Source organism: Rufibacter roseus (assembly GCF_001647285.1).
Classification (GTDB): domain Bacteria; phylum Bacteroidota; class Bacteroidia; order Cytophagales; family Hymenobacteraceae; genus Nibribacter; species Nibribacter roseus.
Genome location: NZ_LRML01000017.1, coordinates 1 through 57,671, shown reverse-complemented (window position 1 = coordinate 57,671; position 57,671 = coordinate 1). Strand labels below are relative to the sequence as shown.

Below are 57,671 nucleotides of genomic sequence, written 5' to 3'. Positions count from 1 at the left end.
TCCAGCATTTGGTTAGCACTGGCCGCGTCTAGATTCTCGTAGAATTTCTCACGTACCTGCAGCATTGGGCCGGTTCCGCAAGAGGCTAAGCATTCTACCGTTTTTAAAGTGAAGTTTCCGTCAGCTGAGGTCTCGCCTACTTTGCAGCCCAGACGGTTCTCCAAGTGCTCAATCAGTTGGTCAGACCCACGCAGCATGCAAGGACCCGTGCGGCATACTTCCAGCACGTGCTTGCCTACCGGCTTCAGGTTGAACATGGTATAGAAGGTAGCTACCTCATACACCTCAATTGGCTGGATATCCAGTATCTCGGCCACCTTGTCCATTACCTCTGGGCTTACCCAGCCCCCGAACTCCGCTTGCGCGATGTGCAGGATAGGCAGAATGGCTGACTTTTGACGTCCCTCTGGATAGTGGGAAATGTAGCGCCGGATTTCGGCCATGGCCCCCTCCGAAAACTCTACTTTTTTATTTTCTACTGTTTGATCCATCTGGTCAATGGCAGGTATATAAAAGCTGCCCTGCGGCAGGCTTGGGATAAATCGTTTCAGTTAATGCTTCCGGTTAAGCGTCAAGCTCGCCGGCAATCACGTTCATGCTTGACAGAATTACAATGGCATCTGACAGCTGCGTGCCCACCACCATTTCTGGATAAGCTTGGTAGTAAATAAAGCAAGGTCTGCGGAAATGCAAACGGTATGGCGTACGGCCTCCGTCAGACACAAGATAAAAACCAAGCTCTCCGTTACCACCCTCTACAGAGTGATATACCTCACCGGCAGGAGCGTCAATCTCACCCATCACAATTTTGAAGTGGTAGATAAGCGCTTCCATGTTGCGGTATACCTCCTGCTTTGGCGGCAGGTAGAATTCTGGCGCATCGGCGTGGAAAGGACCTTCAGGGAGATTGTCCATGGCCTGCTGAATAATGCGCAAGCTCTGCCAAATCTCTTCGTTGCGGACCATGAAGCGGTCATAGGTGTCGCCTTTGGTACCTACCGGAACTTCAAAGTCGAAATCTTGGTAAGAAGAGTATGGATTCATCACGCGCACGTCATAATCAACCCCAGCAGCTCTTAAATTAGGACCAGTAAAGCCGTAGTTCAAGGCTTTTTCAGCCGTGATTGGGCCCACACCTTCCACGCGGTCCACAAAGATGCGGTTGCGGTTGAACATGGTTTCGAACTCCGTCATTACCTTCGGGAAGTCACGCAGGAAATCTCTGATTTTCTGAATAGCTACCGGAGACAAATCGCGCTCCATGCCACCCACTCTACCCATGTTGGTAGTTAAGCGGGCACCGCAGATTTCCTCGTAGATCTCGTATATTTTCTCACGCTCCTGGAATACATACAAGAAGCCTGAGAAGGCTCCGGTATCCACCCCAAGAATGGAGTTACAGATCAAGTGGTCAGCAATACGAGCCAACTCCATCACGATTACACGAATGTACTCGGCACGTTTTGGCACAGTCACCCCCAACAGCTTCTCCACGGTCATCCACCAGCCCATGTTGTTAATAGGCGAGGAGCAGTAGTTCATGCGGTCGGTAAGCGGGGTAATCTGGTAAAAGTTGCGGCGCTCGGCTATTTTCTCGAACGCACGGTGTATGTACCCAATAGTGGGCACGCCCGAAACTATCTTCTCGCCATCCATTTTCAGGATGTTCTGGAAGATACCGTGCGTGGCGGGGTGCGTAGGTCCTAAGTTCAGAGTGGTTAACTCCTGCATGTAGGAATCCGGGGTAACTATTTGTGTATTTTGTTTGGCTAACTCCATGTTGGCACTTAGTAGTAAGCAGAAACCCCGGCGGCTTTCTCTGGTAAAAAAGCCGTTGGGGTCTCTCTTGTTTTATCTTCCGAAGAAGGTATTAATCTTGTCTTCGCGGGTTTGGTCTTCCAGCGGGAACTCCTTACGCATCGGGAACACTTCCATCTCCTCCACATTCAGAATGCGGATAAGGTTAGGGTGACCCTCGAAGCGGATACCGTAGAAATCCCAGGCTTCGCGCTCCATCCAGTTGGCGGTGAGGTACAAGTTCGTAGCCGTTGGCACCACGGCATCATCTTCCGGAAAGAAGATTTTGATGCGCAGCCTGATGTTGTTCTGCAGACTGTGTACATGGTACACCACGCCTAGCTCCTGCCCCTTATTATCAGGGAAGTGCATGCCGCACATAGTGGTCAGGAACTGCATCTGCAGCACCTCATCGTCATAGAGGGCCTGCAGCATGGGAATAATGTTTTCCCGGGTGGTGGTAACGGTTACAAGCCCGTAAGGCTCCTGGATATCGAACACCTGCTCACCGAACTTCTCTTGAAGTCGCTGAATCAGCTGTTCGTTCGTGATGTCGGCCATGCCTTATTTAATATTGTAAGAGGCTAAAAGTTCTTGATATTCTGGTGAGTTACGGCGGCGCAGTGATTCGTTCTCGGCCAAATCCTGAATACGCATCAAGCCATCAAGAATCTGCTCAGGACGTGGCGGACAACCGGGCACGTACACGTCAACGGGCACAATGCGGTCAATGCCTTGCAGCACGCTGTAAGAGTCAAAGATACCACCGCTGGTAGCGCAGGCGCCTACGGCAATTACCCAACGCGGCTCGGCCATCTGCTCGTACACCTGCTTCACCACCGGACCCATTTTCTTGGCAATGGTACCCATTACCATTAAAAGGTCAGCCTGGCGAGGCGAGAAGCTAGGGCGCTCAGACCCGAAACGGGAAATATCATAATGAGCTCCCATGGTAGCCATGTACTCAATACCGCAGCAAGAAGTGGCAAATGGCAGTGGCCACAAAGAGTGTTTACGGGCCATGCCTACTACCTTTTCAAGTGAGGTGGCAAAAAAACCAGAACCCTCTACCCCTTCAGGGGCATTCACCATGGTTATATCAGTTTTGTTATCGCTCATGTCGTTTTCGCTTTGTTTTAAGAAAAACAGGCCATAAATGGTCCTATTTCTTCAACACAAACACGCTTATAAAAGTTTGCCGCGGTCAGCGGATAAACACAATTTTATTCCCACTTCAGCACGCCCTTGCGGATCACATAGTAGAATCCGGTCAAAAGCAGGCCCATGAAGAGAAGCATCCAGACAAAGCCGTTCACGCCCAAGGCGCGGAAGTTCACTGCCCACGGATAAAGAAAGATTATCTCAACATCAAAAAGTACAAACAAGATGGCTATCAGGAAGTACTTGATGGAAATTGGGGTACGGGCATCGCCCTGGCTTTCAATACCACATTCCCATGACGCGTTCTTCACGGCACTTTTCCGCTTCGGCCCGATCAGGTGCGTCACCACCATGGCAAAAACTACAAAGCCTAACGCAGCAGCAAACTGTATGATAATGGGCAGGTAATCGCCCGGCAAATATTGTGGATTGGATACTTCAGGTTCCATAGCATAAACAATTTGGTGCAAAATTAGATAACTCTACCTTAGATTCAAAGTAAAAAGAAGATTGCCTTAACCACAGCAAATGCAGATTGAGACAAACTAACTAACGTTCATATATTATTATTAATTGCGTTGGTATAAATTACTTTCTTTCAATAAATTAAAAATAATCTGCCTAAATCTGTAATAAAATGAAAAAGATTTAGACTAATGTGGAAAGCATTAATATTTGAGGCTAGTCACTAATGGAAATCCCTCTTCCAGACTTAAGTCTTAAATAGTAAGCTTTCTTCATACCCAAGATAAAAGCCCAGCTATATTAGCTGGGCTTTTTGTATGGCTTTCAGGCTTGCGCCAACGTAGCATTGCCCTCCAATTGATTTATAAATTACCTTTGCCTGCTCTTTGCGGGAACTTCCGGCCCGGAATTTGCTTTTCAGAATCATCTCCATATTATAAAGTACCCTTTAACAGACAGCATGAAAGCCAAGTATTTAGTTGCCCTTATCCTCCCATTTTTAGTTTCTTTCACGCCGCCAAAGCTGAAGAAGGTGAATGTGACCAAGGAAATCACACTCTCCATTCCGCAAGATTTTGTGGTGATGCCAGACGAGGGTATTGCGCGTGAGTATCCGGCGGCCCGTAAACCATTGGGTGTATTTACCAGCCCCAGCGGTCAAATTGATATCAGTGTGAACCAGCGTGTGAGCACGTTCCCGGCCGGCGACTTAGCCATGGTTCAACCTTTTTACAAGGCTTCTATTCAGCGGATGTTTACTGAAGTGGAATTTTTACGGGAAGAGATTCAAGAGATAAACGGCCGCAAATTTCTGGTTTTTGAGTTTGTGTCTACCGTGCGGGATGAGCGCAGCTCAGGCAATCTGGCACCGGTGCGCAAGTATACCATCATTCAGTACACCTTCATTAATGACCAGATGTACATATTTAGTTTGAATGCGCCAGCTCAGATGCAGAGAGAGTGGCAGGAAACAGCCCGTGCTATTATGGCCACCGCTAAAGTAAAGTAATTCCCTCAGCCCCTCGCCTACAGGTGAGGAGAGAGTTTTCACTAGCCGTTTTCGGTCTGTTTTATGAAAAGCAGGCCGAAAACGGCTTTATTTTTTCTCCCGTAACTTGCCGGCTGTTGCTTGCAGTATTAAAAATTTTAAGGTTTCCTGTACCAAACTGTACCTTTGCCCGTACCAATTGGTGTAGCTACACGGGCTACTGTTCAAACACAGCTTAAATTACTTATTGTGCTCAGTATTCACTCAGACGAACATTTTATGCGCGAGGCCTACAAACAGGCGCAATATGCCCTGGAAGAGGGCGAAATTCCAATTGGGGCAGTTATTGTCTGCCAGAATAAAATCATTGCCCGCGCCTACAACCAAACCGAGAAGCTGAATGATGTAACCGCCCACGCTGAAATGCTGGCCTTTACCGCCGCCGCCAACCACTTAGGAAATAAATACCTGCACGACTGCACCTTGTACGTGACCGTAGAACCTTGCGTGATGTGCGCCGGCGCCAGCTTTTGGAGCCAACTAAAGCGGGTGGTATACGCCACCGGCGACGAAAAGCGTGGCTACCGCAGAACAGGCGTAAATCTGCTACACCCAAAAACCGAATTGGTTTCCGGTGTGTTAGCGCATGAATGCGCGCAATTGATGACTGAGTTTTTTCGAGCCAAAAGAATTTAGTTTAACTTTGGCCCGTTCCGTATTATAGAACAGAACATATTGTTTCACTAACCATAAACACATAAAACTATGGCATTTGAACTTCCACAACTTCCGTATGCGTACGATGCGCTCGAGCCGCACTTCGACCGTCAGACCATGGAAATCCACCATACCAAGCACCACCAGGCGTATACGACCAACCTGAACAACGCCATACAAGGCACTGAGAAGGAGAACCAGTCAATCGAGGAAATCCTGCGTGATGCCGCTAAAACCCCGGCTATCCGTAACAACGGCGGCGGGTATTACAACCACAACCTGTTCTGGACAATCTTGAGCCCGAACGGCGGTGGCAACCCTACCGGAGCTGTTGCTGAGGCAATTGACAAAGCATTCGGTTCTTATGATGCGTTCAAAGAAGAGTTTAGCAAAGCCGCTGCTACCCGTTTCGGTTCTGGCTGGGCCTGGCTTTGCGCTGTAGAAGGCGGAGGCGTGCAAATCTGCTCTACCGCTAACCAAGACAACCCTTTGATGGAAGGCGTTGATTCTTGCGGCGGCGTTCCAATTTTAGGCTTAGACGTGTGGGAGCACGCGTACTACCTGAAATACCAGAACCGCAGACCAGACTATATTGCTTCTTTCTTCAACCTGATTAACTGGGACGAAGTAAACCGTCGTTACGCACAAGCCAACGGCTAAGCTGTTTTAAGATTTTAAATCTGCCTAAAAGGGTCTCACTATCAAAGGTGAGGCCCTTTTTATTTTTGCTTTAACTTGGGCGTTTTTGCCCTGCTTTGGCGAAAACAGGGCAAAAACTGTTGTTGTTGTTGTTGTTGTTGTTGTTGTTGTTGTTGTTGTTGTTGCGAAGAGTTAGCGTAGCGTTCTTCGCACTTGCCAGATAGCCAATTTCCTGATTGGCGTTACTATAATAGCAGAAGATGTTAGCCAAGGCTACTGGCGCAGACACTAGCAGGTCTGGGAGACACTGCTAGGTCTTTTGAGCAGCCGTTTTCCGCCTCCTTTTCTGAAAACAGCTTTAAAACGACTTCCTCTCACGCACTGCACCCCGCACAGTACCCAGATACCCAGTAGTTCACATTCTCGGCTTTATATCCTTTGGGTAGGTTTACCTCCACCTGCTCAGGCAGGCATTCTACCCGTTGGCAGCTGAGGCACCTGAAATGGAAATGGTCATGGGTATGCTGGTGCTGCTGGCAATTCCGGCAGAGGGCGAAGTAGGATTTGCCCTCATCGGAGACTATGCGGTGGGTAATGCCATCTTCGCAGAAGCGGTTGAGCACGCGGTAAATGGTCACCCTATCGGCCTCTCCTTTGAGTCTCTGCACCAGCACATCTTGGCTTAATGCGGTGCCGGTATCTTTTAGGATAGTCAAAATAGCTTGCTGGGTTGGTGTATTCCTTCTCTTCATTTTCTATTATTGCAACACAGTTGCAATAATAGAAAACTGCGGCTTATTTCCCAAATGAATTACCAACATGGGCATGTCCAAAAGAGATTTTCTTATGCGAGGCGCTGGGCAAAGCGAATAGCTGGTTTCCCTCTCTGCTGTGACGGCTCCTAACCAATTTACTGTATGCAAAACAGAACAGAATTTGATGTCCTTATCATTGGGGGCAGCTACGCCGGCTTGTCGGCGGCCATGGCGCTGGGGCGGTCGCTCCGGAATGTGTTGATTTTAGACAGCGGGAAACCCTGCAACCGCCAAACACCGCACTCGCACAACTTCCTGACCCAAGACGGCGAAACACCCGCCGCCATAGCCCAGAAAGCTCGCGAACAAGTTCTGGCCTATCCAACCGTATCTTTTCAGTCAGAGAAAGCCATCAAGGCATCTGGCCAAAACAAGGCGTTTGAGGTAATTACTGACACAGGCAATTCCTACACCGGAAGCAAACTGCTCTTCGCCACCGGCGTGGCGGATAAAATGCCGCCTATAAAAGGCTTTGCCGAAAGCTGGGGTATTTCAGCTCTTCACTGCCCTTACTGTCATGGGTATGAGGTACACCACCAACCGCTGGGAATTCTAGCCGATGGCGATATGGCTTTTGAATTTGTGAAACTGATTCTGAACTGGTCACCCAATCTCACCTTACTCACAAATGGAAAATCTAATTTAAAGCCTGAGCAGCGACAGGTATTGCAACAGCACGGGGTTAGTCTCGTGGAGAAAGAAGTACACGAACTAGTGCACCAAAAGGGGTATTTACAACAAGTGGAATTTTCTGATGGCTCTTCTTTGCCGCTTACCGCTCTCTTCGCCCGACTCCCTTTTACCCAACATTGTCCAATTCCAGAACAACTGGGTTGTGAATTAACCGAGGCAGGTCTGTTAAAAATAGACGGATTTCAGCAAACTTCGGTGCTTGGAATTTACGCCGCCGGCGATGCGACCTCTCCTATGAGAGCAGTTTCTAACAGTGTGGCCTCTGGTACTTTTGCGGGCGCCGCTTTGAACAAAGCCTTGATAGAGGAGCGATTTAAATGACACATTTCCTTCATGCGTTTTTGGCTCATTTTCTAAAAATGAGGCCGAAAACACTTAAACGCCACCAACCTATTGCACTTCCAGAGGCAGCCCCGCCCGTTTTTCCAGATAAAATTGTAATATAGTATCTTACATTTCTATTGGGCTCTTATGGAATCTGCGTTACTACTGTTCATTGTCTTGCTGCTCGCTTGGATTGGCACCATGCTCTCCAGACAGTTCGACTCTTTCAATGGACAGATGGAAGCCATAAGAGAAGAACTGGAGCGGCTCCGGCAATCAATTGGTAAGTCAACGGCTTCACCCCCACGTGAGGCAACTCCTCTGGCGGAGCGCCGTGCACCAAACGTGGCCGCTGCACCTGCTTCCGCTCCTCCTGTTCAAACGCCAAGCCCTACTGTAACTCCTCCTCCACCAGTAGTTGCACCTGCTCCAATGACTCCGCCGGCAGCACCCGCTTCTACTCCCGTACCACCAAAGGAAACACCCGCGCCTCAGGCACCACCCCAACCAGAAACAGCTATACCTCGGGCAACTCCGCCTACTGTTCCTCCTGCAGCACCAGCCACTCCTCCGCCACCCGTACAGCCACCCAAAGAAGAGCCTATAGAGCCGTTGCTCACGACCTCACATCGGCGAATGGCAGCCCTTCAGGAGTCTACCGCTACTGCTCCGGTATCAGTTTTAGAAGAAGAGGAAAAGGTAAAAGAACCGAAGGACTGGGAGAAATTTATTGGGGAAAACCTCATCAACAAGCTGGGTATTGTCATTCTGGTGCTGGGGATTGGGTTCTTCGTGAAGTTTGCCATTGACAAAGACTGGATTAGCGAAATTGGTCGAGTGGCCATTGGTTTACTGGCGGGCGGAGCCTTATTGGGCGTAGCGCACCGGCTGCGTTTGCAGTACAGCGCTTTCAGCTCAGTACTGGTAGGCGGCGGCATGGCAGTGTTGTATTTCACCATTGCCATTGCGTTTCATGAGTACCAGCTGTTTGGGCAAACGGTGGCGTTTTTGCTCATGGTAGCTATAACGGGCTTCACCATTTTCCTGTCCATTGCCTATGACCGGCTGGAATTGGCCGTAGTGGCCTTAATAGGCGGCTTTGGCAGTCCGTTTATGGTAAGCACCGGCGAGGGAAATTACGTGGTGCTGTTTGTCTTCATTCTGATTCTGAACTTGGGTATTCTGGTGCTGGCGTATTATAAAAAATGGCCGCTGCTCAACTTCATAGCCTACTTCTTTACCATTGTTTTATACGGAGGTTGGTTGATGACGCGGGTGGTAGATACACCCAGTCCGCCGTACGTGGGGGCGCTGGTGTTTGCCACGCTGTTTTATCTGGTGTTCTTTCTCATGAACATTATTTACAACGTGAAGGAGCGGCAGGCCTTTAACGCCCGCGAAATGGTATCCTTGCTCAGCAACTCCGCTATGTATTATGCCGCGGGCATGTATATTTTAGCCAACGTGGACGGAGGTGCCTACCAAGGTTTGTTTACGCTGGGGTTAGCCATCTTTAACTTCGGGTTTGCCTATACCTTGTACCGCAGCCAACGTGCCGACCGAAATCTGGTCTACCTTCTCATTGGGCTAGTTCTTACGTTTTTGAGTTTGACTGCCCCAGTACAGCTAGAGGGCAACCACATTACGCTGTTTTGGGCGCTGGAGTCGGTGGTGCTGCTTTGGCTGGCGCAGAGGGCGGGCCTGCCTATCATTAAGGTGGCGTCTTGTCTGGTGCTGGGCCTCATGCTGGTGAGCCTGTTCATGGATTGGTTTGGCTACACTTCTGCGCCGGAAGAACCACTACGCTTTCTGCTGAACCGTTATTTCCTGACAGGATTGTTTTCTCTGACAGCCTTGGCCGCCGTTTGGATTTTGCTGGGCCGCGATGAAAAGAATTACCCCGAGGAGAGTTCTTGGCATTTTTACCGCACCGGTGTGGGTGTGTTGGGCGTTATTTTCCTGTACTTGGTTTTCCTGCTGGAGTTTGTGTACCAGCTACAGCATACTACTTGGAGCGAGCCAGTCCGCGTTATCCTGCTCAGTTTCTACCATTACTTGTTCCTGCTGGGGCTGCTCTGGCGAAGCCTTTCCCTCAGCTCTTATGTGTTGCGGCAGATTCCGCTGACCTTTGCTGCGGTGGGGCTGTTGGTGTATTTTGTGGTGGTACATCCGGCCACCGTGGAAATTAGGGATGCTATTTTAATCGGCAAAGAAACATCATCTGAAGCCTTTCTTCTGCACTACCTTCCGCTGGCAACGGTTTTGGCCATTGCGGGCATGATGTTGCGTTTGGTGTACCACCACTTCGGGTTTAACCAAGGTGCCGGAAAAGCAGCCCTTTGGATAGCTAGTCTGGTCGCCATTTTTCTGGTGAGCGCCGAACTGGAGCACCTGTGGGCGCTGGCTGTGTACGAGAGAGGCAATGAACTGGAACTTACGCTGCGGCAGGTGCGCAAAATTGGCTGGCCTATCTTGTGGGGCATCTGTTCGTTTATGCTCATGATGTTGGGCATGCGCCACAAACTCAAAACCCTCCGCATTATTTCCCTCACTGTTTTCTTTGTCACCTTGGCGAAGTTGTTCCTGATAGATGTGTGGGACATGTCTGAGGGCGGAAAAATAGCGGCTTTTATCTGTTTAGGCATGCTGTTGCTGATTGTTTCGTTCCTGTACCAGAAACTGAAAAACCTTATTTTAGTAGATGACCGCTCGGCGCATGTTTCTTCCCCTGATGCCTAAAAGTCTTTTCCTGTTAACTTTCTGCCTCTTTACGCTCTTCCAGCATTGGGTGCAAGCGCAGGATTTTAGGTGGCAAGCACAGGTAGACCCAGTTTCTGAGACTGGGTATTACCGCGTGCTGCTGCCAGCGCCGGTAGTTGGGCGGCTCCAGCCCGATGCAACTGATATAAGACTGTACCGCCCCGACGGGCAGGAGGTGCCGTACGTGCTCCGCGCCGAAAAGCCGGTGCAGTACCGTACGCTCTTCAAGCCTTATCAGATTCTGAATTACACCCGCCGTCAAGGCGGTACGTCTGAGCTTATCATCCATAACCCAGACCGGCGCACCATCAACAACATCAGCTTGGTTATTGGCAATGCCGACGTACGCCAAGAAGTGTCCCTGAGCGGCAGCGATAATCAGCAGGATTGGTACGTTCTCAAGGCGCAGGACGTGCTGTATTCTATTCGGAGCGCCCAAAGCACAAATGAGGTGAAACTGCTTGACTTCCCGCTGAGCAACTACAAATATTTCCGGTTACAACTCAATGACTCTACCAGCGCTCCGCTGAACATTTTAAGGGCCGGTTATTATGATACCCAATCAGAAACAGGAAAGTACACCACCATTCCAGTAAAAGCTTTCACCCGCACCGACAGCGCTAAAACAACCTATCTGCACCTGAACTTCGGGCAGCCGATGTACCCAGAGCAGGTGGTTTTTCATATCTCCGGCCCCCAACTCTACCATAGAACAGGAAAGGTGATTTTGGGTGAAAGGAGAGTGCACGAGCGCCGCCGGAGAAAACGCCGCCGCCGGTCACACCTAGAGGAAATCTCTGTACCGCTGGTGCTTCATTCAAATTCCCCAGCCGTAGTAGATTTACCCAGACAGAAAGTAGAGGAATTAAAAATCCAGATTGACAACGCCGATAACCCGCCGCTGGACATTGACTCTGTAAAAGTACTGCACCTGAACCAGTACCTCGTGGCTCAATTGGAGGCAAACAAACCCTACACTCTCCGATTTGGCGATGAAGACAGTCCGGCACCGGAGTACGACCTAGCCTATTTTAAAGACAGTATTCCGGCAAATCCGCCGGTGGTGACGGTCAGCAACATCACTACCATTCAAACACCTGAGAAAAAGAAAAGCGCTAAAGGTTCTACTTATCTTATTTGGGCTGCCATTGCCATTGTAGCCGTTGGACTAGGTTTTATGACCCGTCAGTTGCTGCGGGACATGAACCAGAAGAAGGAGAAGTGACCATTCTCGTGCGTTTTCGGCCTGCTTTTAGAAAAACAGGCTAAAAATGCTTTTTGATTTAGGGCTTACAGGCATTTTATATCTCTTATTAGAGTTGAGGCTACACCTCTTCCATTGTCAGGTTTTCTTCTTGCTGTTGCTGTACAACCGCCATTTGCAAAGCCAGTGTCTCTTTTTTGAGATGGAAAACTTTCTCCCAGCTCATTTGCACAAACAGATGGGAACCTTCGGCTAATTCATCAAGAGACACCGAATCAAAACCATATTCTGTTACATAAACCCTTGTTTGCGACGCTAGCTTTTCGAGCTTAGGCAGCTGGTGAGGGGTAATGCAGCGGGTGTAAAGTTCGTCTTGCAGCAGGTGCTGCAGGCGCTTCTTCACAGGCGTTTCCCGCCCCTCCAATTCTTGGCAAACGGTCTTTGCTCCCTCCAAGGTCATTTCATTGTTGAAGATGAAATGCAGGGTATCCCAAAGAGCAGTAAATAACTGCGTGTCTTCCTCTGCTTCTTTAGTGGCTGTAAAAACCGACTGGTAAGCAGCCACTAATGCAGCGGTGCGGTCTTGTTCATGTGCCTTTTGATAGAAGAACCCGAAAGCCTTCTGGTCTAACAGGTCTAGTTGTTCCTGCGCTTCCTTGATTTCATTCTCCAGTATTTGCTGCACGGCAACTGCGTCTTTGGCACTGTACTTCCGGCCATCAAAATCGAACGACTTAATATCAATAGCTCCCTGCACTATTTGCTGTACCGTTTCCAAGTCAGCCTCTAGGCTACTGATTTTCTGGGGAAGTTTGCAATTGGCATCAGTAAAGAGGTCATCGAAGGTGATAGCAGGCAATAGCTCAGCAGTGGCAGCAACAGTTTCAACGTCAAATGTTTTGATATTGCGGTTGTCATAGAAGCCTTTGTAGGCTTTATCAAAAGAGCGCTCTTGCATTTCTGAGGCCAGCTTCTGAGAGAAAGCAGGCAACGATAGAGCTTGTGGTGCTTGGGCAAACTCAGCTTTTTCATACACTTTTTGGGTCATCAATTGCTGTACCTGCTCTACTTTTCTAAACAGCACCCAAGGCGAATCATGCAGCACCTCTGCAGGAATGTTGAGCGACAGCAAATGGGCGGCGCGATCATCGGTGCTGGGGTGCGATGCCCACTGGTCTTTCATCATCAGCCGGCTTTGGTTAAACATAGACAGCGTCTGGGCATTTACCTGCAGCAGGCCATGCGCCATGGGTATGTGGAAATCTTCTGAGAACAGATGCATGAGCGCACGGTGCTGAGGGTACATATTGTCTGCTTTCAGGTTCTCGCTCAGCCAAGCATTATAATGATTGAATAATCGGGAGTAGCAGGCATCGGCAGCCTCAATTCTCCGCAGGCTTGTAATCAGGGGTTCTGAGCCGGTGACATAAGCTGCTACCGAGTCAGCGTGGAATTCCATTTGGCGCGAGAGGCACATGTACGGCTTGTTCACCACCACATAGGCTTTTTTCAATACCCATTGAATGGCCTGTACAATTTTGGCGGTGAGCCCAGCAAACAAGGCGAAGTAGCCACTTATGTCGGCCCACTTCTCCAAAGCTTTTCCATAGCCTTGGTTGTCATAGAGCATGTTGTAAATGGCGCGGTTCACGTTGTACACGTAAGAGCCTAACTTCATGCTTCGCTGCGAAAAATGGCCGAACTCGTGCGCCAGAATTGCTTTAAATTCAGTTACGTTCACGGAGTTCACCAACCCCAGTCCAATAACCAGATTTTTCTTCACGGGCAAGAACATGCTCCAGAAACTGGAATCATAGAAAACGGCGGCGTTTACCTCGGCAGAAAGGTAAATCTTCTTCGGGAAGGGTGTCTGCGTTTCCTGCGTGATGTTTCTGATGAAGGCAAAAAGCTCCGGCTGCTCCTCTTCCTGAATTTCCACCATGTCAGAACGGTCGGTCTTGCTGCGCTTGAACATGAATTTCAGCAAGAAGAAAATGACCATAAGCCCCAGCCCCGCCAAGCCTAAACCTAACATAAACGTGAAAAAGGCCGGTTTTAAAACCACCAGAAAATAACCACCCAACCCGCATAAAACGGCCAGCGCCAACGCGGCAGCCATGAGGGCTACATATACTACCGCAAAAAAAGCAATGGCGGCCGCTACTTTTGCCACTTCGCGCTTGAATGCCGCCGAGGGGGCTATTATGCGTTCATCAACGCCCTGCGGCATGGCTGGGTACGGAAAGGTTCTTTTCATGAACTTAGCTTTTACTTAAGTAAGATAAGAAGAACCTTTAATTCTTGAAAAGACACCGTCAATTTTCTATAGCACAGACAAAGACAGAAATGTAATAGCTTTTGCTCTGGACTAAGCCTTCCCCCTGTTTTGAGGCTGATTTTTGAAAAACTGCTCATAAACAGCAGGTAAACTGTTTCATGCACTGGTGCCGTTCTACCAGAAAACCTATATTGCCTCCTCAGCTTCTTAAAATTTATCACAAAGATGAAGTTCCAGTATTTCTTACTGCTCTGCTTTACCATTACTTTTCAGGCTAATGCCCAAAGCAACAGCACCTCTGCAACAGCAACCTCCCCTACTCCAGCAGACCTACAGGTAGAATACGTCCGCACAGAACCTAACGCTGAACTGTGGCTACAGCCGGGCGACCGACTAAACGTGCGGGTAAAAGCCAAGCCGGGGCTTAAGGTTAACTTGTGGAACCAGCACCCCCTGCATGAAATACCGGCAGCGCAGAACAAGGGAGAAGCTGGTTTGTACGTAGGCGGCTATATTATTCAACCCAGTGATAAACTTTCAGACCAGCACCTCCCCATTATAGTAGACGACACCACTGACACCCAGCCTCACACGGTTTTCTTTACTAAAACTAAAATTACTATTCTCAACCCGGCGCAGCCGCTGTACGGCTTAACTACTACCAGCGACGCTTACATGAACTATGGTTTGGGCGAGGACAGATTGGGCGGCGCTAAAATGGGATTCTTAGATTCACTGGTTCGGGTACAGATTAACGGACGCGTAGGCCGTGACTACCGGATTAAGCTCTCTAACACCTTAAACGCATACATACCTGTGCGGCAAGTGCAGCTGGAGGGTCCCAGCTCCTTTACCGGTGAAAGCCTGACAAGTTCCTGGAGTGTCACTGGCGAAGATGAGAAAGGAAAGTATGATTTTGTGCGGGTAGCCGTTGGTCAGCGCCTGCCCTACACATCTTATATGGATGTTGACCCCAGCCGCATTGTAGTAGACATTTACGGCGCCGTTTCCAATTCTAACTGGATTACCTTGCACCGCACCCTGCGCGAAGTAAAGAATGTGCAGTACCAGCAACTGACCTCAGATGTGTTTAGGGTGATCATTGACCTGAAGCACCCCCAAGCCTGGGGCTACGGCATAGGTTATCAGGGCAATTCGCTAGTGATTAAAGTAAAGCGCCAGCCCGAAAAACTGAAGCTCAAGCACCTGACTATTGCCGTAGACGCCGGCCACGGGGGCACCAACACGGGCACCAAAGGCAAAACCGGTATACCGGAGAAAGAAATTACCCTTAAGATTGCGCAGCACCTTAAAAAAGAGTTGGAGAAGAAAGGGGCAAACGTAATCATGACCCGAGAGGCAGATGTGACCGTTGATAATTCTGAGCGCGTCCGGATCCTGAAACAGGCCCAGCCTGATTTGCTGGTAAGCGTGCACGTTAATTCAGCTGGGCGGCCAGAAGTACAAGGCGCCAGCACCTATTACCGCCATTTGGCATTCCGGCCGCTTTCTCAGGCATTATATGAAGAGGTTTTAAAACTTGACCTGAAAGAGTTCGGTAACATTGGCGGCTTCAATTTTGCTTTGAACGCCCCAACAGAGTTCCCTAATGCCTTAGTAGAAACTGCCTTCGCCTCAAACCCGGAAGATGAACAAAAGCTAATTAACCCAGAGTTTCAGGAAGATATGGCTGAGCAGATAAGAAAGGGAATAGAACGCTTTCTAAAAGAGACAAAAAAGAGGAAGTAGTAGAAAGTTACTGGAATATTCATAACTTAACTGCCAATAAACCAAACCCTTTCATCAACTAAAAACAAACTCATGGAAACATCTACCAACACGTACACCTTCATGGACGAATTTCAGGGAGAATTAGCCCCTGTGTCTTATGCTGGCTTCTGGAGACGCTTTGTGGCAGCCGTTATCGACTCTTTCGTCATCGGGATTCCGAACTGGATTATTACCACATTTATCATTGGGGGCACCATGGCTACAACTGAGTTCAACCCAGACAACCCTTTCGCCATTCTAGCGGCTATGTCTACCTCTATGATGTTGACGGCAGTTCTTACCATTCTGTACTCCTCCATCATGGAAAGCTCTTCCTGGCAGGCCACCTTGGGCAAAAGAGCCTTGGACATGAAAGTAACTGATGAAAATGGCCAGCGCATTTCTTTTGGCCGGGCCCTAGGCAGAACGCTTTCTAAGTACTTGTCTACTTTTATCCTGTTCATTGGCTATATCATGGCAGCTTTTTCCTCTCGGAAGCAGGCCCTGCATGATAAAATTGCCAGCACCCTAGTTGTAAAAACCCGATAATTGGTTTCATAACCTGTATAACCAGTGCCAAACTAAAACGTATTTTTTACAACTTAACTACTCTTGGGCTGTTTGCTTAAGAGTAGTTTCTTTTTATAGTCTTTATCACTTTATATGCCAGTTTTAAAAGAATTTAAAGAGTTTGCCATGCGTGGCAACGTCATTGATCTTGCCGTTGGGGTGGTCATTGGCGGTGCCTTCGGGAAAATTGTTACTTCCTTGGTCAATGATTTAATCATGCCACCGCTTGGTCTTGCCGTGGGCGGTGACCATTTCAAGAACCTAAAGCTCATTCTCAAAAAAGACGTGATTGGGCCAGATGGTAAGATAGCCGATGTCACTTTAAACTACGGAGCCTTTCTACAGAATGTGCTTGACTTTATTATCATAGCGTTTGCTATTTTTCTGCTGGTGAAATTCATCAACAAACTTAAGCGCAAGAAAGTAGAGGCACCCAAGTCCCCTCCAGCCCCAACCAAAGAAGAAGTGCTGCTTACAGAGATCAGAGATGCCCTAAGAGCGAAGAACCCGTAAGTAAACTGTCATTCTGATCGTGTTTTCAGCCTGTTTTCAGAAAAACAGGCTGAAAACAGAAAGAGCCACTCATTGAGTGGCTCTTTCTGTTTAAAAGATATTACTGAGATAGCTTACGCTTCTTCTCCGGCTTTCTCTTTATTGGCTAGCTGCCCACAGGCGGCGTCAATGTCTTTGCCGCGGCTACGGCGCACATTTACCTGCACGCCTCTATCAGCCAGGTAACGCATAAATGGCTCCAGGCGATCATCTCCAGACTTCTGGAAAAGTCCGTCACCTATTGGGTTATACTCAATGATGTTCACCTTGCACGGAATAATTTTGGAAAACTGCAGCAGTTCCTGCGCATCTTCCAAATTATCATTGAAGTGGCTCAACAGAATATACTCATAGGTCACTTTACGACCCGTTTTTTCATGGTAATACACCAGCGCCTCCTTCAGTGCCTCCAGCGAGTTACTCTCGTTGATAGGCATGATCTCGTTGCGCTTTTTATCGTTGGCGGCGTGCAAGCTCAGTGCCAGATTGGCTTTAATACCGTCATCGGCCATTTTCTTGATCATCTTGGCAATACCGGCAGTGCTGACAGTGATGCGGCGGGCGGCCATGTTCAAGCCGTCGGGCGCAGTGATGCGCTCAATGCTCTTCATCACGTTGGCGTAGTTCAGGAGCGGTTCACCCATGCCCATGTACACGATGTTGGTCAGCGGGCGGTTATAGTTCTGCTCCGTCTGCTCTTTTATACGCACCACCTGGTCGTAAATTTCATCGGCATTGAGGTTGCGGATACGATCCATTTTGCCGGTGGCGCAGAATGAACAGGTCAAGGAGCACCCAACCTGGCTACTCACGCAGGCGGTCATGCGCTTGGGGTGCGGAATCAGCACACCCTCCACAATATTGCCGTCATAGAGCCGGAACGTGGATTTTATAGTATAGTCTGAACTGAACTGGCTGGAATTCACCTCTACCGTGTTGATGGTGAAATGACGCTCCAGCTTCTCCCGCAGAGGAAGGCTAATATTGTTCATTTCGGCAAAGGAGGTAGCCGTGAGTTTCCAGACCCACTCATACACTTGCTTGGCACGGAAGGGCTTTTCGCCCTGCTCCGTCATCCAAGCCTTTAGTTGGTCCAAAGACAGCTTCCGGATGTCTTGCCGGTTCAGAATTTCGATATCTGGGATAACAGTGGTACTCATACCACAAAGGTACAAAATATCTTACGCTTTAGTTTCCAGTTGCTCACGGGCTTCTGGCGGCACAGTCTGTAATTTACGGGCGGTATAGTCAAAACAGAGCATGCCGGTTTTGGCGTGAGCTACTTCTTTGCCGTTCTGGTTTGTGAGGCGGTACACTAAATCAAAGCCGTACTTGCTGAACTCATGCGCCTGCACCTCTACTGTCAATACATCGCCGTAGAAGCCTTCGCCTTTGTACACAATGCCCACATCAGACATAATCAATCCGGCCCCGCCGAAGTCAAGTTCAGAGTAACCATGGCTTTTCAGGAACCGTACCCGCGCCTCGTGCAGCAAGCTCAGCAGCGCATCGTTACCTAAATGGCCGCCGTAGTTAAGATCGGTGATTCTGATGGGCAGTTGAGTCTTGAAGGAGAAATTTGCGGGTAAGTCTATTTTGATGCGAGCCACTCTTTATAATTAAGAATTAGGAATTGAGAATTATGAATGAAAGATAGGGCTTCAGGGGCAAAGCTTGGTGTTTTGGAGCCGATTTTTAGAAAGCGGGCAAAAAACAGCCCCGGCTCCTGGCAGAGTCGGGGCTATTTTCATTTAAAAGAAAGACGCTTAAATTACAGCTTCACAATCTTTTGGGTGCGTAGCCCAGCTTTTGACTGTATTTGCAGAATGTACGTTCCGGCAGGCACGGCAGACAAATCTAATTCTTGGGCCTCAGCCGATGCCAGAGAGGTATTAAGCATAGTTTGACCCGTAAGGCTTACCAGCCTTACTGATGCGCCAGCACCTTTTTCCATTTTTACCGATAACTGCCCAACGGCTGGGTTTGGATATACGTGCAGCGCCAGTTGCTGCTCTTCTTTAGCTGACAGTACATTTTGGAAATTGCTGAACACCCAGCGTTCTCTGTTTTGAAAGGCTCCCGGTCCTCCATTTAATTCCCAGCTTTGGCTAATAATTTCTGTTAAATTATCATTGCTGTCGTACGTGTTCACATATTTTAAGGCATCTTCAATTAGCCATTCATCATCCTGTGGCATTCCGTCTCCATTTTGATCTACCCACTCTTCATATTGATCAAGAGTTTTATTGTGGTGGGCATCATACTGCACCGTTATTCTGAAATCGTTCACCCAATTGTTTTCTTCAAAGGTTTGGGTTGTTTCAACATAACCTCCGTTTCCAGTAAATCTTGTTTCCTGGCGCTCCATGTTTACCCAGTTACCATCTTGCAGGGCCTGCATGGTGTAATCTGCCAATCCATCTTGTTCTGCATCTTCATGCCAACCTAACTCTACCAACCTCGCAAAACTTACCCAATTGTTATCTTCTTGACGTTGCATCAGAATGGTTGAAGGGGCATTGCCAGTAGTGTATTCATACACAAACTTTCTCTCAGCCACCCAGCTTTCGCCATCCCAGCCATAGGCTGTCTCACCAGTAGGTCTTCCTTCAGCATCAAATGAATAAGTAGATCTTGCTGTGTTCTCCCACTGCCCACTACCCTCACCTGACGTTCTCCAAGTTTGCTCGACTTCTTCTACCAGCTTGCCGTTTTCATAGGTTTCTAGAGTCTTCTCACCAATATTTTGAGCCCAGGCTCCATTTTGCCACATATAACGCGCACTTTCAATTTCTTCTCCCTCGGCATTATAAGCGTAGGTCCACCGTTCACTGTTCGTATTTGTGCCAGCCTCCGTTATAATCTGTTCTTTTAGCAAACCGTTAGGGTAATATTCATAGGTAATGTTTTCTGTATGTTCCCACTGGTTGTCGTCATAGTCAAAAAACTGGGCATTTCCAGGCCGCATTCCACTTTCATGCCCACGACGGGCTGAAGGGTTCTTAGTCTTCTTTAAGGCAGAGACAGCTTTTTCTACATGTGGCTTACTCTTCTGGCCTTGAGCTGCACCAGAAACAATGGTGGTGAGAATTAAAGTTACCAGCAATAAACTGGCTTTACTTACCTTCATTACTTGGGGGAAAGCGTAAGTTTTCATCATAGTGTATTATTTAGTAATTAATAGTTTATAGAATTCTGTGGCTTTGCTGTAGATCCAGATATTCTGGAATACTAGTACTGGATTGAATTGTAAAAATCTATAACTGAATTACCTAGTCCAATACCTAATTGTAAGTATTTTGCAATAACAACTTCGTCATATCCAAAATTAATCCTCCAGTAAGTGCTTGCTTTAATATTTTATTTAGTGTCAAAAGACATCAGAGAAAGGTCTGCGGAAGCGGTTGCTGAAGGGACAAGCACCGGTACGGGGCGAGAAAAGCGATGAAACAGGCTTTTTTGTGGCATTTTGCAGTGTGCAAAATAAATGTAAGCATACTATTGGCAGCGCCACCTCAGGTTGATGACCCTTAACATTAATTTTTTACCTATTTTGTGAACCTCTACAAACATTTTTACCCGTGACCATACCCGCCGCTTTACAAAAAGGAGATACCGTAGGCATTGTTTGCCTGGCTAATAAAATTGCTTTACAAGATATTCAGCCTGGTATCAAGCTGCTGGAGAGTTGGGGCTTGCGTGTAGTTCTTGGGGAAAGTGTGGGCGCGGAGTATAATCAAATGGGTGGTTCTGACGAGGTAAGGACCGCTGATTTTCAGCGCATGCTGGATGATCCGGAAATAAAAGCTGTTATTTCAGCCCGAGGCGGCTACGGTACTACCCGCATTCTAGATCAGATTGACTTTGCCGGATTCTATACTCAGCCTAAGTGGGTGGTGGGCTTTAGCGATGTTACCGCGCTTCTTTGTCACCTGCACCGCATGGGCATTGAATGTTTGCACGCCACTATGCCCAAACTCATGGCGCAGCCAGACACACAGGAAGCTGACGAGAGCCTGCGCCGCGCGCTGTTTGGCGAAACGCTCTCCTACAGCATCCCTAGCCATACCTACAACCAAATTGGCATAGCCCAAGGACTGGTAGTGGGCGGTAACTTAATTCTTCTGGACACCATTGTCAACACGCCTTCAGACATTGACTATGACGGCAAGATCTTGTTTCTGGAAGACGTAGGCGAATACTACTACAACATTGACCGGGTACTGGTGCACATGCGCCGCATGGGCCGATTACGCAATTTAGCGGGTTTAATCATAGGCCAATTCACCGAAATGAAGGACAACCAGATCCCATTTGGGAAGACGGTAAATGAGATTGTACTGGAACACTGCGCCGGTTATGGCTACCCTATCTGTTTTGATTTTCCTGTGGGACACGTGCCGCATAACTTAGCCATGGTAGTAGGCCGTGAGGCTAAGCTTAAAGTAGACGTGAAAGAGGTGACGCTGGAGTATTTGAAATTTTAGCCAACCTTCCTCCAAATTAAAAAGCCGTTTTCCGGCTGATTTCCAGAAAACGGCTCTAAAACAGATTCGTTAGCTCAAAGTTTACTGCTCTGAATACACCACCCGCAGCACGGTTTGGCCTACGGCTTTTAAGGTGTTCTTGTCAATAATGTCTATATTATCTGTGTGCCGGTGATGGTACGGTCCGAAATAGCCATCTGGGCTGGAAGGGTCATGGGCAATGATGTCAATCATGCGGATGTTGGTGTGCTGAATGACGTAGGTGTGGTCATCGGTAATGCCAGGGCTGTTTTGCGGCACAAAATAGTCTGAGTACCCCAGCTGATTGGCGGCACGCCACACCTTATCTACTACATCACGTGCGTACATGCGGCTGGTTTCTTCTCTAAAGAAGCGTGAGTTCTTTGCACCTACCATATCCAGCAAGATGCCGTAGTTGGCGCGGTAGCCTTGCGGCATCAGGTTTTGCCCCCAGTACTGCGACCCCAGGCACCAGCTGTCTGGTTGGTAAGGATCTTCACTACTGTCTGGCTGGCCATAATCTTCACCGTCGAAGAACATAATATCTACTCCTACATCACCCTGTAGTGGGTCCGCTTGCAGCTGGCGGGCAATCTCCAGCAATACCGCCACCCCGCTGGCGCCGTCGTTGGCGCCGTCTATTGGTTGATTCGGGTTTTGCTCGTCTTTATCGGCTACGTGGCGGGTGTCCCAGTGGGCAGCTAGCAGTATACGCTTGCTGGCTTTGGGGTTGAACTGCCCCATGATGTTGCGCAGGTTGAGCATGGTACCGTTGTACGCCTTCGCCTTAAAGCTCTGCACCAATACATTTCCGCCGTAGCTCTTTAGCTTTTCTATCAGGTAATCGCCGGCAGCGCGGTGGGCCTGGGTGTTGGGTACCCTAGGGCCGAACTCTACCTGCTTCACCACAAACTGGAAGGCAGAGTCAGCGTTAAAGGAGGGCACGTTTACGGCCGGAGCCTCGGTGGCGGCAGATGGCGCTGTGGTAGACGTTTCTGTCTTTCCATTTTTATCGCAGGCCGAAAGACCCACTATCAATAGCCATCCGCAGACCAGAGATAACATGTTATTCTTCATAAGCCCAGTCTATTCCGGTTTTCATATCTTTTATCACGATGCCTTGGCCTTTTAACTGCGCCCGAATAACATCTACTTTGGCGTAGTCTTTGACCTCTTTGGCTTCTTTGTAGAACCCGAGAACCACGTTTAGCAGCGCTTGGGCATCGGTGGTTTGTTCTTCTTTCAGCCCAAGCACGCCTTGCACCAAAGTACGGAACTCAGTCCGCATCTGCTTAAAGGTTTCTTCTGAAATAGTCTCCAGCTTAAAGCCGCCGGTGTGCATGCTGTTAATTTTCTTGAGCAGGTTGAACAGATTGGCAATTGCTTTGGCAGTATTCAGATCATCGGCTAACGGGGCAAATAACTCTGCGGTCAGCTTCTTTATTTCCTCTTCGGCTTTGGCGTCTACCGCAGTAGCACCGGTTGGGTATTGCAGCTGGTCTAAAATACGGAGGCCGTTCATCACTTTCAGGTAGCCTTTGCGCGCCGCCTGCAGCCCTTCATTACTGAAGTCAAGAGTGCTGCGGTAGTGCGCCTGCAGAATGAAGAAGCGCACGGTCATAGGCGAATAAGCCTGCTGCAGCAGCTCATGTTTTCCTGTAAATAACTCACCTAAGGTGATAAAATTGCCTAGCGACTTACCCATCTTCTTGCCGTTGATGGTAATAAGGTTGTTGTGCACCCAGAAACGGGCGGCATCGGTATGGTTGTGACTGGCCTGGCTTTGGGCAATCTCGCACTCGTGGTGCGGGAACATCAAATCTAAACCACCGCCGTGAATGTCAAACTGCTGGCCTAAGTACTTTCGGCTCATGGCCGAGCACTCTAAGTGCCAGCCCGGAAAACCTTCAGACCAAGGTGAGCTCCAACGCATAATGTGCGTTGGCGAGGCTTTTTTCCAAAGGGCAAAATCCAATGGCGAACGCTTTTCCTCCTGCCCTTCCAGCTCGCGGGTATTGGCCAGCAAATCTTCAATGACTCTGCCAGACAGCTTGCCGTAATTGTGGCCTTGGTTATAAGCAGGTACATCAAAATATACTGAACCATTAGACTCGTAAGCTAGGCCATTGTCCAAGATCTCCTGGATCATCTCAATCTGTTCAATGATGTGGCCTGAGGCGCGGGGCTCAATATCTGGCGGCGTCACATTCAGCCTGGCCATGTCTTGGTGAAAGCTGTTGGTGAACTGCTGCACCACCTCCATCGGCTCCAACTGAGACGCCTTGGCCAGCTTCTGGATTTTGTCTTCGCCGTGGTCGGCATCGTTTTGCAGGTGCCCCACATCAGTTATGTTGCGCACATAACGCACTTTATAACCCACGTGCTGCAGGTACCGGCGGAGTACGTCAAAGGTGATATAAGGGCGGGCGTGGCCTAGGTGAGCATGCCCATATACGGTTGGCCCGCAGACATACAAGCCCACAAAGGGCGGCTGCAAGGGCTCAAATTTTTCTTTGGTACGGGTGAGCGTATTATATAAAGACAGTGGGTGATTCATGCGGCAAAATTATAAAACAAAACGGTACTTGTTGCAGAAGTACGGTATACTACCAAGGCAGTAGGCTTTTTATTTGCATTACTGGCGAGAAGGTGCGTTTTCGGTTTATTTTCTGAAAATCAGTTCTAAAACAGAAGCAGTTATCTAAGTCTGATTTAGTCCTGCTCCAGAACATACGTAGCCTGCAACGGGAAATGGTCTGAGAATTTTATTTGATCCAACACCTCAAAACTTAGCAGCTCCAGTTCAGGGCTGTAAAATTGATTGTCTATCCGAATAGGGAGCTTGCCATTATAAGTAAACCCAAAGCCGTTGCCACCTTCCTCAAAGGCATTCTCTAGTTGACTGCGCAGGGTCTGGTAGGTATAGGAACTTGGCAAATCATTTAAATCACCACACAGCAAAACCGGGTACGGACTAGCTTCAATATGCTCTAGCAGTTTTCTCACCTGGTGGCTTCTGGCTACAAAGCCACCTTTTAGTCTACGGGCAATGCTTCGGCCTTTGGTTTCAAGGGCAATTTTACTTTCCACCGCCTCCCCTACTTCTTTCTCTTCAATGGCCATTGACTCTAAATGCATGTTGTATACCCGCAGGGTGTCTTTGTTGGGCATGCGCACGTCTACAAAAATCACTTGGTTTTTAGTGGGCCTATCAAACTTTACACGGCCTTTGTTGACAATAGGAAAACGGGAGAAAATAGCCAACCCAAACTCCGCCCCTACCCGATTCACCAGAAGTTGTCTACAAAAACTTGCCGTCCCTGGTCTTTCCCTATGCGTTTGCGGCTGTTATAAGGCGCCTCTCCCTTGTAATGGTAGAATTCCTGCAGGCACAGAATATCTGCTGGATGCTCGGCTACCCACTTCATCTCTCGCTCGGGCAAGTCTGGGTCATCTTTGTGCAGGTGCTTGTATGAATTAAAGACCCGCACATTATAACTAAGCACATTGACCAGCTGCTCCGTAGTTTCCTGCGGCACCTCGCTGGAGCCACTAAGCGCGAAGTAGCGGTTGTGTTGCCCCCAGAACAAAATAATTAGCCCCAGCGGCCACAGTGCCCACAGGGGTTTCTTCCACAGCCACAGAAACAGGAGCAGCAAATTCAAGAGCAGCGCCCCGGGCAACGACATGGCTACAAAACCCGCAGGCCAGAAAACATGGGGCGGCACATACTGGCACAGCACCCCCAGAAGAAGCCAGGCCGTAGCTAGCGCGGTAAAAAAAGAAAGAATTTTCCTCAGCACAGAATTCAGATATAGCGCAAAACAAACCTACATAAAAAACCGCAGCCCCAATACATCTCAGCCCCAGGTGTTTTTGACCTGTTTTACAAAAATCAGCTTTAAAACGAACCTTACAGGCTTACAAATGTTCTATCTACTCCCAACGCTTGTTTCATTAAGATGATATCAGTTTTAGCTGTACCCGCCCATGGGCAGCAATATTGCTATGGAAATAGGTAGAGTTTAATTCATTATTTTAGAAACGCTGTAAGCAAGCCATAAACATTGTTTTATCATTAAATATGAAATTTAAACCACCACTTACTCCAATGTTTCAGGTATTTGGGAATTAAACCTTAATTTTGCACTTAACATTTTACTTGTACAGCTATGTTGTCAAACACTTTATTATTTATCGGAAACCTGGGCACCGGCGAGATTATAGCTTTAGTCTTGATAGTTGTTCTTCTTTTTGGAGCTAAAAAAATACCGGAACTGGCGCGCGGCATGGGCAGAGGTATACGGGAGTTTAAAGACGCTACCAAAGAAATAAAGCATGATATTGAGAACGCGGCCAATGAAGACCGTCCGTCCAATACTGCTAACAGAACCACAACCAACAATACTACCAACAACACCAACGCCTAATTCATGCGCTACACATCCCTTGACGCTATCCGCCAGGAGATAAGCCAAGGTACGCTTACCTGTCGTCAGCTGACGGAGCGTTATCTGCAAAACATAACCGAGAAACGTCACCTCAATGCGTTTTTAGAAGTGTTTGAAGAAGAAGCCCTTCGGCAAGCCGATGAGGTAGACGCTAAATTACAGGCCGGAACCGCCGGTAAACTGGCGGGTATGGTCATTGGCATTAAAGACGTGTTGGCTTATGAAGGTCACGCGTTGCAGGCTTCCAGCAAAATTCTGGACGGCTTCAAATCACTGTACACTGCCACAGCGGTGCAGCGCCTGCGCGCTGCCGACGCTATCATTATTGGGCGCCAGAACTGTGATGAGTTTGCCATGGGCGGCTCTAATGAGAACTCAGCCTTCGGCCCGTCTTTGAACGAGGCAGACAATACCCGCGTACCAGGCGGCTCTTCAGGTGGTTCGGCGGTAGCCGTCCAAGCCGATTTGTGCCTGGCGTCAATCGGTTCTGACACAGGTGGATCGGTGCGTCAGCCGGCGGCATATTGCGGCGTTGTGGGCATGAAACCTACCTATTCCCGCATCTCACGGTATGGGCTTATTGCCTATGCCTCTTCTTTTGACCAGATTGGTGTTATCACGCAAAGTGTGGAAGACGCTGCCTTGTTGTTAGAAGTAATGGCCGGAGCCGATGACTTTGACGCTACCGTAAGCCAACGTCCGGTGCCTGCTTACAGCCAGAACCTTACTTTTGACCGCCCTGCCCGCATTGGTTTCATCCGTGACTCTTTTGAGAGCCCCGGCCTGAACCCTGAGGTAAAAAAAGCGGTGCAAGGCGTGCTGGACAGCCTGCAAGAGCAAGGGCATAGCGTAGAGGCCGCTGACTTCCACTTCCTCGATTACATTGTACCAACCTACTACATCTTGACAACTGCCGAAGCAAGTTCTAACTTAGGCCGTTACGATGGGGTGAAGTACGGGTACCGGAGCGAAAACGCCACCGACCTGACGTCTATGTACAAGAAGACCCGCGCCGAAGGGTTCGGGAAAGAAGTACAACGCCGCATCATGCTGGGTACCTTCGTTTTGAGCGCCGATTATTATGATGCTTATTATACCAAAGCCCAGCAGGTTCGGCGGCTAATCAAAGAGAAGACAGACGAGCTTTTACAGCAGTTCGATTTTCTGATTCTGCCTACCACGCCTACCACGGCTTTCAAAATTGGCGAGAACACCAAAGACCCGCTGGCCATGTACCTGGAAGATATCTACACGGTACAGGCAAATTTAGCAGGCGTTCCGGCTATTTCGTTACCAATTGGGCATGACTCTGCGGGGCTTCCAATTGGGGTGCAACTGATGACAAAAGCATTTGGGGAAGAGCAATTGTTCGCCTTCTCTAAAAAGATGATGGACCATCAAACACAAGTAATCGCCTAATGCGCATTTTTACTCTCTTAACTGGCCTTGTTCTTACGCTGGGTCTGGGCACTGTTGTGCAGGCCCGCCAAGCCACCGTGCAAGATTTACCCACCGTTGAAGTCAAAGACACCACCAAGGTACTGACTGATACGGTAGAATACATTCCCGTGGAAACTGATGAACTCATCCAGGACCGCCTTAGCTGTTTGGAGAATGAGATTCCGCTGGAGTTTAACAAGCAGGTAAGAGGGCTGATCGATTACTTCACCATCCGGAACCGTAACTACACCCGGAGGGTATTGGGTCGGCAGCCGGTGTACTTTCCTATGTTTGAGAAACACCTGGCCAAGCACAACATGCCTGATGAGTTGAAGTACCTGGCTGTGGTGGAGTCGGCGCTTCTTCCTAAAGCGGTATCCTCGGCTAAGGCAGTAGGTTTATGGCAGTTCATGACACCCACCGCCAATGATTTCAGGCTAGTACAGAACTCATATTTAGACGAGCGCATGGACCCGGAGAAATCAACGGAGGCGGCCTGTTTGTTCCTGAAGCAGCTGTACCGCATGTTCGGGAGCTGGGAAATGGCGCTGGCTGCCTATAACTGCGGTCCGGGTAATGTGCGGAAAGCCATAAAACGTTCCGGCGGAAAAAATACGTTCTGGGAAATTTACCCGTACCTGCCCCGCGAGACCCGCAGCTACGTCCCCTCTTTTACGGCCATTGTGTACGCCATGAACTATGCGCCAGAACACAATCTGAAAGCCGATACTTTACGCCAACCAATTGCGGTAGATACTATTCTGGTGAACCAGCCGCTAGACTTGAAACGTCTGGCCCTGCAGCTGAACCTTTCAGAAGAATATATTGCAGATCTTAATCCGGCGGTAAAGCATAAGTACCTGCCGGAAGAGGTAAAGAATTTCCCGTTGCGCATACCCGCTGATTCATACCCGTTCCTGGCACAGAACCACATGGCTATCTTAGACTCAGCCCGCTACGTGGCTCCAGTAAGAATTACGGCTCCGGCCTCTTCCACCATGGTAGCCAAAGCTAAGGCTACTGTCCATTCTGAAGATTCTGACAAAGCTACCTATGTCGTGCGCCGTGGTGATTCTCTCATCAAGATAGCTCGTGAAAATGATGTAACAGTTGAAGAGCTGAAAGCTTGGAACCAAATAACTGGCTCTACAATCATGGCTAACCAGAAACTGCTTGTCATGAACCCAGCTAACAAAGAGAAGGAAGACAGCAAACAAACTACAGAGCCTGCGGCAGAAAACACTTTGCTGGCCTCTGCCGATGAGCCTGCCGGTTCTGCCAAGCAAGCTGGACCTAATGCCGATAACCAGCCAACTGACGGAGCTGCCGCTTCTACAGCAGCAACTAGTAAGACTTCTAAGAAAGCACCTACTAAAAGAGCCGAAATTGAGAATCCACAAACCATTCATCATGTACAACCTGGTGATACGTTATGGAACATTTCAAGGCGTTACAACAACATTAGCGTAGACCAACTAAAAAAGAAAAATAAATTAAAGGGAGATGATTTGAAGCCTGGCATGAAACTAATTGTAGGCTGATATACCCCTTCCAAAGAACATAGCATCTCAGGTTCAGGCTTGAGGTGCTTTTTATTTTTAAGGCCTTTTAGAGCTGTTTTGGGCAAAACAAGCCCAAAACAGAGGCAATTTCGGTTACAGTATCTTTGCTGAATCGGAAAAATCTTATCATTTTGTAAACTTAACTTGCCGGCCGCTCTGTTAAGCAGCCGCAAAAGTGACAACCACAGGAGAAGAGAGACTATGATCAAAATAAACAAGCAAGACGCGCTCAACTACCACAGCCAAGGCCAACCCGGCAAAATTGAGGTAGTACCCACTAAGCTTGTCAGTACACAGCTAGACTTGGCTTTGGCCTATTCACCGGGCGTAGCCGAACCCTGTAAAGAGATTGCCGCCAACAAAGAAGATGTGTACAAGTACACCGCTAAAGGCAACCTGGTAGGTGTAATTTCAAACGGTACTGCTGTTTTGGGCCTAGGTAATATTGGACCTGAGGCTTCAAAGCCAGTAATGGAAGGGAAAGGAGTATTATTTAAGAAGTTTGCCGGTATAGATGTTTTCGACATAGAAATTGACTGCACTGATCCTGATGAATTCATCCGGATTGTAAAGTCTCTGGAGCCAACGTTTGGCGGTATTAATCTGGAAGACATCAAGGCTCCGGAAAGCTTCAAAATTGAAAACGCCTTGCGTGAGCAAATGAACATTCCGCTCATGCACGATGACCAGCACGGCACCGCCATTATCTCCAGCGCCGCCTTACTCAACGCCCTTGAGTTGGTAGGAAAGAAAATTGACGAAGTTAAAATGGTGATCAACGGTGCCGGGGCCGCCGCCATTGCTTGCACCAAGTTATATCTGGCACTTGGTGTAAACATCGAAAACATTGTGATGTTTGACAAAGACGGCATCATTAACCCCGAGCGTGATGACCTAGATATTTACCGTGCCCAGTTTGTAACCACCCGCAAAATCACCACCTTGGCCGAAGCTATGGAGGGCGCAGACGTATTTGTAGGCTTAAGTGCCGGCAATGTACTCGCCCCGGAACTGGTGAAACTCATGGCGCCAGACCCTATCATTTTTGCGCTGGCCAACCCAGATCCGGAAATTGCTTATGAGACCGCCATGGCCACCCGTGAAGATTTGATTATGGCCACCGGCCGGTCCGATCATCCTAACCAGGTGAACAACGTGTTGGGTTTCCCTTACATTTTCAGAGGTGCACTAGATGTGCGCGCCACAGAGATAAATGAAGCCATGAAAGTGGCCGCTGTGTATGCCTTGGCAGAACTGGCTAAAGAACCGGTGCCGGACATTGTACACAAAGCTTACGGAGACAATACCATTGCGTTCGGCCGCACCTATCTTATTCCTAAGCCATTAGACCCGCGCTTGATCACCACCATCAGCCCAGCCGTGGCTAAAGCTGCTATGGATTCTGGCGTGGCCCGTTACCCAATTCAGAACTGGGATCGGTACCATCACGAACTACAAGCCCGCATAGGCATTGACCAGAAGCTGATGAACCGTGTGCTCACGCAGGCGCGCAACAACCCTAAAACGGTAGTCTTTGCCGAGGCGGATAACTACAAAATTTTGAAAGCCGCTGAAACGGTACTAGAGCAAAAGCTGGCCTATCCGGTATTGTTAGGTGAGCGTGCCCGCATTCAGGAGCTCATTGAAGAATTTAACTTAGAGCTGGAAGGTGCTAAAATCATAGATCCGCGCGAAGAAGAGGCCAAGTGCGAGAAATATGCACACCTGCTGTATGAAAAGCGCAAGCGCAAAGGTTTGACCTTGTTTGACTCACGCAAACTGGTACGGGTGCGGAACTACTTTGGCTGCATGATGGTAGAAACCGGCGAAGCCGATGCCCTTATCTCCGGCCTTACCCGCGATTATTCTTCTACCATCAAACCAGCTCTACAGGTAATAGGCGTGGAAGAAGGGTTGAACAAAGTAGCGGGCATGTACATCATCCAGAATAAAAAGGAACCGTACTTCTTTGCGGACACCACTGTGAACCTGATGCCTACCGCTGAAGAACTGGTGGATATAATTGGCTTAACTGCCCGTTATGTAAAGTTCTTTGACCGTGAGCCTAGAATTGCAGTGTTGTCTTATTCTAACTTTGGATCTAGTTCAGGGCAAATACCTACAAAAACCCGTGAGGCTACCCGTCTGGCGAAACAACGGTACCCCGACCTGCTCATAGACGGAGAGATGCAAGCCAATACCGCCTTGAACACAGATTTGCTGCGCGAGCACTATCCGTTCAGTGAACTGGCGAATCAGGGAGCCAATACCTTAATCTTCCCAAGTTTGGCGGCAGGTAACATTGCCTATAAACTATTGCAGGAAATGGGCGGCGCTGAAACTATTGGCCCTGTACTCATGGGCATGCGTAAGCCGGTGCATATTCTGCAGCTGGGATCATCGGTGCGGGAGATCATTAACATGGTGGCTATAGCCGTGGTAGATGCTCAAACCTGCAGAGCAAAACAATAGCCAGTTAACTGCGTAGGGAGATGAGCATCGTGCAATAAATCCCTAAATAAGTCATATTGATAGAATTCCTGTTTTAGGCCTGTTTTTCTTGAAACAGATCTAAAACAGGAAATCAAAAAACAACCTAAATTCCTTCGGTCTAGAACACACATACATGATTGCTTATTTAGACGGCCGGCTGGCTCATAAAGACCCTACTTTTGTAATTATAGATGTAGGGGGCGTAGGCTATGAATTACGTATTTCACTTAACACGTATACTGCCCTGCCCGAAGGTGAACGTTGCAAGCTTTACACATACCTGCACATAAAAGAGGATGCCCATACCCTCTACGGCTTTGCTACGCCGGCTGAGAAAAGCGCTTTTCTGCACCTTATTTCCATTTCAGGGGTGGGGCCAAATACTGGTCTCATGATTCTGTCTTCCTTAACGGTACCAGAGGTGCAGCAGGCTATTGTACGAGAAGATGTGCGCACCATTCAGCAAGTGAAAGGCATAGGCGCCAAAACCGCCCAGCGCATCATTCTGGAACTCAGAGATAAATTTAGAAAAGGGCTGGGAGCCGACGCCGTTCAGGTCAGCTTTGAAGCGCACAATACCTCACGTGAGGAAGCGTTATCTGCATTGGTAACCTTGGGCTTCGCCAAAAACGTTGCCGAAAAAACACTTGATTCCATTATCAAACGCGAAGGCACCGGGCTAAGCGTAGAGGAGTTGATAAAATTTGCCCTGAAGTCATCGTAAGTAACCCCTTTTGTGTTTAAAAATAGTAAGCCTCACATTCTTGCAGCCGCGGTAGGGTTGGTGTCGTTGATGGCATGGTTTTCACAGGCCAAGCCAAATAGTTTTTCTATGGCTGACGTGGGTGCCCTTTTGCAGGCTTCATCAGAAAACGCACAAGACACCATCAAGGGCTATATTCCTTCAAGAAGGCCAAAACTTGAAGTAAAAGACCGTTGGGGAGACCCATTTTCTAACCGCAGAACCTTTTCACCACTCATTTTGCCTTTACCTTCTAACATTGAGCTGAAGGTAGAGCCAGATGACAGCCTGAAAAATTACGAAATAACCGAGCAGATAGGAGATTTCGATTACCGGGCTCCTAGTACCATGTCCTTTGAGGAGTACTCACGGTACCAGCAACGCAAAGCCATCAGGGACTATTGGCGTGCAAAATCTTTAAGCTTAGACGAACAGAATCCAGCCGCCACCAGCCGCCGCTTAATTCCAACCATTGACGTGGGGGGCCGCACCTTTGACCGCCTTTTTGGGGGCAACACCGTTGATATCAGACCTAATGGTTTGGCTACCTTAAAGTTTGGAGCACTTTTTAACCGCAATGAGAACCCATCCATTCCGCTGCGCCAGCAAAGCATTGGCGACTTTGAGTTTGACCAAAGCATAGCCCTTAACATTGATGGCCGCATTGGGGAAAAAATGCGCATCACGGCCAACTGGGACACGAAGGCGAACTTTGATTTCGAAAACAACCTTAAGCTGGAATATACCGGCTACCCAGAGGAAATCATTCAAAAAATAGAGGCCGGTAACGTAAGCTTACCACTTAACAACTCACTTATTACCGGTGGGCAGAATTTATTTGGTTTAAAGGCGCAGTTACAACTGGGCCGTTTGTCGGTTACAGGTATTGCAGCCAACCAGCGCGGGAGCATAGATCAGGTAGACATACAGAACGGAGCACAGAACCGCCGCTTTGCCATCCGTGCCGATGAGTATGACGCCAACCGCCACTTCTTTCTGGCCCAGTTCTTCCGGGGCCGCTACGACCAAGCGCTTCGAAACTTACCCTTGGTAAATTCCGGCATTGTTATCCGGCGGGTAGAGGTGTACATCACCAACGACAACCGCACTACCCAAAACCTGCGCAACATGGTGGCATTGATGGATTTGGGAGAGTCCAACCCGTACCGCGACCAATATAACAACAACGTACCCGCCGGATCAGGGGCAGGCAACGGCCAAAATTCTTTGTATAGCACCATTTCCAACAATAGAAGCAACACTGGGGTAGACAATTATTTGGAGTCTTTGGGACTGCGCAAAACCGTTGACTTTGAACACGTAAGAGCCAGACGCCTGGAGCCTACAGAATTTAAATTTAACCCCCAGTTAGGCTATATCTCCCTGAACTCTGCTTTATTACCAGAACAGGTATTAGGTGTCGCGTTTGAATATACCCTTAATGGCCGTACTTATAAAGTTGGTGAGTTGCAAGATGATTATCAGAACATAGCCGAAGATCAGGTTATTTTCATGAAGTTGCTGCGGGCCACTAACCCTGCCTTGAGTTTGCCTACCTGGGACCTGATGATGAAAAACGTCTACGCCCTGAATGCGAATCAAATTGAACGGCAGAACTTTCAGTTGAACGTAGTTTACAAAGACGATGAGTCAGGCGGAGACCTTACCAGCCTGCAAGATGAAAACAGGTTAAAAGGTATTCCGCTGGTGCAGGTTTTTAACTTGGACAACGTGAATACCAACAATGACCGCCCCCGCGACGGAAACTTTGACTTTATTCCGGGCATTACCATTGACCCGGAAACCGGCCGAATTTATTTCCCTCAGGTGGAACCGTTTGGCTCTTACCTCCGCTCCAGATTTACGCCCGGCACCGAAGATCAGTACATAGACAAATATGTGTTTCAGGAGCTATATGACTCTATTCAGACTGATGCCCAACAGTTTGCCCAGAAAAACAAGTTCTTTATAACCGGTAGATACCAAGCCTCCAGCACTGATGAAATTACCCTACCCGGTATCCGGATTGCGGAAGGATCAGTGGCCGTTTACTCTGGAGGTACTCGCTTAGTAGAAGGTCAGGACTACCAGGTGTTTTATGATTTGGGACGGGTAAAGATCTTGAACCCAGCGTATCTGAACAGCGCGTCAAACCTGAAAGTAACGTTTGAGAAAGCAGACATCCTGAACATTCAGCCCCGTACCTTAATGGGCGCGCGTTTTGATTACCGTGTAGATGATGATCTTATTTTGGGAGCCACGGTTCTACACCAGGGGGAGCGCCCTTTCATACAGCGTGTAGCCATTGGTGATGAGCCCAGCAACAACACCATCTACGGCATGGACGTCAACTACCGCCGTGATTCAAGATTCCTCACCCGCCTCACCGATAAGCTGCCGTTTTTAGATACAAAAGCACCCTCTACTGTTACGTTAGGGGCAGAAGTGGCACAGCTGGTACCAAAGAAAACAGAATTTGTGGGTGAAAACGGAGTGTCTTACATAGATGACTTCGAAAATGCCCGAACCCCTTACACCTTAGGCGGTTTCAACACCAATGCCTGGCGTTTAGCAGCTACTCCTCAACCGCTCATCAATGGTACTACCGGACTGGCGTATGCGTATAACCGCGCAAAACTGGCGTGGTATACAATAGACCAGATTTATTACTCCGCTAACAACCTTCGCCCTTCTAACATAACCCGCGAAGAGCTGGAGAACCATTACGTGCGGGGGGTACAGCGCCGTGAGATTTTCCCTAACCGCGACCCTGAGACCAATAACACCTTTGAATATACCTTTGATTTGGCTTACTACCCTGAAGAGCGGGGTCAGTATAACTATACTCCAGATGTAAGCCAAGATGGCAAGTTCTTTACAGACAACAACCCAAGAAACAAGTGGGCCGGTATTAGTAGAGGCATTTCTTTTGACAACAACTTCGACAATGCCAACATAGAATATCTGGAGTTCTGGTTGCTGGATCCTTTCATTCAAGGCGAGCGGGGCGTGGTTAGAAATCCAGACGGTACCAGCGTGAACAATACCACAGGGGGTGAGTTTGTGATCAACTTGGGTAATGTTTCTGAAGATTTGTTAAAAGACCAGCGCTATGAGTTTGAAAATGGTTTACCAGCCGACGGAAACCCGCAGGCCACAGATGAAACCATTTGGGGCAGAGTGGCGCGCACCCAATACCTGACAGATGCGTTTGACAACAACCCAGGTTCCAGGCCTTTTCAAGACATAGGTTTAGAAGGGTTGAATGATGACGCTGAAAGAGTATTCTTTCAGCAGCACCACCCGCTGTACGGCACCTTCGGTGACCCTTCAGCTGATAACTTCCGTCACCACTTAGACGGCAGCTATGATGATGCTAATGTGGGCATCTTGGGCCGCTACAAGCACTTCAACGGCATGGAAGGTAACTCCCCGGTGAACAGCAACTTATCTTCATACGCTTTCCCAGACAAAGAAGACCTCAACCGCGACAACGTCATCAGTGATACGGAGCAGTATTATGAATACAAGATCAACTTGAGGCCTCATCAGTTGGAAGTGGGTCGTAATTACATTGTAGACAAAGTAGATACTGTTGACGCCGCCGGTAATCAGGTGAACTGGTACCAGTTCCGGATTCCGATCCGCAAGCCTACTGGCACTGTGAACGGCATGTCTGGCTTCAAGTCTATCAGGTTTATGCGTATGTACCTGACTCAGTTCCAACAACCGGTGGTGCTGCGTTTTGTGCAGATGCAATTTGTGGCCAACCAATGGCGTACGTACAACTCTATTATTAGAGAAGGAGAGCCTTGCCTAAGCTGTGACCGTGACGTTGACAACTTCTTTGTTTCAACTGTAAGTGTGGAAGAAAACGGCGAGGCAGACCCAGGAACTATCCCTTATCTGTTGCCTCCGGGGGTAGAAAGACAAAGAGATTTTTCTTCTGCCAATAACCGTAGACAGAATGAGCAGTCTCTGCAGTTGTGTGTAGAGAACCTGAGAGATTCGTTCAGCAAGGCGGTGTACAAAAACGTAACGCAGGACATGCTCATTTACAAGCGCCTGAAAATGTACGTTCACGCTCAGAGCGCCAGTGGCACCCAAGACGGTGAAATGAATGCCTTCATCAGAATTGGTACTGACTACACGCAGAACTACTATGAGTATTCTATTCCGTTAAAGATTACCCCACCGGGCAGCCGTGATCCGCAGCAAATCTGGTTTGATGAGAATGCCATTGACGTAGCTTTTGAAGAATTTGTGCGCCTGAAGGCCCAGCGGAACCGCGAGCAATTCCCGCTAAACCAGGTGTACACCAGTACCATTAACGGCAAAGTTATCAGTGTAAAAGGTAACCCCGACTTTAGTGACGTGCAAAGTATTATGATTGGATTGCAGAATCCTGCGTCGCCAGACCAGGCGTCTCATTCCCTTTGTATGTGGGTAAACGAATTAAGAGTGTCTGATTTTGACCGTACCGCTGGCTGGGCTGCCACCGCCCGTGCCAACGTAAAGCTCGCTGATTTTGCCAACATTACCGCTACTGGTTCTTATACAGCCGTAGGTTTTGGAGGAATTCAGGAGCGAGCCGCACTGCGGGCACGTGAGAATGCAGCGCAAATGGACGTAACTGCCAATATTGCCGCTGAAAAACTATTACCTTCTCAGTTAGGTTTGGTAGTTCCGGTGTCGGTTCAATATGGTACTACCGTTGCCGAGCCTAGGTTTGACCCTCTTGACCGAGACACAGAACTAGATTTATCATTGCAGAAGTTTGGTGACAATGATGAGGAGCGGGAAAATTACCGACAGGAAGTCGTCAGTCAGACCACCACTAAAAGTATAAACCTGCTAAACGTCCGGAAAGAAAAAACGAACCCTGAGGCCAAAAGCAGGATTTACGACGTGGAGAACCTTTCAGTGTCTTATGCCTACAGCGAGATACTGCACACAGACATAACCACTGATCGTAATTTCTCTAAGTCTTACACTGGAGGCGTAGCATATACGTTCAACAACACGCCAAAAAATTACACCCCGTTTTCTGAGGCCAAAGCTTTCCAATCGCCGTACCTACGCTGGATCAAAGAGTTCAACTTTTCTTTGGTACCTAGCCGCATAGCCGTGCGGGCCGATTTAGACCGTAGGTACAACGAAACCTACTTACAAGGCCGTAGCTCACCGTATGCCCTACCAGACACGGCCGGCATTATGCCTACGTTCCAGAAATCGTTCTTCTTTAACCGGATTTACGATGTAAAATGGGATCTGACCAAAAGCCTTACCCTGGACTATACCGCTACCAACCGCGCCGTAGTAGATGAGCCAGACGGTCGTATTAATGACGAAGTAGACTCGCTGCGTTGGAAGAATGAGGAAATCTGGCACAACCTGCGGCGCTTTGGTCGTAACACCAACTTTAACCAGTTAGTAGCCTTTACATACCGGCTGCCGCTTGATAAATTCCCGCTCACTGACTTTGTGTCTGCCGATGCCCGTTATGAGGCTGGTTTCACCTGGACATCTGCCTCTACCGCTCTCAGCAACAATGACACACTGCGGTTAGGTAACACTATTGAAAACAAAGCTGAGTCTAGCCTGAGCGGTAAAATTGATTTGGTGCGGCTTTACAACAAGGTAAAGATTCTGAAAGAAATAAATACGGCCAGCCCTAAACCAGGTTTAAGACCCCAAAATACCCGTGCAGGCGCCGGAGCCACTGCCGGTAGGCCTAATGCCGCCGCTGCGGCAGACACCACCAAGAAAAGGGAGTTGAAGGTTCTAAAAACCATTTTACGGGGGCTAATGTCTGCCAGATCGGTTAACTTTACCTATGCCCGCACAGAAGGAACACTTCTCCCTGGCTTCTTGCCAACTGCTCAGAACTTTGGCCTAGCCGATGGCTTTGGCGCTCCAGGGCTGGACTTTGTGCTGGGGAAACAGTTTGATCTGCATGACCTGTACGAGCGCGCCAACCGCGAAGGCTGGTACACTGACAGCAGCCAATACCTGAACACGCCGCTAAGCTCATTAAAATCGGTGAACCTTACGGCGCGGGCCACCATAGAGCCTTTCCGGAACTTCATTATCACGCTAGACGGGGCCATGAATCGCTCTGAAATTGAAGAAGTATTCTACCGCCGCGATTCAGCTATGAATGTGCAACGGCAGAACCCATTCAATACTGGAGCTTACCGAGTGTCGTTCATAGCGATCAGCACGTTGTTTGAGAGTGGGTCTGGCACTAACTCTCCTGCGTTTGAGAATTTCATACGGTACAGGGCTTCCGTAGCCGGCCGTATGAATGCTGCCAACCCAGCCAACGGCCAATATGCCTTAAACTCACAGGACGTGCTGATTCCAGCGTTTATTCATGCCTACCAAGGCAAAGACATTGACGGCTTCAAGGTAAAACCTACAGGACCTTTCGATGCTATTCCGCTGCCAAACTGGAACATTGTGTATAACGGGCTTTCTACATTGCCATTTTTCCAGCAGTACTTCAGCTCGTTTACACTGAACCACGCGTACCAGTCTAATCTGGCGGTTGCCAACTTCAGTACTTCATTAGATTATCAGTTTGAACCATCTGGCTTCCCAGATCAGGTGAACAATCAGGGGGAAATCATTCCGTATTACATCATCAACCAGGTGGCTATAACCGAAACTATGTCGCCGTTGATAGGCGTCAACTTCCGGACGAAGAAACAGATTTCCGGCCGCGTTGAATATAAGACCCAGCGGAACCTACTCCTGAACATGACCAACGCGCAGGTAACCGAAAACGGGGTGAAAGATTTTGTGGTAGGTATTGGCTACAGCGCCACCAACTTTAAACTTCCGTTCCCGATTGGCGGCTCGCGTACTTTGCCAAATGAACTGACCATGCGCCTTGACCTGACCATCAGAGACAATGAGACCGTACAGCGCACCATAGCAGTAGACACAGATGGCAACGAGTACCAGAACAACCTGACCACTGCCGGAAGCCTTCAGATGCAGCTACGCCCTACCATTGACTATGTGGTGAGCCAACGCCTGAACCTGCAGTTCTACTTTACGCAGAACATCACTGACCCTAAAGTGGCCAACTCATTCCGTAATACGGTGACAGAAGGCGGTATCCAGCTTCGGTTCAGTTTATCTGATTAGGCTGTTTTTAGCCTGTTTTCTGAAAAACAGCTCTAAAACTCCTATTCAGGCTTGTGCTGCCACGTAAAAAGAATGTATTTTTGACATCATAACTTAAACGAATATATTATGAACTTCCCAGCGGAGCTTAAATACACAAAAGACCATGAGTGGGTGCGCATTGAGGGTGATGTAGCCTTTGTAGGTATCACAGACTTTGCCCAGCGTGAGTTAGGTGACATTGTTTATGTAGACATTGACACCCTTAATAAAACTGTTGCCAAAGAAGAAGTATTTGGTACTGTTGAAGCCGTTAAAACTGTTTCTGACTTGTTCAGCCCCCTTACCGGTGAAGTGCTGGAGGTGAATGAAAAATTAGACGGCAGCCCAGAACTGGTAAACTCTGACCCTTACGGTGATGGCTGGATGGTAAGAATGTCTATCAATGAAAAAGCTGAGCTGGATGAGTTGCTTTCAGCGGATGCTTACAAAGAACTAGTAGGCGCTTAATTTCCGCTTTGAATCGTTTTATTCATTACATACCGGCACTTGCGTGGGCATTCGTCATCTTGATAGGGACATTAATGCCTGCGCAAGCGCTACCCCCTCCCCCAAAGCTGGACCTGCTAACCTTTGACTCACTGGCGCACGCCCTGCTGTTTGGAATTTTAATTCTCCTTTCTTTTTATGGGTTTCGCCGTGACCCTGGTATAGTTTTAACCAAGGGCATTGCTACCGGAATTTTTCTGCTTTCCATACTCTTCGGAATTGTGATAGAACTACTGCAGGGCGCCATGTCCTTAGGTAGATCTCCGGAAATGTCAGACGTGCTGAGCAATTGTATTGGGTGTTTACTTGGCCTGGCACTTTGGCCTTTTGTTTCTCGCCTACTTTTCAGAAATCAAGCGTAAAACAGCTTCTTTGCCTTTACTACCTATGCGTCAGCGTCTGCTCCAGAGCCTATGCCTATTGCTCTTTACGTTTCCGGCTTTTGCCCAAGACATGGCCAGAGTGCGGGAAACCATTGCTGAATTAGCTTCTCCGGCTTTGCACGGCCGAGGCTATGCATTTAAAGGAGATAGCCTGGCCGCCCGGTACCTACAACAGCAATTTGCCTCCATCGGCTTACAGTCTTTCACGCCAAACTACCAGCAGCCTTTCACCCTGCCCATCAATATTCTGGACAACCGGCTTTTCCTAAGAGTGAATGGAAAGCCATTAGTTGCCGGGGTAGACTTTATAGCACATGGTGCCACGGGTGCCGGGCAAGGCGATGGCAAAGTCTACGCCATTGACACTATGCTTCTGCAAGACGTTGATGAGTCGCAGGATTTTCTTTCCTATAACTTTAAGAACAGAGTCATTGTGGTGCGGGACCGGCATTTCAAAGACCTCCTTTCATTGCCTCAAATTTTTCAGGAGCAAATACTGGAGGCCGAAGCAATCATTGTTTTAAAGCCCGGCCCAAAACTCATGGGCACTGTTTTAGGATGGCAGTTCCCGTTTCCGGTGCTGGAAGTGCTGGAGAAGTCATGGCCAACTAAAGCTAAGAAAGTAGAGCTTGCCGTTGATGCCCGTCTGGAAGAAAAGTACCAGAGCCAGAACGTGATTGGGTACATCAAAGGCAGCCAAAAGCCTGATTCATTTGTGGTCATAACCGCCCATTATGATCATTTAGGCCACCAGGGGAAAGACCTGTACTTTCCGGGTGCCCACGACAATGCCAGCGGCACTGCCATGCTTCTGGAACTGGCCCATTGGTATGCCCAGCCTCAGAACGCTCCTGAGTATTCTATTACGTTTATAGCTTTTGCAGCAGAAGAAGCTAGCTTGTTAGGATCAAAGTTCTACACCGAGCATCCGCTGTTCCCGTTGAATAACATTAAGTTTCTGTTGAACCTTGACTTGCTAAGTACCGGAGAGGAGGGCTTGATGGTGGTGAATGGAACCGTTTTCCCTGAGCAGTTCACTTTGTTACAGCAGTTGAACAAGCAGCACCAGCTACTGCCCCAGATCAAAAGCCGTGGCAAAGCAGCTAACTCAGATCATTATTATTTCACCGAGGAGGGAGTTCCCGCTTTCTTCTTTTATACCCTTGGAGGCACAACCACTGAGTATCATCACCCCAAAGACACCCCCAATACACTCCCTTTAACTAAGTTCAAGGAAGTATTTACACTCATTAAAGCGTTTATTAAAGCATTGTAGCAATGCTGATTTTCTTTTGCGCGAAGGCCACTCCCCCCTCTCCTCTAAAGTTAGCATCTTGTAAAGAAAAATTTAAGGGGCTTTTATGTCGCGAAAGTTTCTTCCGTGACTTTAGTATCTATAAGTTACTGCCATAGTGCATGCCGTTCTTTTCCTGTTATAACTCCACAATATGCTTTGTCTATCTTCTGCTGTTTTCAAATGCAGCAAGTGAAATGATACAAAACTACAAGAGCCTGTTTTACACCCGTTTTTCATAAAACAGGCCTAAAACAGGCTCTTGAACTTATAGAGAGTAGAAAAAAATTAGCTTGTCAATGCGCTACCGCACAAGTACTATCCGGCGCACAACAGTTCCTTTATCTGTCAGGAGCCTGACCAAATACACTCCGTTAGGATGGTTATGCAATTCAAGTTGAAGGGATCTCTTTTTACTTTGACCGTAGCTTTCTGCTTGTACCACTTTCCCGATGGCATTGAGCACTTGTACTTCTGTTATCAGCGCCTCCGGAGATTCTACCTGCACTACACCACTGGTAGGGTTAGGAGATACTTTTACCGCCTGTTTGGCTAAGTCTTCAGCAATGCCCAATGGGCCACCGTCTACTTTGATATCATCTAAATAAAGATTGTTCTCATAGTCAGTGATATGGCGGAATTTGATGATGGCGGTGGTAGCGGCAGTGAAAGCAGATAAATCTACAGCCTCTAAACGCCACTGCCCCGCTTTTGGCACAAATTGAACATCTGTATAAGCAGGAGTAGTTGTAGATAAGCTGGCGTCAAATTTACGGTAAACCCGCTGATAAGTGGCTCCACAGTCAGTTGAAACCAATACCTCTAAAGTATCTGAATACCCATTTGGAGAATATAAGGCATACGCCAAATGAAAGCTTAAAATGGGTGAGGTACGGCTGGTTAAATCCAGCGGAGGCAGCACTAGTTCATCTACCTGCCCTGCAGATTCATAGTTATAGTTATCCATGAATACTGAGGCTGACCCAGATTTAGCGGCTTTAGTAGTGTTTGCCCAGGTCACAGTAGCATCGGGGTTCAGCAATTCCCAACCCGCAGGCGGGAATGCGGCACTTTCAAAACTTTCATTCAAAGGCAACGTCCTGCCATGCACCTGAAACGCATAATTAATCTGATCATTTCCGGCATTGGCGTCTGAAGCACTGTTATTCCGAGACACAATGGCAACTGATAAAACCCGCTGCCCCGCGCCTGCCGTTTGCACCGGCAAGGTAACCGTTACATTTTGGTAAGAGGGCAAGGTGCCGGTCCACGTGTAGGTTTGGGGAGTTCCATTGTCTAGCCTATACTGTAACTGCACATTACTGAGGGTTTGGCTGCCCCTGTTACGTAACACTATCGCTGGAGCAAAACTGTTCTGGCACAACACCTTTGCAGGGGCGGTTACTCCAATTAGAGCAGCGTCTAAGACCGGCACTTCTACCTCCATAGCGCCTTTTGAAGTTAAAAGACCTGGGCGGAGGTTGATTAGGGCAGACCGCATAACCGCTTTCTGCCCAGCGGTAAATAAATTCATGCAGCCATCGTCAGTGTAATCCATGTAGTTCATGTACATGTCACTCACGTTGTCACAAGACGGCAGCGGAAAAGTTGATGGACAACCTACATTCTCTGTTTCCTGAGTTGGGGTATCGGCAACGGCATCATCTCCGCAATCTTCATCGCCCCAGATATGGAACAAGTTGAGCCAGTGCCCTACCTCATGGGTAGTGGTGCGGCCTTTGTTGAAAGGAGCCGTAGCGGTACCAGTGGTTCCAAAATACCGATAGTCTACTACTACCCCATCGGTTAAGGGTGATCCTGAGTTAGGAAACTGCCCGTACCCCAGCACATCTTCAAAAGCGGCAAAATGCACCACCCAAATATTAAGGTACTTTTCAGTATTCCAGGCGTCTTTTCCGCCAGAAGAAGAAAATTTCATCTTATCATCAACGGCAAAATCAGTTACGCTGGTTTGCGTGCGGGTAATGCCTGTGGTTGTCTCTCCGTCTGGGGTGCGTTTGGCCAGAACAAACTCAATTTCTGTGTCGGCGGCTACTCCTTTGAACATGGCAGGGGTTTTGCCGGCATCAGTATTCAAGCGCCTGAAGTCTTTGTTCAGCACCTCAATCTGCGACGCTATCTGGGCATCAGAAATATTCTGTGTTTGTTCATTGTATACCACATGCACTACAACCGGAATAGTGATGACATCTGCCAATGGCGTGTTACCAGATAATCTTTTAGTACCGGTGAAGCTGGCCATACGTGCCTGCTGCTTTAGCTGCTGCCGTAGGTTTGGCCGGTTCTTTTCAAGACGTTGCACATGCTCCATGGTGCCGCAGGAGCGGCTTTGGCTCCAAGCAGTAGTGGTGCCGGCTCCTAAGAGCAAGATAATGGCCAGTAATTTTTGAAGCATGTGCGTTTTGGGCATGTTTTTGTAAAATCAGCACAAAAACATCTTCTTGTTATAAAATATTGTTCAGCTGCTCTTTAATCTTTTCCAGCTCTTCTTTCATTTCTACCACCAAGTGCTGAATGGTGGAATCATTTGCTTTAGAACCGATGGTGTTAATTTCGCGGCCTATCTCCTGAGAGATAAAACCAAGCTTTTTACCGGTTGGTTCAGGAAGGTACACGGTCTCTGTGAAATAGTGTAAGTGGTTAATTAACCGCACTTTCTCTTCGGCAATATCCAGCTTCTCAATGTAGTAGATCATTTCCTGCTCAAAGCGGTTCTGGTTGAAAGACTCTGAAGCGCTTATTTCCTGCAAGTGGCTCTGAATGCGCTGCTTGATCTGCTCTACCCGCTTAGGGTCGTGCTTATCTACCTCGGCCAGCAAAATTCTGATGCGGTCTATGTAAGAAACGATTTCTGCGGTCAGCGCTTTCCCTTCATCGGCCCTGAAGCTGTTCAGGTTGTCTATGGCCTGCTGGAGCAGTGGTGCTACTGTTTCCCAACTTACCTCCTCTGTTTTTCCTTCTTCGGCGGCTTCTGTCTGCAGCACTTCGGGCATTTGCAAAGCCAAACGGAACAAATCAGGAGATTGTGCACCCAATAACTGCGCCGCTTGCTCCAGCTCTTGGTAATAGGCTTTCAGTAACTCTGAGTTGATTTTATTCTTGGCCCCTACTCCTTTGTTACGCGCCAAATCTATGTTTAAATTCACTTTGCCCCGCACCAGGCTCCGGCTCACCAGATTACGTATTTCCAGTTCTTTGTCTGACAAGCTGCGTGGAATCCGCAGGCTCAGGTCCATTGATTTAGAGTTCAGTGATTTTATCTCGATGCTGAGGGTATAGGCGTCGGTCTCTAATTGAGCCGCACCAAAACCTGTCATTGAAAGAAGCATATGGGCGAAGTCAGTTGATAAAAAGTAAATTTAATGAAAAAGCGTCACTTACACCCCATGTTGCACTTGCGCGGTGCTGCCGGTGATATTCAGGTGTTACAGGCAAATTTTTACTTGTATCACGGGTGCTAACAAACAGAAAGCCTCCAGTGTGCTGCACCAGAGGCTTTCACGTTTTAAGGCTGTTTTTGGTAAAATAGCCTTAAAACGTAATGCTGAAGAAACGTTTATATTAGAAGTCGTAACCCAATGAGAAGTAGTATTTAGGTCCTTCACGTATCAGCTCCTTTTCACCCCAAGCCATATCAAAGCGGCCGTAGACCCCTAACAAGGTTGTTCTCACTCCCCAGCCATAGCCATACATGAACGGGTTCCGGAAGTTGCGTACAATCACCTCAAACGGTGGCTGCGGCACAGGCTGTATGTTTACTGAGTTGTCTTCAGAGAAGGGATTACCCGTGTTATAGGCCGTTCCTGCCTCAAAGAATCCAACTCCCTGGAAGTTTCTAAAGAAACCGGAGTTGATAGGCCCCTCAAACAGGTACTGAAACAATGGCAAGCGGAACTCTGAGTTCCAGAGCACATAACGGGTACCGTTGCGGGCATTGTAGTTGAATCCACGTAAAGGGGTGGCAAACTCCAGATAGAAGAAATCGGCCGGAGTCATGTTGTTGTTGTAAACAGGCACATCGTCTTCAGAGGCATTGATCCAGTTATCTACCCCGCCTAAGAGGTATTTTTTAGGCGATGGTCCAAATGAGTGCCCGTAACTTAAACGGTTAGCCCAAATGATTTCTTTGTGAATTTTCTGATAATGACGCAGGTCAGCGTAGAATTTACCGAACCCTATTTCTTTTTCACCTATGCCATACATGCGGGTAACACCCACTTTCATACGGGTACCTTCGCGCATGTTCATGCCGGTAACCACTGAGTTATCAAAAACAAGTTCGCCACCAACTCCGGCAAAATCCATGACCACGTCAGGCACAGAGAAATTTTCAATGAATGTGTACCTTATGTTAGAATACCGTGGCAGCAACTTTACACTTAATGCGTTTGTTAACGGATAGCTAAGCGCAGGCATTACTTCATGCTTGTGCAACCTTCTTCTAACAGCACCTCCATTTGTTACCTGCAATACACTCTGCTTTAGGTAACCAATACGGTAGTCGTACCGGTTCTTAAGGTTTGAGTACTCAGCGTAAAAGTTCGTTGTTTGTAAATCAGTAAGGGCGAACACTCCTCCCCTGATTCGATAGTCCTCAAAAAGGTCGGCCATGCCTACCTCCATTACAAACCCGAAGCCCAACAATGGATCTGCGTGTATGGAGGTAATAATGTTGTTTACCCCAAATCTTAAATCATAAGATCTTGGTCTGCCTAAAGACTCGGCGTTTGTAGGGGCCACTGACAAAATTGTTCTGGGCTTTTGCGGAGCTACCGGAGTAACCGTAGTACTATCTGACTGGGCAGGAGCCGTGTTTGGCTGTAAGGCAGCAACAGAATCGGCGGCGGCTTTGGCAGCCAATGCAGCCGCTACTCTTGCTCTTTCCTGCTCTAAACGCCGCTGGTAATGACCCTCCAGTACCTGCTGGCGCTTTGTTTTGAAACTTTTATCACCTACTGCCGCCAAGGTAAACCCAGGGTACACATACGCATACTCCTTTGATCTATCATCGGCTATGAAGGCAAGATTTCCGCTTTTACTGCTGTAGTCGTAGTCTTTGATGTTCTGCCGAAAATCTGTCACTCTTTCTACAGTGCCGGTTTTAATATTCTGGCGGTAAAGTGACCGAATACCTGTTTCTTCCCCAATATAGACTATCTCATCTTCAGATAAACCTCTAGGCTGCACCTCATTGGCCGGTGAATACGTTAACTGCCAGAACTTAGAAGGGGTGGTATTGGGGTCATAGACAAAAATGTTGTAGTTGTCTGAAACAGCCCCAAATTTTGCCTGAGCCGACTGCAATGAGTCTTGAAAACGGTTGGAGCTGAACAGAATTCGGCTGGCGGCACCTGGCATAAATGATGGGTTTAGTTCATCAAACACGTCTTTGGTCAGCTGTTGCTGCAAACGCGAACCTCGGTACAGAAACAAATCTGTTTGTCCGTCTCTCACGCCGCTCAGCACCATCAGTTGCCCGTCATCTGAATAATCAAAGCCGGTGATTTGGGAGTAAGCGGCCAAAGACATGACACGTTCATTGTCTCCGAATAACCTTCTTATGGCATCTACCACCGGAACATGCCGGTTGTTTGCATTTTGCTGCCTTAGCTGCAGCTTGCCTTTTTTGTAATCTGTTATACCCAACACAGACTCAGAACGCCAAGCCAACAAGGGCACCGAGGTGTCCATTTTCTGGTTAGGCATTTTAAACCCGCCGCGGTAGATTGTTTTCTGACGATCGCGCTCCAGATTACGCACAATTACTTTGTAGCTACCCCTGTCGTACATTACATAGGCTAGTTGCTTTCCGCTGGGGCTAAGCACAGGCTCAGAGTATAAGTAACTGCGGGCATTTATGCGCTTTATTTTATTTGCTTTATCAGCAGTTGGCAACTCCCCTTCGGCAAAACTGTTGGCGGTTACATAATAGGCAAACCAATCGCGCATGAACCGCTTGTAGGGCATGTTCAAACTACTGGCAATACCAATTTCAATATCACGGGTTATGCGGGTAAGGTTTAGAATATTTTGAATAGCAGAGGGCCCATGCCGTTCTACAATATAGCTCCAGATAGATTGGCCTGTCAGGCGTTGATTCCGCGCAAACAGAGGTTCAGGGCGCCTGCCACCGGTTTTGTCTATCATGTCGCGCATGTAATCATCCATTTCCACGCTCCAGCCTTCGGCTATGTAAGAAGCCGCACCAGTCACAAACCAGTCAGGCAAACGCAACAGGTAATTGCTTTGGATCACTTCTTTCAGGCTACCGCCATACATCATGTCTGACAACAGCAGTTCTGAAATGCTGTAGGTAAGCTGCCGCTTGAACTCCGTCTGTGACCCCTCATAGGCCACCTCAATTTTACTTTTCACAAAGAGCGCATCGTTGCCCCCTTTATATGGGTCATCAATCAGCCCAATGTTACTCTGCTTCAGGTCAGAAACCGAGTTATAGATAATTAGCGTGATTTTAGAGTAGGGGAAGTAACCAATCAGCGACGTGACACGCTTCAGTTCCTTTTCTGCGTACTCAGCGGCATGCTGAGCATGCTCCATGCCCCCCTGCGAGTAGTACACATTAAAGTTTTGGGTGCTGTAGTACTGCCACACAAAGCGTTTGTACTGAATCCGGTTCTGGCCGAAATCATCTGGGGCAACTACCTGGCCTTTTGTAACAGCGGGTACTCCTACCAGCAGGAGCAACAACGCTAAACGGCCCATCATATATAGTAAGCGAGTAGAGAATTGACTCATCTGTTTGACTTAGATGCTAAATATAAAGAAAAATATCGGGCAATGTTAGCCTCTGCCCAAAGAGGTTTATCCTCTTCTAAAGCAGCAATTAGTTGCTGTGCCAACAACGGAGCCATTAAAACCCCTTTTGAACCCATGCCATTGAAAATGGCCACTTGGGATAATTCGGGGTGGACCCCAATAAGCGGTTTACGGTCACGCACAGCAGGCCTTATGCCTACATACTGTTCTGTAATATCAAATGGTTTCTTTAAAATTTCCTTAATTTTTCCAGAAAGCTCTTCCTTGCTTTCCTCAGAGATTTCTTCAGTTAAGTCGCGCCAGTTATACGTGGCCCCTACCCTATACTTCTCCCCGCCTAAAGGCACAACGTAAACTGCTTTGTTATAGATATATTCTGCCTTGAAATCAGGCACTTTTATATCTAAAATTTCACCTTTGTTCAAAGAGAAAGGCAACCAATTGAAGTAGGGGTTCTCAGCCCCCTGGGCACCTTCGCAGAAAATTATTTTCCGGGCCTGCACATCCTGATACTGTACTCCATGGGGTACCATCTGCAACTGGCTTATATCAAACGGTTGAGAGCGCAAGACATTGCGTGCGGCTAAGTCTTTTTCCCGCAGACTTAGAAAAGAACGCAGGGCCACATAGCCTCCTTTCTTTATCAGCAGCCCACCCAACTCCTGTGACACATTCTCTGAGGGAGGCAGGTGCAAATGAGTGGTTTCCACATATTCCTGCCAGGAAGTATCGGCGCTTTTCCCCATCCAGGTGTTCTGTTCTTCAGGGGTGGAGAATAACTTTAGAATGGGCTTTTGGAAGAACAGCTGCTCGCCATACTGCTTTTCCAGGGCTTGGTAAAACTGGGTGGCCACAGGCAGAAATGCGTCAATCTGCCAGCTTTTGGCAAACCGTTTACCCGCCACCGGATTAATCAATCCTGCCGCTACTCTTGAGGCAGCATTGCTTTTGGGCACATCATACACCACAACTGTTTTACCGCTGTTTTCTAAAAAACAGGTCAAAATAGCGCCGGCTAAGCCATGGCCAACCACCAGATAGTCATAAATCATAGGGCAAGGTACGGCTTGTGCCGCTGAAATGCGTAACTTAGAGCCATCAAAATAACGTTGTAAGAACCTATGATGTCTGTTGGTTTGCAAATAAAGAGCTTCACGTTCAATCCTTTCGCTGAAAATACTTATGTACTGTTTGATGACACAAAGGAGTGCGTGGTGATTGACCCCGGTTGTTCAAACCAACAGGAGCAACAACAGCTGAAGGATTTTATTCAGCGGCAAGAACTGAAAGTGGTACGTTTGCTGAACACACACTGCCACATAGACCATGTGTTGGGTAATAAATTTGTTGCAGACACCTATAACGTTCCGCTGGAGATACATGAAAAAGACCTGGAGGTGTTACGTGCCGTGCCAACCTACTCAGCGGCCTATGGTTTTCCGCAGTACCAGGAAATTTTACCGGAGAAATACCTGAAAGAGGGAGAGAACGTTTCTTTTGGTGAAACTGAGCTGCAAGTGCTTTTTACCCCTGGCCATGCACCGGGCCATGTGGTTTTTTACCACGAGCCCAGCCAGAACGTAATTGGTGGCGACGTTTTATTTCACCGCAGTATTGGCCGCACTGATTTGCCCGGCGGTGACCATGAAACTTTACTTCAAAGTATCCGAACCAAGTTGTTCACTTTACCAGATGAAGTAACCGTTCATCCTGGCCATGGCCCTTCTACCACCGTTGGCGAAGAAAAAACCAGCAATCCGTTTTTGAGCTAGTTTTAGAAAAAGAGGGCAAAAACGCACCTTCCCATTCATGAAAAAGAACATACCCAATTTTATCACCTGCCTAAACCTGCTGTGCGGCTGTTTAGCCATTTACTTTATTTTTCAGCAGGAGTTGGTGACGGCTGCTTACTTGGTTGTCATTGCCGCCGTGCTTGACTTCATGGATGGCATGGTAGCACGGGTGCTGCATGTGTATTCTGAAATAGGCAAACAATTAGACTCACTAGCCGACATGGTTTCTTTTGGTTTTGTACCCGGGGCTGTCATGCTGCAATTATTTTCGCGCAGCCTTGAGTCTAATGGCTTTACTGAACCAGTTGCCTCCATGCTACCGTTTCTGGGCTTTTTGATCACTATTTTTTCAGCCTTGCGTTTAGCCAAATTCAATATTGACACCCGTCAAACTACTTCTTTTATTGGTGTACCCACCCCGGCCTGTACTATGTTGATTATTTCTTTCCCGCTCATTATGGCTAATGACTCTTTTGGGCTGACAGAAGTTATTTTGAACCCTTACTTTCTCATTGGCATCACGTTACTGTTCTCTTATTTGTTGGTAGCGGAACTGCCCCTGTTTGCTCTTAAATTCAAAACCTTTGCCTGGAAGGGGAATGAGATTAGGTTTATCTTCCTGGGGCTAGCCATTATTTTTTTTCTAGCGTTAAATTTTGCCGCCATACCTATAACTATAGCCTTATATATTTTACTTTCTCTCATAAAACCCTCCGTTTCATAAGTTCGCTGCCCGTTAAGCCTTAAACACACTACATAAGTTGTTTTATTTCAATGGGAAAGCTTCTTAAACTTGGTATAAAGGCAAGTGCATCTGAAAAAAGAATGGATGTACTAATTGGCTTTTGTTTTCGTTTACAACTTTAAGAAGCGTAGAAAGCCGCTGTGGACCATGAAGTTGAAGATGCGTGTAGAAAGCTATTGGTTAACCTAATGACGGAATTATTTTCTTACCGCCTTACAGGTATCTAAACATCTCAATAGGCATATAGACCCAAAAACTTGGCTCTGAACCTATGGAATGGGTGCTGTGTTGCGGAGTAAGTACTTTAACCAGTGTACATGCGTTTGTTAAGAAAATCTCTTTTTGTTGCCGTAAACTTTTGGGCATTTGTGGCTACGGCATGGGCTCAGTCAGAAGATTCTCGTGTTATTCACTGGCGAAATGCACCTGCTACGGCTTTTGGTCTTTCTGCTACCCCTCCTGCTGCCCCTACTTTTGATGAAGCTGCTTATAATAGTGGTGAAGGAGTACCTTATTATGTGCTGACTATTTCTAATGCGGCCGTTACCTCCTTTGAATTTGTACAAGCAGAGTTTGCACCTCTTACCGCAGCTGAGGCACGTTATTTTCCTAGCAAAGAATTAAAATCCCAACTTGACCCCACCATTACAACAGGTACTGCCAACCGAGTGCCTATGTCCACCATTTTCTTCAAGGCCCTTCGCCTCAATCCGCAAACGGGGGCTCCGGAAAAATTGGTAAAGTTCAGCTATCGTTATCAAACAGGCGGTAATACCCAAAGAAGACCTACTAACCAAACGTTTGCCCGAAGAAACTATGCTACCACTTCTGTTTTAAGCAGCGGCGACTGGTATAAAATAGGAGTGACGGCAAGCGGCATTTACAAAATTGACAGAGCCACTCTGCAGGCCATGGGCATTAATGCGCAGTCTGTCAATCCAAAAAATCTGAAGTTGTATGGTAACGGGGGCGGTATGTTGCCCCAGCCTAATTCAGCTCCCCGTATTGATGATTTAAAAGAAAACGCTATTTGGGTTCAGGGCGAGAGTGACAACTCATTTGATAACAGTGATTATATTCTTTTTTACGGAGAGGGGCCACACACTTGGTCACACACTCCAAACGCGCCATCGCCCTTTACACACTCTTATAATCTTTACAGTGATACTACGTATTATTACCTGCATGTTGGTGCAACCGCTGGTAAACGAATAGCGCCTGCCTCTTCTGTTTCTGGTTCATTTCCTGTCATCAGCAGCTTTGACGAAAGAGCGTTTCATGAACAGGACTTGGTAAATAGGGTTAATTCAGGCCGGGAATGGTACGGTGAGGAGTTTAACAACTTCACCAAAGAGCGTTCCTTTACTTTTCCAGTTACAGATTTAGTGCCTAATACTCCTGTTAAAATCACATCTTCGGTATTAGGTTTCTACTTGAGCAATGGTTCTTTTGTAAACGTTAATCCGTTCACCGTTACTTTAAATGGAGCAGAAGTTGGTAAACACAGCTTAAACTCCATTGTTATCAGCGACTACAATTTACAAGGCAGAAATGACACCAGGCATTTTAATGGAATACCTTCTGGAAATAACGGCCTGAACATATCTTACACCTTCCACCCAGGAAGTTTTTCTACGGCCACAGGCTTTCTTAATTACGTGGCTATTGTAGCACAAAGGCAACTAAAGCTATTTGGCAACTCCACAAGCTTCAGATCAACCGAAAGTTTAAAGCAGCCTTTCAGCACGTTCCAAATTGCCGGTGTTCCCTCCGCTAGTGATTTTAAAATTTGGAACATCACAAATCCACTGGAACCTCTTAATCAGCAGTATTCTGTTAATAACGGTACTGCCGTCTTTTCCGCTAGTAGTAGTCAATTGCACGAGTACATTGCCTTTCAAGGCAACAGTTTTCCTGCTCCTACCTTCGTCAAAAAGGTAGCCAACCAAAATCTGCATAGCCTAAGCGGCGAAAACATTGATCTGGTTATTATTGCTCATCCAGCATTCTTGACACAAGCTCGCCGCTTAGCCGATCACCGCCGCACTAAAACAGGCCTTCAGGTAGAGGTGGTCCCATTGCCTCAGATTTACGAGGAGTTCTCTTCAGGAAGGCAAGACATTACTGCCATTCGTGATTTCATGAAAATGCTGTATGACCGCAGCAACAAGCGGGGCGAGCAGCAACTCAAACTTCTCTTGTTTGGCGATGCCTCTTTCGATTACAAGAACAGACTACCGCAGAATACAAACTTTGTTCCTATTTACGAGTCAAGGCAATCCCTTGACCCTATAGAGTCTTATTCATCAGATGACTATTATGGCTTTTTAGCAGAGGAAGAGGGAGAGTGGTCTGAAACTGATTTTTCTCAAAGTAGGAACCACTACCTTGATGTCGGCATTGGCCGCTTACCTGCTAAATCCGCAGCCGAAGCAGATTTGATGGTAGATAAAATCATTGGGTATGAAAGCCCTCAAACCTTTGGTAACTGGCGCAAGCGTCTTGTTTTCTTAGCGGATGACGGTGATGGAAATGAGCATTTGCTTGATGCTGAAAACTTGGCGGAGAAGAATGTAGAACAGCAGCATCCGGAGTATCTTGCCCAAAAGATATATCTAGATTTATACCCACAGATCTCAGTGCCGAATGGCAAACGTTCTCCTGAAACAAACCGGAATCTGCGAGAGGCCATTGAGAAAGGCGCCTTACTGGTAAATTACACCGGGCATGGCAACGTGGTTAGCTTGGCTGAAGAGCAGATTTTAACTATAAATGAAATACAGAGCTGGAAAAACGCAGATAAGTTAACGTTTCTATTGACCGCTACCTGTGAATTTGGGAGGTATGACGACCCGCGTCGCAACTCAGGTGCTGAAACAGCTTTATTACACGCTGGAGGTGGGGCCGTGGGCATGGTGACCACCACCCGCCCGGTTTATTCAAACGGTAACAAGAAGTTTAATAGCGAGTTCTTTAATGTTCTTTTTGTACCTACTGCAGATGGCTCTATGCCAGACTTAGGTTTACTGTTGGCCAAAGCTAAAAACAACAGCTTAGGCTATCGGGTCAACAACAGAAATTTTGCGTTACTGGGAGACCCCTCTATGACTCTGGCATATCCAGAACTGAAAGTTGCCCTTAGCACCATTAATGGAAAACCTGTTACGGCGGCCACCACAGATACCTTGAAAGCGTTAGCAAAAGTAACTATGGAAGGCATGGTGACCAATGCACATGGGCAAACCGTTAATGATTTTCAAGGGCAGGTGCATGTTACAGTTTTTGATAAGCGCACTTCTGTGACCACGTTAGGTGATGAGCCTAGAGATACTAAGCGGGAGGTGATGGTCAGGAATAACGTTCTTTATGATGGCTTAGCCAGCGTACACAATGGCTTATTCAAAATTTCTTTTGTGGTACCTAAAGATATAAATTACCAGGTAGGGTTTGGAAGCATTCATCTATATGCCTTTTCATCCACTACAGACGGACATGGCGCTGCCGTTGCACCCGTTGGTAGCGCAGACGCCACTGTATCTGCTGATAACACTCCTCCAGATATTCAGTTGTATATAAATGATGAGTCTTTTGTCTCTGGAGGTATAACAGGGAAAGACGGTATTATCTTAGCGCATTTGTTTGATGATAATGGTATCAATACTGCCGGCGCAGGCATAGGCCATGAGATTACAGCCGTTCTTGATGATAAGAATTCAGAGCCGTTGCTGTTAAATGAGTTTTACACTGCTGATGTAGATTCGTACCAATCAGGAAAAGTAAGATATCCTTTTAAAGATTTAGCTCCAGGCCCGCATACTTTGCAATTGAAAGCTTGGGACACCCACAACAACTCCAGCACTTCTAAAATTGAATTTATTGTAGCGTCTACCGAACAATTGGCTTTAGAGCATGTCTTTAATGTACCTAATCCTTTTGTCTCTTCTACTACCTTTCAATTTGACCATAACCGAGCTGGCCAAGAGCTTGATGTCCTTATTCAGATTTTTACCGTATCTGGTAAATTAGTTAAGACATTACATGGCATTAGTGACGGCAGCTCACATTTTTCTGGTATTACTTGGGATGGACGTGACGATTATTATGATGTTTTAGCGAAAGGGGTATATATTTATAAACTTAATGTTCGTTCAAGACTAGATGGCGCTACTACCTCTCGCTTTGAAAAGCTAGTTTTACTTAAATAACGTATTCTGATTACACCAAAAACTTCTGCATGGACTTTATTACGCTTAGATTTAGTGCACTTAGCTGCCTCTTTGTTATAGCAGCCAGCATTTCGGCTTTAGCACAAAATACTATTGGCCAAAACGACTCATATAGGCCAATCATAACTGCCGTGCCTGTACTTACTGTTTCTCCAGATGCTCGTTCCGCCGCCATGGGTGACGCAGGTGTAGCCATTAGTCCTGATGCGAACTCTCCTCATTGGAACCCTGCCAAGCTAGGCTTTTTAGAAACTGATTTTGGAGCCGCCCTTTCTTATACTCCTTGGTTAAGAAATATTGTGAGTGACATGCACCTGGGATATTTATCAGGGCATAAAAAGCTTGGTGAAAATTCTTCTCTAGCAGTTTCATTGCTGTACTTTGATTTAGGTGAGATTAGGTTTACCAATTCACAAGGTGATCAAACAGATTACTTCAACCCCAAGGAATATACTTTCAATGTTGCTTATGGCCAAAAGTTGAGCGAGAACCTGAGCCTAGGTGTTGGAGCCCGTTTTATTCGTTCAAACTTAGCCGGTAACACAAATATCTCTGGTTCTAGCCAAGGTAGTGTTGAATCTCAACCAGGCAATTCGGCAGCAGTTGATTTGGGTATCTACTATACCAAAGACTTAACCATTGGTGCTAGAAATTATAACCTAGCCCTTGGGGGAAATATATCGAACATTGGTGGTAAAATCACCTATTCGACCGCTGGTAGAAGAGACTTCTTACCTACCAACCTTAGATTAGGTACTGCCATTACCATGGAACTTGATCCGTACAATAAGATTACTTTAGCAGTTGATGGTAACAAGCTTTTAGTGCCTTATTCTCCGCCAGACGATGCTTCAGCTTATGAAGAGACGAGTGTATTCTCTGGAATTTTCCAATCGTTCACTGATGCCCCAGGTGGTGCTTCAGAAGAGCTGAAAGAGGTAAATATATCCACAGGACTAGAGTATTGGTATGACAACTTGTTTGCCGCCAGAGCTGGTTATTTCTATGAAAATGAATTAAAGGGAGGCCGTAACTATTTTACCATGGGTCTTGGTATTCGTTATCAAAAGTTTGGTGTAGATGCCGCTTACCTTATTCCAAACGAGCAAGGTAACCCATTGGCGCAAACCTTACGTTTCACCCTTCATTTCAAATTAAGTGAAAATGACTAACCCTCTATGGATTTAAACAGAAAAGAAGCTCCCCCTATTGCAGATATTGTTATCGATACGGCTCTACACCCTGAAGTAGTTTCTATTTCATCTGGAGTCAAAGTACATATACTAGAAGACAACATTCAACCCATAGCACGGGTTGAATTTGTTTTTAGGGCTGGTAAGTGGTACCAACCTAAGGCTGGTGTTGCTTCTCTTACAGCTAAAATGCTGAAGGAAGGAACTCTTCAAAAAAGTGCTAAGCAAATTGCTGACTCTATTGATTTCTATGGTGCATCCTTAGAAATCTCCCATGGCTTCGACAGATCTACTCTTACTTTATATTGCCTTTCAAAGCATCTAGAGCCCCTACTACCTTTGGCTCTGGAACTTATTGAACAACCTGCTTTTCCAGAAGAAGAGTTTGAACTGATGAAGCAAAGAGTCATTCAGACCCTAGCTGTTGATAAGCAAAAGAACAGCTACTTATCAAGTGAAACCTTCACTTCGGCTATTTATGGACAAGACCACCCTTATTCAAACTTGATAAATGAGGAAGAAATTGCAGCAATAACTATACAGGATTTGAAAAATTTTCATAGCTCATGCTATAGGTTAACTAATTCTGAAGTTTTTCTTACTGGTGAAATTCCAGCTTCTTCAAAAAACCTTCTTTTTGCTGTTTTAGATGGCTTACCTGCACAAGCTGTTCAAAATACAGAGTGGAATCAAATCTTAAATTCTGGTACTACTCCTCAAACTATCTTACAACCATCCAGTAATAAGATGCAAGCGTCCATCAGAATAGGGTGTACTGTTGTTCCACCTGGCCATTCTGATTATGCCGCTTTCTATGTATTAAACCATACATTGGGTGGATACTTTGGCGCCAGGCTGATGAAGAATATAAGAGAAGACAAGGGCTATACGTATGGCATTTATTCTTCAATTTCTTCAAAGGAAAAAGGTTCTTTGTTTTCTATTGGAACTGACATTAAAGGGGATAAGATTAATGAGACTTTGACAGAAATTTCTAAAGAAATTTCTGCCTTACAACATGAACTTGTTCCAAAAGAGGAACTGCTTACTGTACAAAAACATATCGCAGGTAAATTTATTTCTGATACGTCTACCATTTTCGACAAAATGGATAAGTATAAGAGCACTGTCTTTTTTAATTTGCCTCCTGATTTTTATTCTCAGTTACAGCACTCAGTAAAAGATCTCACATCTACAGAATTAAAGAGTATAGCTGAAAAGTATTTGAAAGAAGAAAGCCTTTATATAGTTGTTGTTGGAGGTGAGCATTAGATCTAACAACAAAAGAATTTATCTCACATAAAAAAGGGGAACAGTATAAATCTGTTCCCCTTTTTTATGTGAGATTGTTACATATCCATTCACCTGTCCTACAGCTTACCTTCGGCGAGTGCGTCTGGAATGTCTCCTTGTCCCACTGAAAATATTTTCACAGAACCCTGCGTGCCCCAAGAGTTTCCCCCCCTGCCTAGCTTCCCTGGTTCCTTCGGCGGCTGTACCCACTCCGTGCTCAGTCTTACCTGGATGATGTGTTCGGGCGCGGCGTGAAAAGAGGAGAGGCCCCGGCTGCTGTCTCCAGCTGTCGGGGCCTCCTTGTTGGGGGTTGGCGGCTACCTACTCTCCCGCG

At 47.4% G+C, this 57,671-nt stretch carries 43 protein-coding genes (1 of these 43 running past the window's edge); 24 read left to right on the top strand and 19 right to left on the bottom strand.

All coding sequences use genetic code 11. From position 1 onward, the window contains the following. From A8O23_RS18755 to A8O23_RS18735, 5 genes are all read right to left on the bottom strand, one after another. On the bottom strand, nt 1-491 hold the 5' portion of the coding sequence (locus A8O23_RS18755; protein ID WP_066624817.1) for an NADH-quinone oxidoreductase subunit NuoE family protein. 49 nt of this gene lie to the left of the window's left edge; the window shows 491 of its 540 coding nt (coding positions 1-491); the start codon lies at nt 489-491; its stop codon lies beyond the left edge, outside the window. Nucleotides 492-564: 73 nt separating this feature from the next. Then, nucleotides 565-1,779 carry an NADH dehydrogenase (quinone) subunit D gene (gene nuoD / locus A8O23_RS18750; protein WP_066624815.1) on the bottom strand — a complete coding sequence of 405 codons (1,215 nt, stop codon included), beginning with the start codon at nt 1,777-1,779 and terminating at the stop codon, nt 565-567. Nucleotides 1,780-1,851: 72 nt separating this feature from the next. Further along, complete coding sequence (locus tag A8O23_RS18745) at nt 1,852-2,358, bottom strand: NADH-quinone oxidoreductase subunit C (RefSeq protein WP_066624808.1); 507 nt, start codon at nt 2,356-2,358, stop codon at nt 1,852-1,854. 3 nt (nt 2,359-2,361) lie between these two features. Continuing rightward, nucleotides 2,362-2,916 carry an NADH-quinone oxidoreductase subunit B gene (locus A8O23_RS18740; RefSeq protein WP_066624801.1) on the bottom strand — a complete coding sequence of 185 codons (555 nt, stop codon included), beginning with the start codon at nt 2,914-2,916 and terminating at the stop codon, nt 2,362-2,364. Nucleotides 2,917-3,020: 104 nt separating this feature from the next. After that, entirely contained in the window at nt 3,021-3,407 is a 387-nt protein-coding gene (locus A8O23_RS18735) for an NADH-quinone oxidoreductase subunit A (protein WP_066624799.1), read from the bottom strand. Nucleotides 3,408-3,883: 476 nt separating this feature from the next. Between A8O23_RS18735 and A8O23_RS18730 the strand changes: the two genes are divergently transcribed. The 3 genes from A8O23_RS18730 to A8O23_RS18720 all read left to right on the top strand — a co-directional run bounded on the left by A8O23_RS18730 (nt 3,884) and on the right by A8O23_RS18720 (nt 5,788). Beyond that, nucleotides 3,884-4,432 carry a hypothetical protein gene (locus tag A8O23_RS18730; protein ID WP_066624797.1) on the top strand — a complete coding sequence of 183 codons (549 nt, stop codon included), beginning with the start codon at nt 3,884-3,886 and terminating at the stop codon, nt 4,430-4,432. 228 nt (nt 4,433-4,660) lie between these two features. Continuing rightward, nucleotides 4,661-5,107, top strand: a complete 447-nt coding sequence (locus A8O23_RS18725) for a nucleoside deaminase (RefSeq protein WP_262506467.1) — start codon at nt 4,661-4,663, stop codon at nt 5,105-5,107. 69 nt (nt 5,108-5,176) lie between these two features. After that, a complete protein-coding gene (locus tag A8O23_RS18720; protein WP_066624795.1) occupies nt 5,177-5,788 on the top strand; it encodes a superoxide dismutase in 612 nt (203 codons plus the stop codon). Between the two features lie 70 nt (nt 5,789-5,858). Here A8O23_RS18720 and A8O23_RS18715 read toward each other — a convergent pair whose 3' ends face one another. After that, nucleotides 5,859-6,038 carry a hypothetical protein gene (locus tag A8O23_RS18715; RefSeq protein WP_153042284.1) on the bottom strand — a complete coding sequence of 60 codons (180 nt, stop codon included), beginning with the start codon at nt 6,036-6,038 and terminating at the stop codon, nt 5,859-5,861. 103 nt (nt 6,039-6,141) lie between these two features. Next, nucleotides 6,142-6,519, bottom strand: a complete 378-nt coding sequence (locus A8O23_RS18710; RefSeq protein ID WP_066624784.1) for a Fur family transcriptional regulator — start codon at nt 6,517-6,519, stop codon at nt 6,142-6,144. A gap of 165 nt (nt 6,520-6,684) precedes the next feature. Here A8O23_RS18710 and A8O23_RS18705 point away from each other — a divergent pair, with 165 nt between their 5' ends. The 3 genes from A8O23_RS18705 (at nt 6,685) to A8O23_RS18695 (ending at nt 11,584) form a co-directional block, all read left to right on the top strand. Then, nucleotides 6,685-7,596, top strand: coding sequence for an NAD(P)/FAD-dependent oxidoreductase (locus A8O23_RS18705; RefSeq protein WP_066624781.1), 912 nt, complete (start codon nt 6,685-6,687; stop codon nt 7,594-7,596). Between the two features lie 150 nt (nt 7,597-7,746). Then, nucleotides 7,747-10,338, top strand: a complete 2,592-nt coding sequence (locus A8O23_RS18700; protein ID WP_066624779.1) for a DUF2339 domain-containing protein — start codon at nt 7,747-7,749, stop codon at nt 10,336-10,338. Continuing rightward, nucleotides 10,316-11,584: a DUF3999 family protein gene (locus tag A8O23_RS18695; protein ID WP_161486768.1), complete on the top strand. Its 1,269-nt coding sequence runs from the start codon at nt 10,316-10,318 to the stop codon at nt 11,582-11,584. Before A8O23_RS18700 ends, A8O23_RS18695 begins: the two co-directional genes overlap by 23 nt. 100 nt (nt 11,585-11,684) lie before the next feature. Here the strand turns inward: A8O23_RS18695 and A8O23_RS18690 are convergent, their stop codons facing one another. Then, nucleotides 11,685-13,820: a M48 family metalloprotease gene (locus A8O23_RS18690; protein WP_082883160.1), complete on the bottom strand. Its 2,136-nt coding sequence runs from the start codon at nt 13,818-13,820 to the stop codon at nt 11,685-11,687. A gap of 246 nt (nt 13,821-14,066) precedes the next feature. Between A8O23_RS18690 and A8O23_RS18685 the strand changes: the two genes are divergently transcribed. The 3 genes from A8O23_RS18685 (at nt 14,067) to mscL (ending at nt 16,694) form a co-directional block, all read left to right on the top strand. Then, nucleotides 14,067-15,590 carry an N-acetylmuramoyl-L-alanine amidase gene (locus A8O23_RS18685; protein WP_082883159.1) on the top strand — a complete coding sequence of 508 codons (1,524 nt, stop codon included), beginning with the start codon at nt 14,067-14,069 and terminating at the stop codon, nt 15,588-15,590. Nucleotides 15,591-15,662: 72 nt separating this feature from the next. Then, entirely contained in the window at nt 15,663-16,160 is a 498-nt protein-coding gene (locus A8O23_RS18680; RefSeq protein ID WP_239693451.1) for an RDD family protein, read from the top strand. A gap of 114 nt (nt 16,161-16,274) precedes the next feature. Then, entirely contained in the window at nt 16,275-16,694 is a 420-nt protein-coding gene (gene mscL / locus A8O23_RS18675) for a large-conductance mechanosensitive channel protein MscL (protein ID WP_066624774.1), read from the top strand. Between the two features lie 113 nt (nt 16,695-16,807). On the opposite strand, the gene rlmN is transcribed toward mscL, so the two are convergent. The 3 genes from rlmN to A8O23_RS18660 form a co-directional block, all read right to left on the bottom strand. Then, on the bottom strand, nt 16,808-17,893 hold the full coding sequence (gene rlmN, locus A8O23_RS18670) for a 23S rRNA (adenine(2503)-C(2))-methyltransferase RlmN (protein ID WP_066624772.1): 1,086 nt from the start codon (nt 17,891-17,893) through the stop codon (nt 16,808-16,810). 21 nt (nt 17,894-17,914) lie between these two features. Then, complete coding sequence (locus A8O23_RS18665) at nt 17,915-18,343, bottom strand: acyl-CoA thioesterase (protein ID WP_066624770.1); 429 nt, start codon at nt 18,341-18,343, stop codon at nt 17,915-17,917. 161 nt (nt 18,344-18,504) lie between these two features. After that, on the bottom strand, nt 18,505-19,893 hold the full coding sequence (locus tag A8O23_RS18660; protein ID WP_066624767.1) for a T9SS type A sorting domain-containing protein: 1,389 nt from the start codon (nt 19,891-19,893) through the stop codon (nt 18,505-18,507). Nucleotides 19,894-20,314: 421 nt separating this feature from the next. Here A8O23_RS18660 and A8O23_RS18655 point away from each other — a divergent pair, with 421 nt between their 5' ends. Beyond that, nucleotides 20,315-21,220 carry a S66 peptidase family protein gene (locus tag A8O23_RS18655; RefSeq protein ID WP_066624764.1) on the top strand — a complete coding sequence of 302 codons (906 nt, stop codon included), beginning with the start codon at nt 20,315-20,317 and terminating at the stop codon, nt 21,218-21,220. A gap of 81 nt (nt 21,221-21,301) precedes the next feature. On the opposite strand, the gene A8O23_RS18650 is transcribed toward A8O23_RS18655, so the two are convergent. The 4 genes from A8O23_RS18650 to A8O23_RS18635 form a co-directional block, all read right to left on the bottom strand. Continuing rightward, nucleotides 21,302-22,318, bottom strand: coding sequence for a M28 family peptidase (locus tag A8O23_RS18650; RefSeq protein ID WP_066624762.1), 1,017 nt, complete (start codon nt 22,316-22,318; stop codon nt 21,302-21,304). Beyond that, complete coding sequence (gene cysS / locus A8O23_RS18645) at nt 22,308-23,798, bottom strand: cysteine--tRNA ligase (RefSeq protein ID WP_066624759.1); 1,491 nt, start codon at nt 23,796-23,798, stop codon at nt 22,308-22,310. Before cysS ends, A8O23_RS18650 begins: the two co-directional genes overlap by 11 nt. Nucleotides 23,799-23,953: 155 nt before the next feature. Continuing rightward, nucleotides 23,954-24,532: an endonuclease/exonuclease/phosphatase family protein gene (locus A8O23_RS18640; RefSeq protein WP_066624757.1), complete on the bottom strand. Its 579-nt coding sequence runs from the start codon at nt 24,530-24,532 to the stop codon at nt 23,954-23,956. Further along, nucleotides 24,529-25,044, bottom strand: a complete 516-nt coding sequence (locus tag A8O23_RS18635; RefSeq protein ID WP_066624755.1) for an exonuclease/endonuclease/phosphatase family protein — start codon at nt 25,042-25,044, stop codon at nt 24,529-24,531. The genes A8O23_RS18640 and A8O23_RS18635 overlap by 4 nt, the downstream gene beginning before the upstream one ends. A 369-nt stretch (nt 25,045-25,413) precedes the next feature. Here A8O23_RS18635 and A8O23_RS18630 point away from each other — a divergent pair, with 369 nt between their 5' ends. The 9 genes from A8O23_RS18630 to A8O23_RS18590 all read left to right on the top strand — a co-directional run bounded on the left by A8O23_RS18630 (nt 25,414) and on the right by A8O23_RS18590 (nt 41,271). Continuing rightward, on the top strand, nt 25,414-25,671 hold the full coding sequence (locus tag A8O23_RS18630) for a Sec-independent protein translocase subunit TatA/TatB (protein ID WP_066624752.1): 258 nt from the start codon (nt 25,414-25,416) through the stop codon (nt 25,669-25,671). Nucleotides 25,672-25,674: 3 nt separating this feature from the next. Continuing rightward, on the top strand, nt 25,675-27,111 hold the full coding sequence (gene gatA, locus A8O23_RS18625; RefSeq protein ID WP_066624749.1) for an Asp-tRNA(Asn)/Glu-tRNA(Gln) amidotransferase subunit GatA: 1,437 nt from the start codon (nt 25,675-25,677) through the stop codon (nt 27,109-27,111). Beyond that, nucleotides 27,111-28,673 carry a lytic transglycosylase domain-containing protein gene (locus A8O23_RS18620; RefSeq protein ID WP_066624746.1) on the top strand — a complete coding sequence of 521 codons (1,563 nt, stop codon included), beginning with the start codon at nt 27,111-27,113 and terminating at the stop codon, nt 28,671-28,673. The genes gatA and A8O23_RS18620 overlap by 1 nt, the downstream gene beginning before the upstream one ends. Nucleotides 28,674-28,895: 222 nt before the next feature. Then, the gene (locus A8O23_RS18615) at nt 28,896-31,166 is read left to right on the top strand and encodes an NADP-dependent malic enzyme (RefSeq protein WP_192849055.1); all 2,271 of its coding nucleotides are present in this window, start codon (nt 28,896-28,898) and stop codon (nt 31,164-31,166) included. 154 nt (nt 31,167-31,320) lie between these two features. Then, nucleotides 31,321-31,911: a Holliday junction branch migration protein RuvA gene (gene ruvA / locus A8O23_RS18610; RefSeq protein WP_066624740.1), complete on the top strand. Its 591-nt coding sequence runs from the start codon at nt 31,321-31,323 to the stop codon at nt 31,909-31,911. A gap of 12 nt (nt 31,912-31,923) precedes the next feature. After that, nucleotides 31,924-39,084, top strand: a complete 7,161-nt coding sequence (sov, locus tag A8O23_RS18605) for a T9SS outer membrane translocon Sov/SprA (RefSeq protein ID WP_239693450.1) — start codon at nt 31,924-31,926, stop codon at nt 39,082-39,084. 108 nt (nt 39,085-39,192) lie between these two features. Then, the gene (gene gcvH, locus A8O23_RS18600) at nt 39,193-39,573 is read left to right on the top strand and encodes a glycine cleavage system protein GcvH (RefSeq protein WP_066624738.1); all 381 of its coding nucleotides are present in this window, start codon (nt 39,193-39,195) and stop codon (nt 39,571-39,573) included. 8 nt (nt 39,574-39,581) lie between these two features. Next, nucleotides 39,582-39,974 carry a VanZ family protein gene (locus A8O23_RS18595; RefSeq protein ID WP_153042281.1) on the top strand — a complete coding sequence of 131 codons (393 nt, stop codon included), beginning with the start codon at nt 39,582-39,584 and terminating at the stop codon, nt 39,972-39,974. A 10-nt stretch (nt 39,975-39,984) separates the two neighbouring features. Continuing rightward, nucleotides 39,985-41,271, top strand: coding sequence for a M28 family metallopeptidase (locus tag A8O23_RS18590; RefSeq protein ID WP_153042280.1), 1,287 nt, complete (start codon nt 39,985-39,987; stop codon nt 41,269-41,271). Between the two features lie 322 nt (nt 41,272-41,593). On the opposite strand, the gene A8O23_RS21500 is transcribed toward A8O23_RS18590, so the two are convergent. From A8O23_RS21500 to A8O23_RS18570, 4 genes are all read right to left on the bottom strand, one after another. Then, a complete protein-coding gene (locus A8O23_RS21500; RefSeq protein WP_161486767.1) occupies nt 41,594-43,705 on the bottom strand; it encodes a M43 family zinc metalloprotease in 2,112 nt (703 codons plus the stop codon). A gap of 49 nt (nt 43,706-43,754) precedes the next feature. Continuing rightward, nucleotides 43,755-44,639, bottom strand: a complete 885-nt coding sequence (locus tag A8O23_RS18580; RefSeq protein ID WP_066624725.1) for a YicC/YloC family endoribonuclease — start codon at nt 44,637-44,639, stop codon at nt 43,755-43,757. A gap of 232 nt (nt 44,640-44,871) precedes the next feature. Beyond that, nucleotides 44,872-48,066, bottom strand: coding sequence for a hypothetical protein (locus tag A8O23_RS18575; RefSeq protein ID WP_153042279.1), 3,195 nt, complete (start codon nt 48,064-48,066; stop codon nt 44,872-44,874). Further along, nucleotides 48,063-49,229, bottom strand: a complete 1,167-nt coding sequence (locus tag A8O23_RS18570) for an NAD(P)/FAD-dependent oxidoreductase (protein WP_239693449.1) — start codon at nt 49,227-49,229, stop codon at nt 48,063-48,065. Before A8O23_RS18570 ends, A8O23_RS18575 begins: the two co-directional genes overlap by 4 nt. On the opposite strand from A8O23_RS18570, the gene A8O23_RS18565 reads away from it, so the two are divergent. From A8O23_RS18565 to A8O23_RS18545, 5 genes are all read left to right on the top strand, one after another. Further along, nucleotides 49,209-49,859, top strand: coding sequence for an MBL fold metallo-hydrolase (locus A8O23_RS18565; RefSeq protein ID WP_239693448.1), 651 nt, complete (start codon nt 49,209-49,211; stop codon nt 49,857-49,859). The genes A8O23_RS18570 and A8O23_RS18565 overlap by 21 nt on opposite strands. A gap of 37 nt (nt 49,860-49,896) precedes the next feature. Next, nucleotides 49,897-50,604, top strand: coding sequence for a CDP-alcohol phosphatidyltransferase family protein (locus tag A8O23_RS18560; RefSeq protein WP_066624713.1), 708 nt, complete (start codon nt 49,897-49,899; stop codon nt 50,602-50,604). 338 nt (nt 50,605-50,942) lie between these two features. Then, nucleotides 50,943-54,830: a type IX secretion system sortase PorU gene (porU, locus tag A8O23_RS18555; protein ID WP_066624712.1), complete on the top strand. Its 3,888-nt coding sequence runs from the start codon at nt 50,943-50,945 to the stop codon at nt 54,828-54,830. A 29-nt stretch (nt 54,831-54,859) separates the two neighbouring features. Beyond that, the gene (gene porV, locus A8O23_RS18550) at nt 54,860-56,023 is read left to right on the top strand and encodes a type IX secretion system outer membrane channel protein PorV (RefSeq protein WP_066624711.1); all 1,164 of its coding nucleotides are present in this window, start codon (nt 54,860-54,862) and stop codon (nt 56,021-56,023) included. A gap of 6 nt (nt 56,024-56,029) precedes the next feature. Further along, nucleotides 56,030-57,316, top strand: coding sequence for a M16 family metallopeptidase (locus A8O23_RS18545; RefSeq protein WP_066624710.1), 1,287 nt, complete (start codon nt 56,030-56,032; stop codon nt 57,314-57,316). Nucleotides 57,317-57,671 lie beyond the last annotated feature (355 nt).

Bases quoted from the DNA above. Each gene is read 5' to 3' on its own strand.
- nuoD (WP_066624815.1), bottom strand. From the start codon at position 1,779: ATGGAGTTAGCCAAACAAAATACACAAATAGTTACCCCGGATTCCTAC.
- A8O23_RS18745 (WP_066624808.1), bottom strand. From the start codon at position 2,358: ATGGCCGACATCACGAACGAACAGCTGATTCAGCGACTTCAAGAGAAG.
- A8O23_RS18740 (WP_066624801.1), bottom strand. From the start codon at position 2,916: ATGAGCGATAACAAAACTGATATAACCATGGTGAATGCCCCTGAAGGG.
- A8O23_RS18735 (WP_066624799.1), bottom strand. From the start codon at position 3,407: ATGGAACCTGAAGTATCCAATCCACAATATTTGCCGGGCGATTACCTG.
- A8O23_RS18730 (WP_066624797.1), top strand. From the start codon at position 3,884: ATGAAAGCCAAGTATTTAGTTGCCCTTATCCTCCCATTTTTAGTTTCT.
- A8O23_RS18720 (WP_066624795.1), top strand. From the start codon at position 5,177: ATGGCATTTGAACTTCCACAACTTCCGTATGCGTACGATGCGCTCGAG.
- A8O23_RS18710 (WP_066624784.1), bottom strand. From the start codon at position 6,519: ATGAAGAGAAGGAATACACCAACCCAGCAAGCTATTTTGACTATCCTA.
- A8O23_RS18705 (WP_066624781.1), top strand. From the start codon at position 6,685: ATGCAAAACAGAACAGAATTTGATGTCCTTATCATTGGGGGCAGCTAC.
- A8O23_RS18700 (WP_066624779.1), top strand. From the start codon at position 7,747: ATGGAATCTGCGTTACTACTGTTCATTGTCTTGCTGCTCGCTTGGATT.
- A8O23_RS18695 (WP_161486768.1), top strand. From the start codon at position 10,316: ATGTTTCTTCCCCTGATGCCTAAAAGTCTTTTCCTGTTAACTTTCTGC.
- A8O23_RS18690 (WP_082883160.1), bottom strand. From the start codon at position 13,820: ATGAAAAGAACCTTTCCGTACCCAGCCATGCCGCAGGGCGTTGATGAA.
- A8O23_RS18685 (WP_082883159.1), top strand. From the start codon at position 14,067: ATGAAGTTCCAGTATTTCTTACTGCTCTGCTTTACCATTACTTTTCAG.
- A8O23_RS18680 (WP_239693451.1), top strand. From the start codon at position 15,663: ATGGAAACATCTACCAACACGTACACCTTCATGGACGAATTTCAGGGA.
- mscL (WP_066624774.1), top strand. From the start codon at position 16,275: ATGCCAGTTTTAAAAGAATTTAAAGAGTTTGCCATGCGTGGCAACGTC.
- rlmN (WP_066624772.1), bottom strand. From the start codon at position 17,893: ATGAGTACCACTGTTATCCCAGATATCGAAATTCTGAACCGGCAAGAC.
- A8O23_RS18660 (WP_066624767.1), bottom strand. From the start codon at position 19,893: ATGATGAAAACTTACGCTTTCCCCCAAGTAATGAAGGTAAGTAAAGCC.
- A8O23_RS18650 (WP_066624762.1), bottom strand. From the start codon at position 22,318: ATGAAGAATAACATGTTATCTCTGGTCTGCGGATGGCTATTGATAGTG.
- cysS (WP_066624759.1), bottom strand. From the start codon at position 23,798: ATGAATCACCCACTGTCTTTATATAATACGCTCACCCGTACCAAAGAA.
- A8O23_RS18630 (WP_066624752.1), top strand. From the start codon at position 25,414: ATGTTGTCAAACACTTTATTATTTATCGGAAACCTGGGCACCGGCGAG.
- gatA (WP_066624749.1), top strand. From the start codon at position 25,675: ATGCGCTACACATCCCTTGACGCTATCCGCCAGGAGATAAGCCAAGGT.
- A8O23_RS18620 (WP_066624746.1), top strand. From the start codon at position 27,111: ATGCGCATTTTTACTCTCTTAACTGGCCTTGTTCTTACGCTGGGTCTG.
- A8O23_RS18615 (WP_192849055.1), top strand. From the start codon at position 28,896: ATGATCAAAATAAACAAGCAAGACGCGCTCAACTACCACAGCCAAGGC.
- ruvA (WP_066624740.1), top strand. From the start codon at position 31,321: ATGATTGCTTATTTAGACGGCCGGCTGGCTCATAAAGACCCTACTTTT.
- gcvH (WP_066624738.1), top strand. From the start codon at position 39,193: ATGAACTTCCCAGCGGAGCTTAAATACACAAAAGACCATGAGTGGGTG.
- A8O23_RS21500 (WP_161486767.1), bottom strand. From the start codon at position 43,705: ATGCTTCAAAAATTACTGGCCATTATCTTGCTCTTAGGAGCCGGCACC.
- A8O23_RS18580 (WP_066624725.1), bottom strand. From the start codon at position 44,639: ATGCTTCTTTCAATGACAGGTTTTGGTGCGGCTCAATTAGAGACCGAC.
- A8O23_RS18575 (WP_153042279.1), bottom strand. From the start codon at position 48,066: ATGAGTCAATTCTCTACTCGCTTACTATATATGATGGGCCGTTTAGCG.
- A8O23_RS18565 (WP_239693448.1), top strand. From the start codon at position 49,209: ATGATGTCTGTTGGTTTGCAAATAAAGAGCTTCACGTTCAATCCTTTC.
- A8O23_RS18560 (WP_066624713.1), top strand. From the start codon at position 49,897: ATGAAAAAGAACATACCCAATTTTATCACCTGCCTAAACCTGCTGTGC.
- porU (WP_066624712.1), top strand. From the start codon at position 50,943: ATGCGTTTGTTAAGAAAATCTCTTTTTGTTGCCGTAAACTTTTGGGCA.
- porV (WP_066624711.1), top strand. From the start codon at position 54,860: ATGGACTTTATTACGCTTAGATTTAGTGCACTTAGCTGCCTCTTTGTT.
- A8O23_RS18545 (WP_066624710.1), top strand. From the start codon at position 56,030: ATGGATTTAAACAGAAAAGAAGCTCCCCCTATTGCAGATATTGTTATC.